General features: G+C 55.6%; 42 protein-coding genes and 1 tRNA gene. 16 read left to right on the top strand and 27 right to left on the bottom strand.

All coding sequences use genetic code 11. From position 1 onward, the window contains the following. Nucleotides 1-1,310: long-chain-acyl-CoA synthetase (locus A3714_RS12265; protein ID WP_063527186.1), on the top strand; the 1,310-nt coding region annotated here is incomplete at its 5' end. Between the two features lie 1,391 nt (nt 1,311-2,701). Here A3714_RS12265 and A3714_RS12255 read toward each other — a convergent pair. The 3 genes from A3714_RS12255 to A3714_RS12245 form a co-directional block, all read right to left on the bottom strand. Next, complete coding sequence (locus A3714_RS12255) at nt 2,702-3,163, bottom strand: phasin family protein (RefSeq protein ID WP_063510099.1); 462 nt, start codon at nt 3,161-3,163, stop codon at nt 2,702-2,704. A 169-nt stretch (nt 3,164-3,332) separates the two neighbouring features. Then, nucleotides 3,333-3,644 carry a hypothetical protein gene (locus A3714_RS12250; RefSeq protein ID WP_062816478.1) on the bottom strand — a complete coding sequence of 104 codons (312 nt, stop codon included), beginning with the start codon at nt 3,642-3,644 and terminating at the stop codon, nt 3,333-3,335. Next, nucleotides 3,644-4,864: a DUF445 domain-containing protein gene (locus tag A3714_RS12245; RefSeq protein WP_062816477.1), complete on the bottom strand. Its 1,221-nt coding sequence runs from the start codon at nt 4,862-4,864 to the stop codon at nt 3,644-3,646. Before A3714_RS12245 ends, A3714_RS12250 begins: the two co-directional genes overlap by 1 nt. Nucleotides 4,865-5,396: 532 nt before the next feature. On the opposite strand from A3714_RS12245, the gene A3714_RS12240 reads away from it, so the two are divergent. Then, a complete protein-coding gene (locus tag A3714_RS12240) occupies nt 5,397-6,152 on the top strand; it encodes a hypothetical protein (RefSeq protein WP_062816476.1) in 756 nt (251 codons plus the stop codon). A 43-nt stretch (nt 6,153-6,195) separates the two neighbouring features. On the opposite strand, the gene A3714_RS12235 is transcribed toward A3714_RS12240, so the two are convergent. Further along, nucleotides 6,196-6,519: a hypothetical protein gene (locus A3714_RS12235; protein WP_062816475.1), complete on the bottom strand. Its 324-nt coding sequence runs from the start codon at nt 6,517-6,519 to the stop codon at nt 6,196-6,198. A 217-nt stretch (nt 6,520-6,736) separates the two neighbouring features. Here A3714_RS12235 and A3714_RS12230 point away from each other — a divergent pair, with 217 nt between their 5' ends. After that, nucleotides 6,737-7,432, top strand: coding sequence for a diguanylate cyclase domain-containing protein (locus A3714_RS12230; protein WP_063510098.1), 696 nt, complete (start codon nt 6,737-6,739; stop codon nt 7,430-7,432). 71 nt (nt 7,433-7,503) lie between these two features. Here A3714_RS12230 and cmoB read toward each other — a convergent pair whose 3' ends face one another. The 3 genes from cmoB to A3714_RS12215 all read right to left on the bottom strand — a co-directional run bounded on the left by cmoB (nt 7,504) and on the right by A3714_RS12215 (nt 9,813). Then, the gene (cmoB, locus tag A3714_RS12225; protein ID WP_062816473.1) at nt 7,504-8,472 is read right to left on the bottom strand and encodes a tRNA 5-methoxyuridine(34)/uridine 5-oxyacetic acid(34) synthase CmoB; all 969 of its coding nucleotides are present in this window, start codon (nt 8,470-8,472) and stop codon (nt 7,504-7,506) included. Beyond that, nucleotides 8,472-9,203, bottom strand: coding sequence for a carboxy-S-adenosyl-L-methionine synthase CmoA (gene cmoA / locus A3714_RS12220; protein ID WP_063508715.1), 732 nt, complete (start codon nt 9,201-9,203; stop codon nt 8,472-8,474). Before cmoA ends, cmoB begins: the two co-directional genes overlap by 1 nt. Nucleotides 9,204-9,366: 163 nt before the next feature. Further along, complete coding sequence (locus A3714_RS12215) at nt 9,367-9,813, bottom strand: hypothetical protein (RefSeq protein WP_062816471.1); 447 nt, start codon at nt 9,811-9,813, stop codon at nt 9,367-9,369. Nucleotides 9,814-10,048: 235 nt separating this feature from the next. On the opposite strand from A3714_RS12215, the gene A3714_RS12210 reads away from it, so the two are divergent. Further along, nucleotides 10,049-10,342 (top strand): hypothetical protein, encoded by a 294-nt coding sequence (locus A3714_RS12210; protein WP_063508714.1) that lies wholly within the window; start codon nt 10,049-10,051, stop codon nt 10,340-10,342. Here the strand turns inward: A3714_RS12210 and A3714_RS12205 are convergent. Beyond that, complete coding sequence (locus A3714_RS12205) at nt 10,332-12,890, bottom strand: ATP-binding protein (RefSeq protein WP_063508713.1); 2,559 nt, start codon at nt 12,888-12,890, stop codon at nt 10,332-10,334. The genes A3714_RS12210 and A3714_RS12205 overlap by 11 nt on opposite strands. A gap of 95 nt (nt 12,891-12,985) precedes the next feature. On the opposite strand from A3714_RS12205, the gene A3714_RS12200 reads away from it, so the two are divergent. The 4 genes from A3714_RS12200 (at nt 12,986) to A3714_RS12185 (ending at nt 16,530) form a co-directional block, all read left to right on the top strand. Then, a complete protein-coding gene (locus tag A3714_RS12200; protein WP_062816468.1) occupies nt 12,986-13,648 on the top strand; it encodes a hypothetical protein in 663 nt (220 codons plus the stop codon). A 185-nt stretch (nt 13,649-13,833) separates the two neighbouring features. After that, entirely contained in the window at nt 13,834-15,696 is a 1,863-nt protein-coding gene (gene mnmC, locus A3714_RS12195; RefSeq protein ID WP_062816467.1) for a bifunctional tRNA (5-methylaminomethyl-2-thiouridine)(34)-methyltransferase MnmD/FAD-dependent 5-carboxymethylaminomethyl-2-thiouridine(34) oxidoreductase MnmC, read from the top strand. Beyond that, complete coding sequence (locus A3714_RS12190) at nt 15,693-16,085, top strand: MAPEG family protein (RefSeq protein ID WP_063509523.1); 393 nt, start codon at nt 15,693-15,695, stop codon at nt 16,083-16,085. The genes mnmC and A3714_RS12190 overlap by 4 nt, the downstream gene beginning before the upstream one ends. A gap of 208 nt (nt 16,086-16,293) precedes the next feature. Next, nucleotides 16,294-16,530 carry a YheU family protein gene (locus A3714_RS12185; protein ID WP_063509522.1) on the top strand — a complete coding sequence of 79 codons (237 nt, stop codon included), beginning with the start codon at nt 16,294-16,296 and terminating at the stop codon, nt 16,528-16,530. A 150-nt stretch (nt 16,531-16,680) separates the two neighbouring features. Here A3714_RS12185 and A3714_RS12180 read toward each other — a convergent pair whose 3' ends face one another. From A3714_RS12180 to smc, 5 genes are all read right to left on the bottom strand, one after another. After that, entirely contained in the window at nt 16,681-17,109 is a 429-nt protein-coding gene (locus A3714_RS12180; RefSeq protein ID WP_063509521.1) for a hypothetical protein, read from the bottom strand. Between the two features lie 203 nt (nt 17,110-17,312). Continuing rightward, nucleotides 17,313-17,894: a transglycosylase SLT domain-containing protein gene (locus A3714_RS12175; RefSeq protein ID WP_062816463.1), complete on the bottom strand. Its 582-nt coding sequence runs from the start codon at nt 17,892-17,894 to the stop codon at nt 17,313-17,315. Next, entirely contained in the window at nt 17,891-20,227 is a 2,337-nt protein-coding gene (ligA, locus tag A3714_RS12170) for an NAD-dependent DNA ligase LigA (RefSeq protein WP_063509520.1), read from the bottom strand. Before ligA ends, A3714_RS12175 begins: the two co-directional genes overlap by 4 nt. 326 nt (nt 20,228-20,553) lie before the next feature. Next, nucleotides 20,554-21,498 carry a cell division protein ZipA gene (gene zipA, locus A3714_RS12165; protein ID WP_063509519.1) on the bottom strand — a complete coding sequence of 315 codons (945 nt, stop codon included), beginning with the start codon at nt 21,496-21,498 and terminating at the stop codon, nt 20,554-20,556. A 58-nt stretch (nt 21,499-21,556) separates the two neighbouring features. Beyond that, entirely contained in the window at nt 21,557-25,054 is a 3,498-nt protein-coding gene (smc, locus tag A3714_RS12160; RefSeq protein WP_063509518.1) for a chromosome segregation protein SMC, read from the bottom strand. A gap of 485 nt (nt 25,055-25,539) precedes the next feature. Here smc and cysZ point away from each other — a divergent pair, with 485 nt between their 5' ends. Next, nucleotides 25,540-26,319, top strand: a complete 780-nt coding sequence (gene cysZ / locus A3714_RS12155; RefSeq protein WP_063509517.1) for a sulfate transporter CysZ — start codon at nt 25,540-25,542, stop codon at nt 26,317-26,319. Nucleotides 26,320-26,522: 203 nt separating this feature from the next. On the opposite strand, the gene uvrB is transcribed toward cysZ, so the two are convergent. Then, nucleotides 26,523-28,541: an excinuclease ABC subunit UvrB gene (gene uvrB / locus A3714_RS12150; RefSeq protein ID WP_063509516.1), complete on the bottom strand. Its 2,019-nt coding sequence runs from the start codon at nt 28,539-28,541 to the stop codon at nt 26,523-26,525. Between the two features lie 499 nt (nt 28,542-29,040). Here uvrB and A3714_RS12145 point away from each other — a divergent pair, with 499 nt between their 5' ends. From A3714_RS12145 to A3714_RS12115, 7 genes are all read left to right on the top strand, one after another. After that, nucleotides 29,041-30,231: a pyridoxal phosphate-dependent aminotransferase gene (locus A3714_RS12145; RefSeq protein WP_063509515.1), complete on the top strand. Its 1,191-nt coding sequence runs from the start codon at nt 29,041-29,043 to the stop codon at nt 30,229-30,231. Between the two features lie 68 nt (nt 30,232-30,299). Beyond that, a tRNA-Asn gene (locus A3714_RS12140) sits at nt 30,300-30,375 on the top strand. A gap of 488 nt (nt 30,376-30,863) precedes the next feature. After that, nucleotides 30,864-32,150, top strand: coding sequence for an exopolysaccharide biosynthesis polyprenyl glycosylphosphotransferase (locus tag A3714_RS12135; protein WP_063509514.1), 1,287 nt, complete (start codon nt 30,864-30,866; stop codon nt 32,148-32,150). Then, on the top strand, nt 32,147-33,046 hold the full coding sequence (locus tag A3714_RS12130; protein ID WP_063509513.1) for a glycosyltransferase: 900 nt from the start codon (nt 32,147-32,149) through the stop codon (nt 33,044-33,046). Before A3714_RS12135 ends, A3714_RS12130 begins: the two co-directional genes overlap by 4 nt. Continuing rightward, complete coding sequence (locus A3714_RS12125; protein WP_063509512.1) at nt 33,043-33,867, top strand: glycosyltransferase; 825 nt, start codon at nt 33,043-33,045, stop codon at nt 33,865-33,867. The genes A3714_RS12130 and A3714_RS12125 overlap by 4 nt, the downstream gene beginning before the upstream one ends. Then, complete coding sequence (locus tag A3714_RS12120) at nt 33,864-34,670, top strand: glycosyltransferase family 2 protein (RefSeq protein WP_063509511.1); 807 nt, start codon at nt 33,864-33,866, stop codon at nt 34,668-34,670. Before A3714_RS12125 ends, A3714_RS12120 begins: the two co-directional genes overlap by 4 nt. Before the next feature lie 29 nt (nt 34,671-34,699). Further along, nucleotides 34,700-35,659 (top strand): glycosyltransferase family 2 protein, encoded by a 960-nt coding sequence (locus A3714_RS12115; RefSeq protein WP_063509510.1) that lies wholly within the window; start codon nt 34,700-34,702, stop codon nt 35,657-35,659. Between the two features lie 9 nt (nt 35,660-35,668). Here the strand turns inward: A3714_RS12115 and A3714_RS12110 are convergent, their stop codons facing one another. From A3714_RS12110 to A3714_RS12050, 13 genes are all read right to left on the bottom strand, one after another. After that, the gene (locus tag A3714_RS12110; protein WP_082850723.1) at nt 35,669-36,970 is read right to left on the bottom strand and encodes an oligosaccharide flippase family protein; all 1,302 of its coding nucleotides are present in this window, start codon (nt 36,968-36,970) and stop codon (nt 35,669-35,671) included. A 70-nt stretch (nt 36,971-37,040) separates the two neighbouring features. Further along, entirely contained in the window at nt 37,041-38,054 is a 1,014-nt protein-coding gene (gene galE / locus A3714_RS12105; protein ID WP_063509084.1) for a UDP-glucose 4-epimerase GalE, read from the bottom strand. A gap of 155 nt (nt 38,055-38,209) precedes the next feature. Continuing rightward, the gene (locus tag A3714_RS12100; protein ID WP_063509085.1) at nt 38,210-39,580 is read right to left on the bottom strand and encodes a phosphomannomutase/phosphoglucomutase; all 1,371 of its coding nucleotides are present in this window, start codon (nt 39,578-39,580) and stop codon (nt 38,210-38,212) included. Between the two features lie 223 nt (nt 39,581-39,803). Then, nucleotides 39,804-40,892: a dTDP-glucose 4,6-dehydratase gene (gene rfbB / locus A3714_RS12095; protein WP_063525834.1), complete on the bottom strand. Its 1,089-nt coding sequence runs from the start codon at nt 40,890-40,892 to the stop codon at nt 39,804-39,806. 475 nt (nt 40,893-41,367) lie between these two features. Next, complete coding sequence (pgi, locus tag A3714_RS12090) at nt 41,368-43,008, bottom strand: glucose-6-phosphate isomerase (RefSeq protein WP_063509141.1); 1,641 nt, start codon at nt 43,006-43,008, stop codon at nt 41,368-41,370. A 2-nt stretch (nt 43,009-43,010) separates the two neighbouring features. Continuing rightward, nucleotides 43,011-44,291, bottom strand: a complete 1,281-nt coding sequence (locus A3714_RS12085; RefSeq protein ID WP_063509142.1) for a nucleotide sugar dehydrogenase — start codon at nt 44,289-44,291, stop codon at nt 43,011-43,013. 353 nt (nt 44,292-44,644) lie between these two features. Next, nucleotides 44,645-45,523, bottom strand: coding sequence for a UTP--glucose-1-phosphate uridylyltransferase GalU (gene galU, locus A3714_RS12080; protein ID WP_063509143.1), 879 nt, complete (start codon nt 45,521-45,523; stop codon nt 44,645-44,647). Continuing rightward, nucleotides 45,516-45,884, bottom strand: coding sequence for a VanZ family protein (locus A3714_RS12075; RefSeq protein WP_063509144.1), 369 nt, complete (start codon nt 45,882-45,884; stop codon nt 45,516-45,518). The genes galU and A3714_RS12075 overlap by 8 nt, the downstream gene beginning before the upstream one ends. Further along, a complete protein-coding gene (locus A3714_RS12070) occupies nt 45,884-47,050 on the bottom strand; it encodes a nucleotide sugar dehydrogenase (protein WP_063509145.1) in 1,167 nt (388 codons plus the stop codon). Before A3714_RS12070 ends, A3714_RS12075 begins: the two co-directional genes overlap by 1 nt. A gap of 55 nt (nt 47,051-47,105) precedes the next feature. Further along, nucleotides 47,106-48,398, bottom strand: coding sequence for an oligosaccharide flippase family protein (locus tag A3714_RS12065; protein WP_197463415.1), 1,293 nt, complete (start codon nt 48,396-48,398; stop codon nt 47,106-47,108). A 20-nt stretch (nt 48,399-48,418) separates the two neighbouring features. Then, a complete protein-coding gene (locus A3714_RS12060) occupies nt 48,419-49,711 on the bottom strand; it encodes an O-antigen ligase (RefSeq protein WP_063527044.1) in 1,293 nt (430 codons plus the stop codon). Then, nucleotides 49,704-50,411 carry a WecB/TagA/CpsF family glycosyltransferase gene (locus A3714_RS12055; RefSeq protein ID WP_063509153.1) on the bottom strand — a complete coding sequence of 236 codons (708 nt, stop codon included), beginning with the start codon at nt 50,409-50,411 and terminating at the stop codon, nt 49,704-49,706. The genes A3714_RS12060 and A3714_RS12055 overlap by 8 nt, the downstream gene beginning before the upstream one ends. Next, nucleotides 50,408-51,001, bottom strand: a 594-nt coding sequence (locus A3714_RS12050) for a sulfotransferase domain-containing protein (RefSeq protein ID WP_156493866.1), incomplete at its 5' end; no start/stop codon positions are given. The genes A3714_RS12050 and A3714_RS12055, both read right to left, overlap by 4 nt.

Here is a 51,001-nt window from a genome sequence, read left to right as displayed (position 1 = left end):
CCCTGGAAAATCCGGGTGAAGCCCCCTCGGGTTACAAGAACCTGGCCAGCGAAATCAAGGACTGCTCCAGCGAGAATCCTGCCTCCACCAAGCAGACCTTCTTGCGTGACCCGCTCTTTTATATCTATACCTCCGGGACGACCGGGCTACCCAAGGCGGTGGTGTTCAATCATGGTCGTTGGGAAAAAGCCTACGGTGGCTTTGGCTACTCTGCGGTGCGCCTGAACAAGGAAGACCGTCTCTACACCACCTTGCCCTTCTACCACGCCACCGGCATGGTCATCTGCTGGACATCGGTACTGGCACCCGCCGGCACCCTGGTACTGGCGCGCAAGTTCTCCGCCAGTGGTTTCTGGGATGACGTTCGCCGCCACGGTTGTACCGCATTCGGCTATGTGGGGGAGCTGTGTCGCTACCTGCACGAGCAGCCGGAAAAACCCAATGACCAGGACAACAAGATTCACACCATTGTTGGCAACGGCCTGCGCCCGAGCATCTGGAAGGATTTCAAGGAGCGTTTCGGCATTGAGCGTGTGGTTGAGCTGTATGCCTCCTCCGAGGGCAACGTGGCCTTCACCAATGTGTTCAACTTCGACAACACCGTGGGCTTCTCACCGGTCAGCTATGCCATCGTCAAGTACGACAAGGAAAAGGACGAACCGGTACGGGACAGCAACGGCAACATGATCAAGGTAGGCAAGGGCGAATCCGGCCTGATGCTCGGCGAGATCACTGACAAGACCCCGTTCGATGGCTACACGGACCCGGAAAAGACCGAGAAATCCATTTTCCGTAATGTCTTCAAGAAAGGCGATGCCTGGTTCAACACCGGCGACATGATGCGTGATATCGGCTTCCGTCATGCACAGTTCGTGGATCGCCTGGGTGACACCTTCCGCTGGAAAGGCGAGAACGTATCTACCACCGAGGTGGAGCAGATCCTGGACGGGTTCGATGGCATTCAGGAATCCGTGGTTTACGGGGTGGAAATTCCCAATACCAACGGCCGGGCCGGCATGGCACAGGTTCGCCTGACCAGCCACCACAGCGAATTCGACTTCCAGGGCCTGTGTGCCTACCTGAAGCGTGAGCTGCCCCCCTACGCCATTCCTGTCTTCCTGCGCATCAACGAACAGGCCATGGAAACCACGGGCACCTTCAAGCACCAGAAAAACAAGCTCAAAGAGCAGAAGTATGACCTGAGCCAGCAGGACAATGCGGTGTACGTATTGCTTCCCAAGGCCGACTGCTACCAGCAGCTGGACAAGGCAACCCAGGAAAGCATCGACAACGGCGAACACCGTTTCTGATCCTTTTCCGGTTTGTCCTGAAAAAAGGGTGCCTTCGGGCACCCTTTTTTCGTTCATCAGGGATTAGCGGAAACGAGAGCGCGGCTCGCAGCCAAGACGTCAGACGGCTGGCGCCGGGATCTCCTTCCGGATGACAGAACAACCCTGGATCAACCCCTCAATGCCACACGGATCCCGTAGAGTGCACTGAGCCTAGGGCGAACTGCACCATCAAACGCCGGGTCGGTAAAGCTCGCATCAGGCTCAGCGAACCCAGGGTGTTTGCGACCTAAACAGGTTCCCCGCAGCATTGGGCAGCCCAATCCCCTGCCAACACGTTATTCTCCTCACGCCCTCTCCCCGAGAGTGATTTTCCCCGTGCCTTCGGTAACGCAAAACCGGACATCGTGGAGCGCCGGTGCCCCTGCCATGGCAGCCGTTTGCCCCCTTGATTTCATCAATACACGATGGCTGAATTCTTCCACACCCCGGCAACTATCCCCATGCGCTGTGGACAACTCTGTGCAGGACCTCAGGAAAACACGCTGAACCCCTTTAATGGCAAGGCTTTCGGCTGTTTGCATGATTTTCCACCAGGACAGGGATTGACAGATCGGGACGGACTCCGGGCCGGTCATCGCCCTTCTTGATGTTACCCACATAATCTGTGGATAAAATTGTGGAGAAGCTGAGAAGAATCGCCGCAAGGCCACGGAAAAAGGCCATCGTCTCTGAATGCCTGATATTTACACAATCAGCAAAACTGATAATTCTCAGCAACTTAGCGCTACTCTTCGCGAAATAAAAAATGACAAAGGGGTGACAGGCCCTCCCCCTGGCCCTGTCACAAGCTTGTGTAAAAGCGCCATTAATTGCTTGAATTGAACCCGGCAGGAGGGGACGCCTGCTGATTAATACTCCCCCTGATCAGCAGGGCCCGATTCTTTTCCACAGAAGCTGTGGATAAACCTGTGCATAGCCAGTACACAACCGCCCTATCTCACCGGTTTTTCACGGCTATTGACGACATGGCTATTTTTTAACCAATAAATAAAATCATTAATATTCAATTGGTTACGCTGTTTTTTATGGCCTATTCACGGGTTTGTCATATTTTATTGTAGAAAAAGCCCATTGACAGAAACCTGTGAACAAAATTAGGGCATGAAGACGTTACCAAGGGTGACAGCGTGGCACACCCGTTCCGGACAACTGCTGGGCGATCCCCCCAGTGAATGATTCACAGATGGAACAAACCACCCGGTAAGACGGTAACGCGCACAAAGAGATTGTCGTGGTGATCCTGGGGGCGTCGTGTAAACCGGAGACAAAAAAAACGGGTACCAAGGGGGTACCCGTTAAAAGACACCACTAAGGGGTTAGCGGTGTGCGCTACAACACTGTTTGGCGCCTCAGCTCTTCTTGCGGCTGCGGCGTTTTGGAGCTGCGGGGTCAGAGGAGGCAGACACATCGTCCTCCGCCTTGTTCAGAGCGCTGGTCAGCTCCTGAACCCGTTTCTCCAGCTCTTCGACTTCCCGCTTGTTGGGCAGGCCCAGACGGGACAGCGCCTTGTTCAGGCGATCATCGAAGGCTTTCTCCATCTTTTCCATGGTTTCGCCGGTATGGTGACGAACCCGTTCCTTGATCTCTTCCACACGGGACTCGGTCTTGTCCTTGGTGTGGCGCTCCACTTCGCGGCCGGCTTCAACCAGGGCATCAAAAAAACCACTGCCCTCTTCCTCGGCCCTTGCGAAGGCACCCAGACCCGCCAGCCAAATCTGGTGGGTATACTTGCGAATATCTCTTGAGGCACCACTCAGGGCCTTCAACGGGCTAGTATTCCGCCCTTCTTTCTCATTCTCGTTATCGGACATAATCCAAACTCCCGAAGGCAATTCCACGAGCGAATGCAGCGGGAACAACACGCAACACCGTGAGCACGTGGGGTAAATTATAGGGGGGTAGTGATACAGGTTTGCACAGGGTTGTCTGACAATTATTCAATCAATAATTATGTGATCAATTTCTCATCAGCACGGGCAATTATTCACCCAGATCATCCTCATCCGGCCGCCGGTTCCCAATCAGCCCCATGCCGCGGGCAAGATCCCGGGCACTGTTGCGGATCACATCCCGGGAACGACCGGTCAACAAATCCACAAACCGTTTTCTCAGGCGCTCTTCGAGCTGGTTGGCACCGTCTTCGAGACGACGGTCCACCTTGCGCTCGATTTTCGGCCCCAGATAGAAGTGACCGATCAGCCCCAGCACCACCAGGGTCAACAGGGAAGAGGCTCCCGCCGCCGCAAACAACAACCACCCCAGGGTGGCAATGTCTATCTGCAGCGTATCCATCAAGCCGCTCCGAACATGAACAGCAGTTGCCCGACCCCGGCCATGGCGCCGAGGAAGCCACCCACCACAATCAGGATCCATTCATCTTCCTGGAAAGCCGGGCGCAACAGGTCCTGGAACTCTTCAGAGCTGAGTGCCTGCATACGCTCTGCCATGAGCTTCTCGACGATCAGGCCACGCTCCTTGTTAAAGCCCTGGTCCTCGAACGGCTCTACCGCCAGATCCACAGCCTTGTCTTCCACAGCCTTCTTGAGATCGGCATATCCTTCCGGGCCCACCGTCAACTGGGCAGCGGTTCGCACCACCCCGCCATTGAGCAGGGGCTTGAGGTGGCGCTTGATAAGGGCTTTCGTGCGATCTCCACGGGGGCCATTGACCACCTGGTACATGATATTGCGCAGGGTAATCACTTCATCGGTGGAAAGACGGGCAAAGGATTCGGCCACATCCTTCTGGCGCTTCAGGAAAAGCCCCTGTATCCGGAAAGGCCCAATCTTCACAGGGTTGAGCGGCCGGAAAATCAGGTTCAGCGCCAGCCAGTTGGTGGCGATACCGACGATAAAGCCGAAGAATGGCAGCACCCAGTTTTCCGGCACAAAGATAAACACCGGCACCTGGATCAGACCGAAGAGAAACCCGAAGTAAAACCCTGAGTTGGTGATAAAACGGAATTCCGGGTCACCCACTTCCTGGAACATCTGCACCATGAGCGCCTTGTCTTCGCTCATCTGGGTGGTGACCATGTGCTTCATGTCCACCAGGCTGTCCAGGTTGCGGCTGATGTCATCAACCACATTGTCCATGACCGCGGGAATCGCACGGCGGGCACGGGCGTAGACACGCTTGCGCACCAGCAAAGGCAGGTTTTCCCAGAGCACCGCATTGCGCTCGGTCATCACCTCATCGGTGTATTCTTCGATTCGGGACTGGATGGTGCGGGTAAGGTGGGCAGAAATCTTCTCCGGTTCCATCTCGCGAAAGAACTCGTCCAGACTGCCCAGTTTGGAAAGGGCCTTGTCGACCACTATACCTGCCATCTTTTCGACCTTGGAGGGAATGATTCCCTGCCAGCCGAAGATGGGCCGAATACCAATGAATTCCAGCGGATAGAACGTCATTTTGACGGCCATCCAGTTGGTGATCCACCCTACGGCACCGGCGATGAAAGGTATACTGACGTACTTCCAGAAATCCGGGTACGAAAGCAATGATTCCAGCATTGAAAAACAACTCCCCTCCAAGGGCTTATGCACTGTAACGCGACAGCGCCAAGACAAACATATCCCGCTTTCGCCAATCCCGGTCTAAAAAGCCAATGTCGTTTGAAGGCAGCAACCTATCATGGGAGGTGCCCTTGAGGGCACCTCCGCTAGCCGGTTGCTACCTCTGCGGCTCCTGAAGCGTGCAGCTGTTGTGCTTCGTCACGACGGACAGGGTGGTTCCCTTTCCTAGTGGCGAAGCGCAGCAGATGTGCGCTTCAGGAGCCGCCCTTCGGGGCTTCCAGGCTGGCCCGCACTCGTTGTTGCAATTTCTCGACAGGCAACCAGCATGCCTTCAAAATTGCGCCTAGATTGCGAACCAGCCTGAAAGCCAGAGGCAGTAACCGGCTAACGGAGGTGCCCTTTATTATAAAAGTCCCTAGTATAGGTAGACGGGCCGCTAAATATAAGCAAGATAACGTAATTTTTGGCAACAAATCGGGACCCCAAGCGACAACGCGGTCTCATTTCAGGACAGGATTTTCCGTCATTTATGCCTCAGACCGGTAGTTTTCCCCAGCTGATTGTGCTCGGTGGTTTGGAGAGCGCATTGAACCAGGCGCTCACAGGTAGCCAGCCCGGCCGCGACAGGTTAGCCGCACTGCACGGCACCGTCGTGCGGATCCGTGCGGAGCGTCCACTGTGGGTGCTTTACGTGCTGATCTATGAAGACGGGGTGGAACTGCTTACCGACTACGAAGGCAATGTCGATATCCGTGTACGCGGCCCCCTGGGCGCCATGGTCCACTGGCTGTTTGCCAGCGAACCCCTCACCGAACATGAATCCCTGCGGGTTACCGGCAGCGATCGACAGATCGCCCAACTCAATGAGCTGATCGAGAATTTCAGCCTGTGGCCACTGGTGCGCAACTGGCTGGACGATCATGTCCGGCTCAAGGAGCTGCTTGACCTGCTGCGTCGGGAAGATCCCGTGTGGCTGGAAAAGCTGGCCACCCTGCCCCAACAGGTGGGCGACCTGGCGGAACAGGTTGCACGTCAACAATTGATCCAGGAAGACATTCTCGAGGAACTCCGCCACCTGCGCGGCGAACTTCGCCGGGCCCGCAAGCTGGACCAGTTCTTCACCCTCACAGGCACCCTGCTGATCCTGTTGTCCCTGTTGAAGGCATCGTCTCTCTGGGAGACCACCTGGCAGGCCCTGCAGCAGGACGTATTGTCCCTGGCCATGCTGAGTCTGGGTATCGCCTTCCTGCTGGCGCGACTGCTGCCGGCCAGGGGCAGGCTATAGGCCAGGCGCCACCCCCGCTTTTCCCGTTGGAGAAAGGGTCGTGCTATCGATTCTTTTTCGGCGCGCCAAAAATCTGGCCGAGGCGCTCACCGACCATCTCAGCACTGGTCCGTGCCAGGCTACGGCTGGCTCCCTCCAACACTTCCCGGGAGGGCAGATTGCGAACGCCATCCACCAGCCCGCGACGCACGCCCTCTTCGACTCGCGCGGAAAGCACCTGGGCGGCTTTCTCCACCTGTTCATCCAGCTCTTGCTGCATGCTGTCTCGCAGACGCGGCTGGAAGTAGAACCGCCCCCACAGGGCGACCACTGCCAGCGTCATGGCGGAGCTCAGCACAGCCGTCGCAATTACCCAGATCATGGACATGTCGTCACTTCCTCATCACTTATCCGCTCTAATTGGCTGATAAAAAACCAGTTTTGGTAACAGAGCCAGACATTGTTGTTAAATAAAGTATGCGCCCGATGCCTGCCTCGTGGGAAATCATTACAGTGAATCCACGGGAAGGGATACCCACATTCAAGAGCCGATACACGCTCCCAGAGAAGGAACGTCATCTTAATGTGTGGCCCCGAGGTACCCAATGACTGCCGTGACAACCAGCAGCAGTGCGAATAGCCATAGTCAGCAGATGATTCAGCAGGCGATGTCTCTCAGCCGGCGACATAATCAGCCGCTGAGTATCCTCGCCATTCGCTTCCAGGAACTGGAATCCATCCAGGCGGATATCGGTGTCGAACGCATTGAGCGACTGCTTGCCCGGGTGCGGCATCTGTTACATGCCAGAAAACGGTGCGAAGACGGCCTGATGAGCTGGCAGTCGGGACAAGCGCTGTTCCTGGTATTGCCGGCCACCGCCGTGGATGGCGCCATGGCAATGGCAACCCGCTTGCAACAGTGGTTCACCAGCCAGGAGTTTGAACTGGATGAGTTCCGGGTTTTTCTGACCACCCGAATTGGCGTGCACTGCGCCAATCACCAGGAAAAAGAGAGCGTCATGCAGTTATTCAATCAGGCGCTCAATAGCCTGGAAGACGCCACCGACACAGATCGGATTGCATTGAGCCAACCGGCACAACAGCAGCTTGCCGCGTTGAAATCCGCCCCCGAAACCGCGGATCCACTCTCCCGGGAACTGCGCAAACTGGCCAATGACGGCAACGAGGAATCACTGCTTGAAGTGCTGTCCCCCGCACTTTGCATGCTGGATGAGCGGCTGCGATTAAAACTGGTGGATCGGCTGCTGGAAGCTTCCACACAGACAGTCGTTAATGGTTAGTGGGCTGTTGGGCCAGCGGGGTGTCACCGCGGACCAATGCCTCCTGGCCTGCAATCCGTTCCATCCCGGACTCAGGGTTTGCGGGCCATAAGCACCGCCCGGCGCGGCGCCGGATACCCCTCACGGGTCCGCGCGGGATTGCTGGCGTCGAGAAAGTCCGGTAGCGACTGGAACCGCATCCACTCGGTCGCCCGCTGTTCTTCCACGGTGGTGTCACTCTCATCGACACAGCGAATATCTACAAAACCACAGCGATGCAGCCAGCGTTCCAGCATGGCCACCGAAGGCAGAAAGAACACATTACGCATGGCCGCATAGCGGTCTTCGGGCATCAGCACGGTCTGTTCATCCCCTTCCACCACCAGGGTTTCCAGCACCAGCTCCCCGCCTTCACCCAGCACCGCTTTGAGTTCCAACAGGTGGTCCAGCGGAGAGCGCCGGTGATAGAGCACGCCCATGGAAAATACCGTATCGAAGTTCTCTGTCTGTGCCGGTAACTCTTCCATCCGCAACGGCAGAAACCAGACCGGCACCGACGGCGCAAAACGACGCACCGCCAGATACTGCACCAGAAACAAAATTGTTGGATCGATGCCCACCACTTGTTTGGCACCGGCCGCTGCCATTCGCCAGCAGTGGTAGCCACTGCCACAGCCCACATCCAGTACCCGCCGTCCGGCCAGGGGCGACAAGTGCGGCGCCACCCGCTGCCACTTCCAGTCAGAGTGCCACTCGGTATCGATATGCACACCGAAGAAATCAAACGGCCCCTTGCGCCAGGGAATCAGGCCCTGCAAAGCCGCTTTGACTTCCGCCGGGTCAACCTCTCCCGGCTGGCCGATGCGCAGGGTATCCGCCGAAAGATCACACTCCGCCGGCCCCTCGGGTAACGCATTCAGCGCCGCCAGCCAGCGGGGCAGATCGCCGTGGGGTTTGTCCAGAAGGCGCTCGCGGCACAGGGCCATCAGCACGTCTCGTTCTGGCTGGGCATAAAGCTCGCGCAGCGCCGCTTCGCACTGCTGTAGATAATCCCTCAGCATCAGCGCACCGCCAGCAGGGAGATGAAATTGAAACAGCGGAACCAGACGTGGATTTCCCGGTAACCGGCCTGGCGCAGGCGCGCCTCATGGTCGGCCAGGGTTTCCGGAATCAGAACGTTTTCCAGTGCCGTGCGCTTCTGGCTGATTTCCAGATCCGAATAACCGTTGTTGCGCTTGAAGGCATGGTGCAGTTCGGTCTGCAGGGCATTCTCCCCATCATCCGCAAACCGGATCTTCTCCGAGAGCACCAGAATACCGCCGGGTACCGTGGCGTCAGCAAGGCGCTGGATCAGCCCGTCACGCTTGTCCGGCGCGATGAACTGCAGGGTGAAATTCAGCACCGCCATAGAGCACGGTTCAAACGCCATGCTGGCCACGTCCCCTTCCCGCAGAGACACCCGCTCACTTTGTCCGGTTTCCGCTATCAGGGTGCGGGCCTGACGGATCATGGCCTCAGAATTGTCCACAGCAATCAGCCGGTTGCCCCGGTCGGCGGTAAGGGTCGCCATGGCGGTGGTTGCCGCCCCCAGGGAGCAACCAAGATCATAGAGGCAGGTATCCGGCTGGGCATATCGGGCCGCCAGCACCCCGATCATGTCGATAATGGTGGCATAACCCGGCACCGAGCGTCGGATCATGTCAGGAAAGACACGTACCACAGTGTCATCGAAGGAGAAACGGGCCACCTGCTGGTGGGCCGTGGCGTAAATGCGGTCCTGCTGATCAGACATAGGGGTTCCGATATCACAATGCGGGGCGGATTATAGCGGGTGATACCGGTGGGTAGAAATGGCCGCAGGGGCCCGTGTAGATGAGAGCCTCTTTTTCAGGGATCAGGCGCCAGGCCGTTGCTTGCGCGGGTCCGGGCGGCTTCGCCCTACCCCCACGGCTCGCTTACTTCAGGCTGACACGCAGATTGGGATTGAAGTCCTCATCGGCCAGGTCGCTCAGATAATCTTGTACAAAATCCTGAACCTGGCTGTCACCCTGCTCGCCCAGGCGCTGCAACGCCTCTTTCAGGGGCATCGTTTGCCCGCGGAGTGCCACCTGGGATGCCGTCAGGTTCAGGCCCAGGTCAATCACGGCATACTCCAGATTCTCTGCCTGCCGTGCCAGCACCATTTTTTCCAGCACGCTGCTGCCATCCTGACAGGACAACGAGAGCACCTGCTCGCCGGAGGTCAGCGCCAACTCATCGCTCTCGATCATGTCATCCACCAGGGCGCCAAACGCGCTCTCCTGGCTTGCGGCTAGGCATAACCGTTCATTCATACCGGCACTGATTTGTGCCTGGGCCGGCAGCGCAATGACAGCACACAGGACAAAAGACAAATAACGCATGGAGAAACCCTCTATCCCAAAACCCGAAAGATACAATCGTCGGTGGCGGATTATACGAATTAAACACTACATAAGTTAACCATTATCACACATAAAGATGGATAAAAAATGACAAATGGTAGTATTTCGTCGTTCATCTATCAGTCACGAATAATTCCTAGGATGCCTGAGGCGCCCTACGAAACAGGCACAACAATTGCTTGGGGACAGAGATAAAGTAACGGGGGAAACCGATATGCAGCAGTTCCGCGAACACCGCCCAACCAACGCCCTGACCCCGGGAGCCCTGCTTCTGATGTTCTTTGGCGTGGTGCTGGCCCTGCAGGATGTGCAATGGCAACTGGTCAGCATGGCCAGCTTCCATGCCGGTGTCAGTCTGACTGCGGTGGCATTGTGTATTCATCTCTGCCGGCGCCATCGGGCCTGGAGGCTGGAATTGCTGGTGCTGGTCATGCTGGGCGTACTGCTGACGCTGGCGCCCTTGCTGCCGCCGCCCTTCCAGGACTTCTTCGAATACCTTACGCCTTGATGCCCAGGTACTGATGAATGGCCTCCCGCAGGGCGCTCAGGGACAGAGGCTTGATCAGCTGCCCGTTCATCCCGGACCGCGCTACCCGGCCGCCCAGTTCGGACACCGCGTGAGCGCTTAACGCCAGAATCTGGCAAGGGGGCCAGGATTCCCGGGCTTCACAATCGCGCATTCGCCCGGCACTGGTGAACCCGTCCATCACCGGCATATCCAGGTCCATCAATACCAGGTCGTATTCACCGGCAGCGTCCCGGAACCTTTCCAGCGCCCGGGCGCCATCCTCGGCAATATCAATCCGGCTGATACCCAGTCTCTCCAGGTAGCCCTTGGTTACCATCTGGTTCACCGGGTTATCCTCCACCACCAGCACCTGGAGAGAGGCAACGGCTTCCTCCCCGTGGACCTGTGACAGCACCGGAATACTTCTCGGCATCTGCCACCCCAGCAGCTGCTTGAGTTCGTTGACTGTCAGCACCGAACGTCGCAATAGCTGAACCTGCGGGGGCAGCCAGTTCGGCGCCTCACTGCGCATCCCGGTCAGCAGCAGAATCTGAAGAGGTACCTGGCTGATGCGCACCAACTGCAGGGTTTCCTCCAGCAAATCCTGATCCGGCATGCCATTGATCAGTAACACCCTGGCACCCTCCAGCGAACCCAGCGCCGCCAGTTGAGAGTGATTACTGACCCGTCGCACTGATTTGAATCGCGGGTCTGCTTGCAACCAGTCCGCCAGGTTGCCCTGCACGTCCCATAACCAGGCAGGAGGTGCTTCCTGCTCCACCGTGGGCACATCCTCCTTGACCGCCAGCATCTGGATACTGAAGCTGAAACGGGCGCCTTTACCGGGAGCGCTTTCCACATGGATATCGCCCCCCATCAAGCCCACCAGCTCCCGGCTGATGGACAAGCCCAGCCCCGTCCCCCCGAAACGTTTGGCGGTATCCGCCGATGCCTGGGCAAAATGCTGGAACAGTCGCGCCTGCTCTTCCTGGCTCAATCCGATACCGGTATCGCTCACCGCAAAGCTGAACAGGGGCATCTCATCACTGACCTGACGATAGGCCAGTGATAGCACCACCCTGCCATTGCGGGTAAATTTAACCGCATTGCCCAACAGATTGATCAGTACCTGACGCAACCGGGTGGGATCGCCGACCACCCGTGAAGGCGTCTGACTGTCCATATCAAGGAGCACCAGCGTGCCGTTATCGCTGGCAGGCAGATTGAACATCTGGGCACATTCGGCCATCAGCAACGGCAGATCAAACTCCTCTTCCGCCAGTTGCAGTTTGCCTGCCTCAATCTTGGCGAAATCCAGCACATCATTAATCAGGGCGTTCAGGGTCCGCCCGGCGCTGTCGATCAGGCTGATATATTCCTGCTGGCGGGGTGTAGGGTCGGTCTCACGCAACAACTCTGCCAGGCCAATCACACCATTAAGGGGGGTACGGATCTCGTGACTCATGCGAGCCAGAAACTGGCCTTTCGCCTGGCTTTCCGCCCTGGCACTGATGGCACGGGAGTTGGAACGATACACCAGCATCGCCAGCCCCAATACCAGGGCGTATAGCAACAGCACCGCCAGCATCAGGAAAATGGTGTCCCTCAGTTTTTCCTGGCGCGCCTGGTCCACCAGCTTCACCGATAGTTGCACCAGACTTTCAGACAGACCTTCCAGAGATTGCATGGCATGGCGGCTGCGATCATAGGCCTGTTCCCAGCTGACCTGGACCCGGGGAGCCAGAATCAGCTCCTGCTCGGACCACAGCAGGAAGCGTTGCAGTTCATCTTTCACCAGACGCCACTGCTGCTGTAATTCAATGACCCCGGTCCGGGCGGACAGGGCCTTGATCTCGCTGTCGATGATCGACAGCTGCTGCAGCAGTCGTTGCCAGGCGTTTTCCAGACGACGGGCATCATTGTCGCCCAGATACCCCCCACGCTGGCTGACATAAAGCGCCAGGGCACGAATCAGACCGATATCGTTCTGCGCCTGGCGGAACGATCCCAGGGTCAGCGATAACACCTCATTGGGCTCCAGCCCCTCACCGACGGCCATATCCGACGCAATCAGCACCGACGCCAGGGCATTGGCCAGACGCTGAGCGATGCGATTGACGTTATCGTAGGGACCCGCCACGTCTTCCAGGGGGATGCCGGTTTTCACGGTCAGGCCGGACCAGGTTTCACTGAGCAGTCCCGCCTGATCATTGAGGCCCGGAATATCCCGTTGGCGGGCTTGCTCCAGGAAAGCCTGCAGCCGGCCATCTGCCCTCGCCTCGCTGAGTTCAAAGCGGGACACGATCTCCGGGGTCTGGGCATGAATCATCACCGGAGCCAGATCACGCATATCATCCAGGGGAGAAAAGGCCGCCAGGCCGCTTTCAAAGAGTCGGAGGTCGCCTTCAAGGGTCTTGTAACCCACCAGCAGATCCAGGCGATGCTGAACAATCAGAAAAGAGGCGATGGCAAAGGGGACGGTAATGATGGCCAGCAACAGAGCCATTGCAACGCCGGTGCGCATGCCGTTATGTGATGGTCTTTCCATCCGCCTTCCCCTATAAAGGGTATTCTCACGGGGTATCTTGTATTGTGCCACCAGAACGCCACCATCACATCATGGAACCCGGAACACCTTGCCTGATGATGCCCACATTGATTGTAAAAGTTGCCCGTTTCTTACCGCTTAGCGCGCTTTTCGCCCTAATGGCCTGCCAGACCCCACCCAGCAGCGAGCCGTCCATCGATGCCCAGAAGCTGCCCAGGCTCAGCACGGACAGCAGCCAGACCGGGAGCCTGCCGGTGGCCCCCACCACCAAGGCCGTGGATCTGTCGCATTTCCGGATACCCCAGACCCTGGCGGGCCTGAAGCTGGACGGGGAAATCAGCTCCCAACGGGGCCGCACCCTGCACTACCGCAGCGAGGATAAGAAAGAACAATTGTCTCTCACACTCAGCGGGCTGCCGGCGGGCTGGGACAGCATGCCGGCGGAACGCGCTGTCGCCAGCTATTACAGTGAAGTGCGCCAACGGCGAGTAAACCAGGCCCTGCAGGACAGCGCCAACGCGCTGACCATCGTCAGCGAGACCTTGCTGGACCTGGAGGGCCAACCCTCCGCCCAGGCACAAATGCGATGGGTGGAAAAAGGCCGCCCGATCCAGAACCAGTCACTGCTGGTCACCCTGGTCGATGGGGCCTTTATCCGCATCAACAACGCCAGCTATCAACAGAATCCCCGCTGGCTACTGCAACATGGCAAGCGGGCCCTGGCCGAGTTCAAGGCGGCACAGGATAAGAGCGAATAATCCCAGGGACGAGAAGCGAGTTACGAGTCGCGAAAGGCAACCCCTCTATGCATTTCGAAACTCGTATCTCGCAACTCGCTTCTCGCCGCACCATCGCAGGAGATGCTGCAGCCTGTTAATGGTGATTCCCGCGAGGTATCCTGCCCTACCCTCAGGTGCCAAGCGCAGATCCGCCCCAGGTCGTGATGACAAGTTCCCCCTTTTCCCCCATTCAACCGGCCAGCATTGACTGGCAGGACACCACCCCGGTAGCGGTGGACTTTGACGATCCCTATTTCTCCCGGCAGGACGGCGCGTCGGAAAGTGATTACGTCTTTTTGCAGGGCAACCGCCTGACAGAGCGCTTCCGTGAGCTGCCTGCCGCCGGCACCTTTGTGATCGGTGAAACCGGCTTCGGCACCGGTCTGAATTGCCTGCTGGCCGCCCGGCAGTTTCTGGAAAACGCCCCGCACAGCGCCCGTTTGCACCTGGTCTCCGTGGAAAAGCACCCGTTACGCAAAGCGGACCTGAGCCGGGCCCTGAGCCACTGGCCACCCCTGGACGCCCTGGCACAACGATTGCTGGCAGAGTATCCCGCGCCGACCCCGGGCTTTCACCGTGTGCAGCTGCACCCCCGTGTACAGCTGACCTTGCTTTACGGCGATGCCCTGTCTCTGTGGCCACAGTTCTCCCATCCGGTGGATGCCTGGTTTCTGGACGGCTTTGCCCCGGCCCGCAACCCGGACATGTGGCACCCGGCGCTGTTTGCCCAATTGGCCAGACTGAGCCGCCCCGGTACCACCCTGGCAACCTTTACTGCCGCCGGCTTTGTCCGCCGCGGGTTGGCGGAGGCGGGCTTTGTCATGGAAAAACGCGACGGCTTCGGCCACAAACGACATATGCTGGTTGGCCGGATTGAAGGCGACCAGGCCCGGCCAGAGAGGCCTGCCCGACAGGTTCTGGTAGTCGGTGCCGGGCTCGCTGGCGCCACCACCGCCCGGGCCCTGGCTGAGCGGGGCTGCCAGGTGACGGTCTTGGATCCGGACGGCATTGCCGGTCACGCGTCCGGCAACCTGGCCGGGGTGGTCTACAGCACGCCCAGTGCCCACCTCACCCCACAGAACCGTTTCTACCAGCAAAGCTATGGTCATGCACTGCGCTGGCTGCATCGCTCAGGGTTTCCCGGCCAGGAAGCGGACGGCAACCTGAACGGCGTGATCCAGCACTATGTGGATGCGCGTCAGCAAGACAAGCTGGAACAGGCCATGGCCACCGGTGCCTGGCCCACGGAACTGCTCCAGGCCTACGGCGACAAGGCGGTGGAACTGAAGGGGGGCGGTTACCTGCGCCCGGACCGCTGGTGCCAGCATCTGCTGAAACACCCGGACATCACCCTGTTGGCGGCCCGGGTAACGGCGCTGGAGGAAGGAGCCCCCGCCAAGGTGACGCTGAGCAACGGGGAAATCCTGAGCGCCGACGCCGTGGTCCTGTGTACCGCCGGCCAGAGCCAGTCCCTGCCCGGCCTGGGCTGGTTACCGCTCAAACACATCCGTGGCCAGGTGAGCTATTGCCGAGCCACCGACGCCTCCCGTCGCTGGCAGCAGGCCCAGTGCCATGGCGGCTACCTGACACCGGCCCTGGACGATCTGCACTGCGTCGGTGCCACTTTCAAACTCCATGAAGATCATCACCATGCCACCGACGGTGACGACCAGGACAACCTGGCCCAACTGAAGCACTACCTCCCCGGCTTCTGGCAGGAGCTGGGGGGCGACCGCATCGATATCGTCGACCGACGCGTGGCGTTCCGTTGCCAGAGCATCGACTTTCTTCCCCTCTGCGGTCCCTTGCCCGTGGCCACGGACAACCCCCATCGCCCGGCACAGGGACTTTATCTCAATGTGGCCCACGGCAGCCGCGGGATTACCGGTACCCCCTTGTGTGCAGAGCTCATCGCCGACATGATCTGTGCTCAACCGCTGCCCATGGACCAGGAAATGATTGACGCCCTGGCCCCGGCCCGGTTTATTGTCCGCAAACGCAAAAAACAACCCGAGTGGATGCCATGACCCTAGTCAGCTTGCCGATTACCGCCCTCTACGCCGCCCTGAGCGGTTTCCTGATCATCGCCCTGGCCGCCAATGTGGTTCGCCTTCGCCTGGCCAAGAAAGTCTCACTGGGTGACGGCGGCCACAAGGACGTAAGCCGGGCCATCCGTGCCCACGGCAACACCATTGAATACCTTCCACTGGCACTGATTCTCATGGCCCTGCTGGAAATCAATGGTGGCGGCAGCACCGCCCTGCATAGTTACGGCATCCTGCTGGTGGGCGGCCGGGTCGTCTACAGCTACGGCATGCTGGTCCCGCGCAGCAGTGCCAACCTGGCGCGTCAGCTGGGTGTGGTGACGTCCTGGCTGGTGATACTGGGCGCCGGCATTCAGCTGCTGGTGATTTAACCCCCCCCCCTTCAATGTAGGAGCGTCGCTGGCGGCGCGATCATAAAACGTCGAAAGAAAAGGTATTTACTACAGAGGCCACAGAGCACACAGAGGTAAAACAGTTGATCTCTGTGGCCACTGCATTGAAATGCTTTTGATCCTGGCTTGGTGATCGCGCCGCCAGCGACGCTCCTACAGATCGATCTCGTTACCACAATGGAGCCCTATGCCCATCATCGTCCCCTGGAAAGACCTGCCCCCGGACACCCTCACCAACCTGATCGAGGAATTCGTTACCCGTGACGGCACCGACTACGGTGACCAGGAGGTTGCCACTTCCACCAAGGTGGAACAGGTCCGCACTCAGCTAAAACAGCAGGAGGCCTTTATCGTATTTGATGAGGTGACGGAGAGTGTGTCGGTAATGGGCAAGGAACAGGCGGAAGAGGCAATGAATAGTTAATAATGAATAATTAACAGCTGCGCGAGCAGCGATTGCCGTAGTCATAATGCAATGAGGCCGCGTCCAAACTCTGTACGCGGCCTCTGCGTTTCAAAACCTGAAAACCCGTCTCGCGACGTTATTAATTATTCATTATCAACTATTAATTACCTACGAAATCGCCCCTTCCCGGGCCCACTCACAGCGCACTCTCAACGGCGCCTCGGAAGGCTCATGGCAGACCTCAGCGCTGTCCCAGACGAAGGTATGAAAGCCGGACAGCTCGGTTTCCAGGTGTACCACGGCATTGACCCAGTACATGTTCTTGAGCAGGGATTCGAACTTGGCGATCCAGTGTTCCCACTCATACTCCACCGCCCGGTAGGACATTCCAAAATGGATCACCTGGGTCTGGAAGGTGCCCCCCATCAAATCGTCGCCGGGTACAGAGAACATTTCCCGGCACAAGAAGGGCCATTCATCCGCCTGGGGAAGTTGCCGGACCGCCCGGCGGTTGTGAAAACAGTGCGCCTTGCGCTCCTGGATAGAGCCAAACGGCAGATGTTTGATACACCCGTAGACAATGGATTCGTTATCCAAGAAAACACCCCGAGAATCAGCTAACAGCCACAGGCGTCTAGCTTACAAGGACAAGCACCCCAAAATACAGGGACAGGCTTCCAAGTTTGCGCGGACAAATGGCCCATCACCCCCTGTCCCTTGCGCAGGAAGAGGAAGCCCCACTTGAGAAGCAAGCAACGCTTCCACAGCAAAAACGCTTGTTCCGATTTAACCGGGCGCAGTTAGCGCCCGCATCCGCGCATCTGGGCGGCGTAGCGGTTCGCCATGTCGGCGGTGCGGCGAGCGGCACCTTTCATCCATTTGTTGTTCTTCCAGGTGCCCCGGGCATAACCGCCATGGCCGGCATAATAGTTGAGGTACAGGTTATAGGTATCGTTGCGGGCAACACCGTTTTTTCGATGACTCTGGTAGTGATACCAACCCACAAAGCGCACCGCGTCCTTGAAATTATCCCGGTCCACACCATGGCGGCCGGTGGCGTCCTGGTACCATTGCCAGGTGGAATCCAGCGCCTGGGGATAGCCGTAGGCGGAGGAAGGTCGCTTCCAGGGGATAAAACCCAGCAGCTTGGTGCGGGGAGGCTTGGCCCGGGCATTAAAGCCGGACTCCTTGTAGATGGTCGCCATCAGCACCGGCACCGGTACACCGTATTCCTTTTCCGTGTTCTTGGCGTACTTGTACCAGTTGTTGAACCAGCCTCCTCGCTGATCAAACACCGCACAGACATTGTCTGTCTGGGTAGGCGTGCCTGCGCAGCCGCCCAGAAGCAGTGTCGCCAGCAGCAAGGTAAGGCCGATTTTCATAAGGCTCCCGGATCAATACCGTGTTGTTCGAATACGGACAGTAGCGCGGCCTCATCGCAGACCTCAACCCCCAGGGATTCGGCCTTGGCCAGCTTGGAACCGGCAGCAGCACCGGCAACCACCATGGACGTATTCTTCGACACCGAGCCCGCCACTTTGGCGCCCAACTGCTGCAGACCCTGTTTGGCCTGGTCGCGGGTGAATTGCTCCAGGGTGCCGGTGAGCACCCAGGTCTGCCCTTCCAGGGGACGGCTTTCCGCCTGGGCCGGAGCCCGCGCGGCCAGCTCGACCGCCATGGCTTCCGCTTCCTGCAAGCGAGCCTGCCAGCCGTTGTCCGCCAACGCCTTGCGCAATTGCGTCATCACCCCGGAACGCACGCCCTTCGGTTCTGCGCCGGCCCCTTCTGCGGCCCCGGCACTCAGCTCGGCCACGGTGCGATAGTGATTGCCCAGGGTTTCCAGGGACTTGTCACCGATACCGTCAAGATTCATGCCCAACCGCTTGGCGGATTTCAGCAGATGCGCCAGGGTCAGGCTGTGCACAAAGGCCGCAGAGGGTTCGCCACTGGACTGGGGATTCACCCCGGCAGCCAGCAAACCGTCAATCACGGCTTCATTATCTGCCTCGGCAAAGAAGGCGCTGATCGCCTTGGCCACTTCCAACCCCACATCCGGGACCGCCAGCAGCAACAGCAATGGCGCCCGACGGATACCGTCCAGATCGCCGAAACAGTCCGCCAGATTCTTGGCGGTCTCTTCACCGATCTGCAGGATCCCCAGGGCAAACAGAAAACGCCCCAGCCCCACGGTCTTGGAGTCTTCCAGCGCGGCGATCAGGTTATCCGCCGATTTCTCACCCATGCGTTCCAGGCCGGCCACCTGTTCTGCTTTGAGCCGGTACAGATCCGCCACGGTGGCAATCAGCTCCTGATCCACCAGCGCATCCACCAGCTTGTCGCCCAGGCCATCAATATCCATGGCCCGGCGTGAGGCAAAGTGCTTGATGGCCTCACGCTGCTGGGCGCCACAAATCAGCCCCCCGGTGCAGCGGGCCACCACCTGGTCATCGCCACGCAGAATCTCACTGCCGCACACCGGGCAGCTGGGAGGCAGGGTAATATCCCGGGCATCCGCCGGTCGTCGCTCCGGGATGGCCCGCACTACCTTGGGAATCACATCCCCGGCCCGGTACACCACCACGGTGTCGCCGATGCGGATATCCAGGCGCCGAATTTCATCAATATTGTGCAGGGTGGCATTGCTCACGGTAACGCCGCCCACTTGCACCGGCTCCAGCCGCGCCACGGGTGTCAGGGCTCCGGTGCGTCCCACCTGCCAGTCCACGCCGTTCAGCACGGTGAGCTCTTCCTGGGCCGGAAACTTGTGGGCAATGGCCCAGCGAGGCGCCCGGCTGACGAAGCCCAGGTCCCGCTGCCAATCAAAGCGATTGACCTTGTAGACCACCCCGTCGATGTCGTAGTCCAGCGCATCACGCTTGTCGAGAATATTCCGGTAGAAGTCCAGCAGGGCCTCGACCCCGCCGCAAACCCGCACTTCCGGATTCACTCGCAAACCCCAATCGCGCAGGGCATCAAGCATGGCGGCATGGGTTTCCGGCTCGGCAATCCCCTCCAGCTGGGCCATGGAGTAGGCGTAAAATTCCAGGGGACGTTCTGCGGTAATCCGTGAATCCAATTGGCGCAGGCTGCCGGCGGCAGCATTGCGCGGGTTGGCAAAGACTTTCTGGCCGGCGGCTTCCTGGCGAGCATTCAGCTCAGCAAAACCACCATGGGGCATCACCACTTCGCCACGCACTTCCAGCCGCGTCGGCACCTTGTCGCCGCGCAACGTCAGGGGCACCGAACGGATGGTACGGGCATTGGTGGTAATGTTCTCGCCGGTCTGACCATCGCCACGGGTGGCCGCCCGCACCAACTCCCCGTCCAGGTACAACAGGGAAATGGCCAGCCCGTCCAGCTTGGGCTCGGCCACATAGTCCACGCTACCGGACACATCCAGGCGCTCACGCACCCGCTTGTCGAAAGCACGTAATTCATCATCGTCGAAGGCATTGTCCAGGCTGAGCATGGGCACTTCATGCTGCACCTGATCAAACGCCTCCAGCGGCACATCCCCCACCCGCTGGGTGGGGGAATCCGGGGAAACCAGCGATGGATGCTCTTCTTCCAGCGCCTGCAATTCACGATAAATGCGGTCGTACTCCGCATCCGGCACCGCCGGATCATCCAGCACGTAATAGCGATAGGACCAGTCGTTGAGCTGGCCGCGCAGGGATTGGGCTTTCTGGAGGATGTCTTGGGAAGGCTGGCTCACGGGACGGAGTATTCCTGTGTCTTGTCTTTTATAGGAGGTTGCTTGAGACGAGAACCGGCGCTGTATCGGTGTTGCCGTCTTTCACCGCTTCGCACCTCATACCCGCAGGGCACAGAGAGCGGCGCTCCTACGGTGCCATATCAAACGTAGGGCGCACTGAGCCTAAGCGAACTGCACCATGCAAAGGCCGGAAAGGTGCAGTTCGCCAGGGCTCAGTGCACCCTAGGCTCCAGCCCGCAATGGGCAATGGAGTCTCGAGGTACGAGTAACAAGTCGCGAAAACCTGTTGTATTTCGCGTCTCGAAACTCGTCACTCGCTACTGTTCTTACGCGCTCGGCACCCGCTGACGGCGCTCGAATTCCTGCACCCGCTGACGCAGGTGTTCCATGGTCTGCGGCGTCAGTACGCTGTGTTGTTCGTCCTTCAGGTCGCCCTCCAACTCGCTGGCCAGGCGGCGGCAGATGGACAGCATCTTGTCCAGCGCCCCCAGGGCATCCGTCGGCCCGGGCAGTTTCAGGAAGAAGGTCACACCGGCAAAGGTCTTCTCTTCCATGGTGTCCAGGTCGAAGGTGCCCGGCTCCACCGCATTGGCCATGGAGAACTGCAACTCGTCACGGCCGTCCAGGCTCACATGGCGATGGAAGATGTTCATCTGCCCATAGCGCAAACCGGATTCCAGCAACAGTCGCAGCAGGTCGTTACCGGCAAACGGCGCACCACGCTGGGCAATCAGGTGAACCACGATTACTTCCAGCACCGGCTGGGGTTCGCGGTGACGTTCCGGTTTTCTCTCCGGCTTTCTTTCCGGTTTCTGTTCCACCACTTTCGTTTCCACCGGTCGCGACTCCACCGCCGGTTTGGCCGGTTCACGGGGAGGCTCCGGCTGTCGCTCCGGTTCGCGGTATTGCGGGGTCGGGGCCTGATCCGCCGGCGCCGGCTCAGGCTCCCGGTCGCCGTCAAACAGACTTTGCTGCTCGGCGGTGGCGGGCGGATTCACCTCTTCATCCGGCTCCATCATGGTGGGCGGTGCATCCTCCGACTGCCGGGATTCCATTTCCATGGCCCGGCGTACCACCCGGGCAGTGCCAATCAGCTCCGGGTTATAGTCGTCCTTCTCGGCGTCTTCTTCCTGGGCATCCCGATAACGTGGGTCAATACGCATACGCAATCTGCCCTGCCGTTCCCTGATCATGCGGCGAACGCCGTCGGCCAGGATCAACAGGATCAGAATAACCAGAATGCCAATCAGTGTTTCCAGATTCAGGCCCATTGCCTCATCTTCCTTGCTTGCGCTGAAGTGCCACCATTACGGACAGCACCGGATTGCCTTACATGGCCGCCATTTCGGCAGCTTCTTCCACATCGACCGACACCAGACGGGACACACCAGGCTCATGCATGGTGACCCCCATCAGGGTAGCAGCCATCTCCATCGCAATCTTGTTATGAGTAATGTAGATGAATTGTACTTTTGCGGACATTTCCGACACCAGGTTACAGAAACGCCCCACGTTCGCATCGTCCAGCGGCGCGTCCACCTCATCGAGCAGACAGAACGGCGCCGGGTTGAGCTGGAAGATACTGAATACCAGGGACAACGCAGTCAGTGCCTTCTCCCCCCCTGACAACAGGTGAATGGTGCTGTTCCGTTTGCCCGGGGGCCGCGCCATGATCGTCACACCGGTATCCAGCAGGTCGTCGCCGGTGAGCTCCAGGTAGGCGTGACCGCCACCGAACACCTTGGGGAACAGTTCCTGCAGGCCGCGGTTGATGCGGTCGAAGTATTCCTTGAAGCGCGCCCGGGTTTCCCGGTCGATCTTGCGAATGGCGTTTTCCAGAGTGTTGAGCGCGTCTTCCAGATCCCCGTTCTGGCTATCCAGGTAGTTCTTGCGCTCGGACTGCTGTTGGTATTCGTCGATGGCCGCCAGGTTGATCTGTCCCAGCCGTGAAATCCGCTGGCCGATCATGTCCATTTCCCGGGCCCATTCCTGCTCGTTGGCGTCCTCGGGCAGGTTTTCCAGCACGGTGTCCAGGTCGAAGTTGTGCTCACCCAGCTGCTCGGCCACGGTCTGCCGGCGGGTGGTCAGGTCCTGCCACTGCATCCGCTTCTGGTCCATGGTGCTGCGGATTTCCTGGGCCTGGCGCTCGAACTGGCCGCGCTGGCCTTCCAGATTGCGCATCTCGTGATCCACCGCTTCCAGTTCACGGCGGGCCTCGGTGAGCTTGTGCTCCGCTTCCAGGCGTACTTCCAGCTTTTCTTCCAGCTGCATCTGCAGCTCGGTGCCCGGCTCGTCACCCTCATTGGTCTGCTCTTCCAGCAGCGCCTTGCGTTCGGCCAGGGCCTGCACCTGGGATTCCAGACGGCTCAGATTCTGGCGCAGGGAGTCTGCCTGGGTACGGGCACCCTGCACTTCCATGGCCAGATGGTGGGACTGGTCGCGGTCATGGCGGGCCTTCTGGCGGGCCTCATCAAGACGCAGCCGCAGCTCGTCGCGGCGGGACAGCAGCGCTTCGCGCTGGCCGCTGTCGGCCTCCATGGCGTCCAGCGCTTCCGCCAGCACCGCCCGGGCCTCTTTCATCTGTTCCTGTTCCTGGGCGTGCTGCTCGTTGGTTTCTTCCAGTTCGCGGCCCAGACGCTCGCGGCGCATGGTGATCTGTTCCAGGCGCACCTGACGGGCGCTGACCTGGGCATTGATCTCGCCCAGCTCCCGGTTGATACGGCTGGCCTGACGCTGAACCTCTTCGCGCTCTTCCTCCAGCTCGCCGATCTGCTCCCGGGTGCTTTCCAGTTGTTCTTTCAGGTCGTCCACGGTGGCCTGCAGGGTCTCGATCTCACCCTCCAGTTGCTCCAGCTCCCGACGGCGCTCGAGAATGCCCGCTTCCTGATCTTCCTCTTTGGCCACTTTCAGCCAGTCCGGGCCGAGACAGATCCCGTCACGGGTGACCACGGATTCATGGGCGTCCAGCTGGCCACGCAGGGCCAGCGCCCCGTTCAGGTCATCGGCCACGTAAACGCCGGCCAGCAGGCCTTCAGGCACCTGGCCCTGGACGTGATCACGAAGCAGTTTGCCCTTGCTGCCTGTGCCTTTCACCGAGGCCGGGCTGAACAGGGCCAGGCGGCCATGGGAAAGGTCCCCCAGCCAGTCGCTGACCTGGTCGAACCCGCTGATGGCCACCGCCTGAATGCTGTCGCCCAGCACCGCTTCCAGGGCCTTTTCCCAGCCCTCATCCACCTGCACCTGGTCCGCCAGGCGCGGCTCTGCGTCCAGTTCGTGGCGGTTGAGCCAGTCGCTCACAGCGCCATCGTCGCCCATGGCGGCCTTCTGCAGGGCCTCCAGCGAGGTGCGGCGACCCTTCAGGGTCTGCAGCTTCTCGCGGGCTTCGTCCAGTTGCCGGCCCCGGTCGCCGTTTTCCCGACGCATGCGGTTGATATCTTCCTGCAGGGATTCGCTGCGCAGTTCGTTTTCTTCCGACTGGCCACGATACTGTTCCACCTGCTCTTCCAGCTGACGCATTTCCTGGGCCAGCGGGCCGGAATCCAGGGATTCCTGTTCTTTTCTGAGGCGCTCAATACGCTCTTTCAGGCGGTCCTGGGATTTCTCCAGGTGCTGAATCCGGGACTGCTCCACTTCCGCCTGACGGCGGGATTCCCCGGACTTGCCGTTGAACTCCTCCCACTCCTGCTGCCAGTTCTGCATGGCTTCTTCCGCCAGGGCCAGGGCTTCGGCGGAGGCTTCCTGCTGCTCGCTGATCAGCTCCAGCTCTGGCTCACGCTCGGCGAGGATGGCATCCAGCTCCGCCACTTTCTCGCTGTCCACGCGCAGATGCTCATCGGATTCCTGCCAGCTGGCCTTGATCTGGTCCAGCTCTTCATAGAGCTGCTGCTTGCGTTCGCGCTGGTGCTGAATGCTCTGCTCCAGACGGGCCACTTCCGCGCCCAGGGCGTAAAAGTGCTGCTGCACCTGGTTGAAATGTTCCTGCACCTCGTGGTGCTTCTCGCGCAGGCGCTCCACCTCCGCATCCACGTGACGCTGCTCGGCCACCTTGGCTTCCATGGACACATCCAGCTCGCCGATCACGAAGTCGAGCTGCTTGACCTGACTATCCAGGCCTTTCCAGCGCAGGGCCTTGAGCTGGGCACCCTTGAGGCGCTCCTCTTCCTTGTATTGCTTGTACTTTTCCGCGGCGCTGGCCTGGCGGCTGAGGCGCTCCAACTGACGCTCCAGCTCGTCACGGATATCGGTGAGACGCTCCAGGTTTTCCCGGGTGCGGCGGATGCGGTTCTCGGTCTCGCGGCGGCGGGCCTTGTACTTGGAGATACCTGCCGCTTCCTCGATGTAAACCCGCAGCTCTTCCGGCTTGGCCTCGATCAGCCGGGAAATCATGCCCTGCTCGATGATGGCGTAGCTGCGCGGGCCCAGACCGGTGCCCAGGAAGATGTCGGCAATATCCTTGCGGCGGCACTTGGTGCCATTGAGGAAATAGTTGGACTGGCCGTCCCGGGTCACCTGCCGCTTCACCGAGATTTCGTTGAACTTGCCGTATTCGCCGGTCACCGTGGCGTCGGAGTTATCGAAGATCAGCTCGATGGAAGCCTGGGCCACGGGCTTGCGGGCATTGGAGCCGTTGAAAATCACGTCGGCCATGGATTCGCCACGCAGGTGTTTGGCGGAGGATTCCCCCATCACCCAGCGAACCGCATCAATGATATTGGACTTCCCACACCCGTTGGGCCCCACCACAGCGGTGAGATTTTCCGGGAAATTGGTGGTGGTAGGGTCCACAAAGGATTTGAACCCGGCCAGTTTTATGGATTTCAGTCGCATAGTGTCTGCTTAACTCGGGCCAACAGGCCAAAAATTGGGCGAAAACAAGGTTTTCGCCGCCCCCTGAAGCGATTACGGCGCACCGTGGGCATTAAAAGGGGTAAGTCTAGCGACAACCCGGGCTGAATTCATCAGCCGCAACGCCCCGTTTACAATAAGGCCAAGAATGCCGGACCCCTGCAGGCGCCATAGTCACATGGCGATTGTGCCGTCGGCGGGCGGTTCGCCATGCAAGCATTGGCTCCTGCAAAGCCGGGGGCCAATTGAAAACAACTGAAAAAGCCTGGCCCGGTTCACACGCTCTGCCCAACCCTTCCGCCAAAGCCACCGTTGGAGCCTGGAATCGGGGCCTGCCCGGCCCTCATAGCCCTTCGCCTTGCAAGCAAGGCTCCAACGGCTTTGCGACGAGGGCTTCCCCGCAGGGCTTTCCCTTTTTGCGTTCTGCTTGTAGCTTGTAGCTGCTTTCTCACAGCCAAGGATTTGCCGTGTCTCAAGTTGCCGATGCCATCAGCTACCTCAAACGCAGTGTCACCCTGGCAAAAAGCCGGGAATTGCGTCTGTATGTGGTCATTCCCCTGATCTTCAACATCGTTGTCTTTGGTGGCCTCTACTGGGCCAGCGGCAGCTGGATCGCCGGCTGGATCGCCTCGGCCACGGCAGACTGGGCGCTGACCGGCTCGTTGAGCTTCCTCAATGAAGCCCTGCACTTTCTTATCGACGCGGCCATTATTCTGGTCTGGATCCTGCTGCTGGCCCTGTTTGCCAGTGTCTTCTCCATCGGCGTACAGCTGATAGCGGCGCCCTTCATGGGCTTCCTGGCGGAGAAAGTGGATATCCAGACCACCGGCAAGCCCATGCCCGACGAATCCATCGCCGCCATGGTCCTGCGTACCTTCAAGCGGGAACTGCGCAAAACCTGGTACTGGCTGTGGCGGGCGCTGCTGATCCTGTTTGTGGTGATGGTGGTCTACTTCATCCCGGTGGTGAACGTATTTGCCTCGGTGATCTGGTTCCTGTGGTCCGGCTGGCTACTGGCCATGCAGTACATCGACTTCGGCGCCGATAACCGCCAGGTACCCTTCGAGGTCATGCTGGAGCGCCTGAAAACCAAACGCTGGCTGGTCCTCACCTTCGGCGCCGTGGTCATGGGCCTGACCATGCTGCCGCTGGTGAACCTGTTCATCATGCCGGTGGCAGTGATTGCGGGGACGTTGATCTGGGTGGAGGAATTGGCACCGCAAACAACGGATCAAGCCCCCCTGTAGGAGCCTATGCTTGCATGGCGAACCGAGCCCCGGCGAGGAAACGGAGGTGAGGTTTGCTCACACTCTTATCAGAAAGACCTGCAGAGCGCCGATACTCCTGATCGCCCCCGGATCAAGCCCGGGGCAGGCTCTGCGGGCTATTTCCTCGCTTCGCGAGGTTCGCCATGCAAGCATAGGCTCCTACAGCGGCGTTGTAGCCGGGTCTAGCGCATGAATCCAAGCTCGCGGAGCTGGTGAATCCGGTCCCGTGTGGCCGCAGCGTCCTCGAACTCCAGGTTCTTGGCGTGCTCCATCATCTTGGTTTCCAGGGCCTTGATCTCGCGGGCCACTTCCGCCGGGGACATGGCCTCGTATTTCGAGGGTGACTCGGCCACCTTCTTGTTCTTGTCGCCCTTGTATTTGCGGTCGTAACGGCTGCCGCCGCTGTCGTCCATGATGTCGCGAACCTTCTTGTTGAGCTTCTGCGGCGTGATGCCGTGCTCCTTGTTGAAGGCCTCCTGCTTCTCGCGACGCCGGTTGGTCTCGTCGATGGCCCGCTCCATGGAACCGGTCATCTTGTCCGCATAGAGAATGGCACGGCCATCCACGTTCCGTGCCGCGCGGCCGATGGTCTGGATCAGGGAGCGGTCCGAACGCAGGAAGCCTTCCTTGTCCGCATCCAGAATGGCCACCAGGGCCACTTCCGGCATATCCAACCCCTCACGCAGCAAGTTGATGCCCACCAGCACGTCAAACTTGCCCAGCCGCAAGTCGCGGATGATCTCCACCCGCTCCACGGTGTCGATGTCCGAGTGCAGATAGCGCACCTTGATGCCGTGCTCGTTCAGGTACTCGGTCAGATCCTCGGCCATGCGCTTGGTGAGCGTGGTGACCAGCACCCGCTGCTCCTTGGCGATGGCTTCCTTGGCCTCTCCCAGCAGGTCATCCACCTGGGTAATGGCTGGACGGATTTCGATCTGCGGATCCACCAGACCGGTGGGACGCACCACCTGCTCCACCACCTGGCCGGCGTATTTTTCCTCGTAAGGGCCGGGCGTGGCGGAGACAAACACCATCTGGGGGGCCAGCCGCTCCCATTCCTCGAACTTGAGGGGCCGGTTATCCATGGCCGAGGGCAGCCGGAAGCCGAAGCTCACCAGGGTTTCCTTGCGCGAACGGTCACCCTTGTACATGGCCCCCAGCTGGGGGATGGTCACGTGGGACTCATCGGCGATAAGCAGGGCATTCTCCGGCAGGTAATCAAACAGGGTCGGCGGCGCCTCGCCGGGGGCCCGGCCGGAAAACAGCCGGGAATAGTTTTCCACCCCGTTGCAGTAGCCCAGCTCCTGCAGCATCTCGATGTCGAAACGGGTGCGCTGCTCCAGCCGCTGGGCTTCCACCAGCTTGTTCTGTTCCTTGAGCTCCGCCAGTCGTTCGGTGAGCTCCTCCTTGATCATCTCAATGGCCTTGAGGACGGTTTCCCGCGGGGTCACATAATGGCTCTTGGGGTAGACGGTAATCCGCCCTACCCGCTTGATCACCTCACCGGTGAGCGGGTCGAAAATGCTGATGGTTTCCACCTCGTCATCGAACAATTCGATGCGAACCGCTTCTTTTTCCTCTTCCGCCGGGAAAATATCGATCACATCCCCGCGCACCCGGTAAGTGGCACGGCGGAAATCCATCTCGTTGCGGGTGTACTGCAGCTCCGCCAAGCGGCGCAACAGCTCGCGCTGGTCGATGCGATCACCGCGCACCAGGTGCAGCACCATGGCGTGATAGCTGGCCGGGTCACCCAGGCCGTAGATGGCAGATACAGTGGCCACGATAATGGTGTCCGGCCGCTCCAGAATGGCCTTGGTGGCAGACAACCGCATCTGCTCGATCTGCTCGTTCACCGACGCATCCTTCTCGATAAAGGTGTCGGAGCTCGGCACATAGGCTTCCGGCTGGTAGTAGTCGTAATAGGACACGAAGTACTCCACCGCATTTTCCGGGAAGAATTCCTTGAACTCCCCGTACAGCTGGGCCGCCAGTGTCTTGTTGGGCGCCATGATGATGGTGGGCCGCCCGGTCTGCTGGATCACATTGGCCATGGTGAAGGTCTTGCCGGACCCGGTCACCCCGAGCAGGGTCTGGTGGCCCAGACCATCGTCGATCCCTTCGATCAACTGGGCGATGGCCTGGGGCTGGTCGCCGGCGGGCTGGTAATCGGAGTGGAGCTTGAAGAGGCTGTCGGACATGAAGATATCCTGGTGGCCACCCTCCTGAGCCAGGAAGGCAGCAAAATCATGGTTTCAAAATCGGGACACAGTGTAGCAGAGCCGGCGTGAATGCGCGGCGGAACAACAACACCAGAAACACCGGATTCCCCTGTAGGAACGGAGCGTAGCGGAGTAACGCACGTAGTTCTGTGCGGCCCGAAGGGTGAGCGTAGCGAATAATTCCTCTCGAGGGACGAAGCACGCGCAGCGCGAAACGCCCAAAGGGCGAAGGTTTTGGATGATGGCAGAGTGTCCGGCCGGTATTCACCTGGCCTGAAAGGCCCTGCGCAGATTCGTCCCCTGGAAGGGAACTCCTACAGCGGCTTTTTAGAGAGCTTGTCCGACTCTGTTTGAGCCCCTCCACACTCACCAGGCTCACAGGAAAAACGGGACATTTCAGCCCTGACCCGCTAAAATGCCTCCCCCTTTCTGCGCCAAAAGCGCAGCCAATACGACTCTTTAGACGAATGAGGAGTGCATGTCCGATATCAGCCTTTCCGACCGCGTACAACGCATCAAGCCGTCTCCTACCCTGGCCATTACCGCCAAAGCCGGTGAACTTCGTGCTCAGGGAAAAGACATTATTGGGCTGGGTGCCGGTGAGCCGGATTTCGATACCCCGGATCATATCAAACACGCCGCCATTGAAGCGATCAACGCCGGCAAGACCAAATATACCCCGGTAGACGGCACTCCCGGCCTGAAAAAGGCCATCATCGACAAGTTCAAGCGTGACAACAGCCTGGACTACGAGCCCAACCAGATCCTGGTCTCCAGCGGCGGCAAGCAGTCCTTCTTCAACATGGCCCTGGCCCTGCTGAACGACGGCGACGAAGCCATCATTCCTGCCCCCTACTGGGTGAGCTACCCGGATATGGTGCTTGTTGCCGGCGGTGTCCCCAAGGTCATCGAAACCGACGTAAACAGCCGTTTCAAGATCACCCCGGAACAGCTGGAAGCGGCCATCACGCCGAAAACCCGCCTGTTCGTGATCAACAGCCCGTCCAACCCTTCCGGCATGGCGTACTCAATTGAAGAGCTGGCCGCTCTGGGTGACGTGCTGAAAAAGCACCCGGACATCATCGTCGCCACCGATGACATGTACGAGCACATTCTGTGGACCGGCAAACCCTTCGTGAACATCGTCAACGCATGTCCGGAGCTGTACGACCGCACCGTGGTCATGAACGGCGTTTCCAAGGCCTATTCCATGACCGGCTGGCGGATCGGCTATGCCGGCGGTCCGCAGAAGCTGATCGCGGCCATGAAGAAGGTCCAGTCCCAGTCCACCTCCAACCCGGCCTCCATCAGCCAGGCAGCGGCAGAAGCCGCACTGGCCGGCGATCAGGGCTGTGTGGACGAGATGGTCAAAGCGTTCAAGGAACGCCACGACTACCTGACCGCAGCACTGGACGCCCTGCCCGGCGTGAAATGCGCCCAGGGTGACGGCACCTTCTATGCCTTCCCGGACTTCTCCGAAGCCATCGCTAACCTGGACGGCGTGGAATCCGACACCGATCTGGCCGCCCTGCTGCTGGAAACCGCCGAAGTGGCGCTAGTCCCCGGTTCCGCTTTCGGCGCCCCGGGCTGCATGCGCCTGTCCTTCGCCGTCGGCATGGACACCCTGAAAGAAGCCATGCGCCGCATTGAGCAAGCATTGGCTAAATAAGCAACAAACGCGCTCCCGGGGTGTTGACGACCCCGGGAGGCGTCACTAATATACGCGCCTCAAGACATTCCGCCTTAGCTCAGTTGGTAGAGCAAATGACTGTTAATCATTGGGTCGCTGGTTCGAGCCCAGCAGGCGGAGCCAAATAGAAAGGGCCTACCCATCGGGTAGGCCCTTTTTCTTTGCCCCAATGATTGGTCGCCCTGCGGTCGACAGTTAATCATTGGCAAACCCTACGGCTTTGCCTGGTTCGAGCCCAGCAGGCGGAGCCAAATTGAAAGGGTCTACCCATCGGGTAGGCCCTTTTTCTTTGCCCCAATGATCGGTCGCCCTGCGGTCGACAGTTAATCATTGGCAAACCCTACGGCTTTGCCTGGTTCGAGCTCAGCAGGGGGAGCCAAATAGAAAGGGCCTACCCATCGGGTAAGCCCTTTTTCTTTACCCATTGATTCCCTGCCCCGCCCGGAGCACCCCACCATCGAGCCACTACCCCATCTTTCCCTTCTCAGAAAACCTTGTGACCACAACGAAATTGTGGACACCACAGAGCATGATAGAATCTGTCAGCTTTACCCCGGAAAGGTCCGACATGGAGACAGGGCTTGTCATTCTCATCAAGAAAAGAACTGAACATGCAGCAGGAACACATCAACATCAGCCCGTCCCGCCACAACCGCTGGTACGAGCAAATTCTGCTCAACCCTTTGTTCGGCCATTTCTGGGCTTTAACTGCCATCATCCTCGGCGCGCAATTTATCAGCTATCAGGCGTGGCCTCAGAATGAAAACCAGAGCATAACCCTGGGGTTGTTGGGGCTGTGTTATGTGATCGCTGTATACCTCGGGAAAAATATTACCAAATTCGCAGGCGGCAAGGCCCTGACATACATCCTGGCAACCACCCTGATTTCCGTTGCCCTGGTCATTACACTCGTGCTTTTTATGCGCCTCAGTTATGCCCGCACATCATTGCTAGCCGGGGTATTGATACTGCTAGCGACGCAAACGCTGGCCTTGTTGATCAACAGACGATTCCGCAATCTAAAGCTGGCATGTATCCCGACAGAAGGCATTGAAGGAATCATGCCCTGTAGTTCCAGAAACCTGGAATGCAGAATGTTAAGCACCCCAGACCTGGGCGGAACACGCTACGACGGCATCATTGTCGATATGGACGCCAGGCTTGACGACCAATGGATCCGCTTTATCAGTCATTGCAACATTGCAGGGCTACCTGTCTTCAACGCCCGTAAGGTAACTGAGTCTATTCATGGCAAGGTCAATCTGGCCACGTTGCAAAGCACTGACCTTGCAAACCTGCAACCTCAACCGGTTTACCTGGCGACAAAGCGCGCTCTTGATATCTTGATGACACTCGCGGCAGCGCCAGTGTTGATCGTGATTTGTCTGATAGTTGCCATTTTGATCAAGCTTGATTCTCCCGGCCCGGTCATCTTTGTCCAGCACCGAATCGGCAAGGGGAACCGGGTCTTCCGTATGTACAAATTCCGCTCTATGCGGCCCCAGGTGACGGGTGACGCAACCCCGCAATTTGCGGATAAAGACGCCCATCGCATTACCCGTCTTGGCGCCTTTATACGAAAATTCAGGATTGATGAACTACCCCAGTTCTTCAACATCTTGAAAGGTGATATGAGCCTGATTGGCCCCCGCCCTGAACAACCCGAATTCGTGGATCAGTTCGAAAATCAGGTCCCCTATTACAGCTATCGTCACATTATTCGCCCCGGAATCACTGGGTGGGCACAAGTCAATCATGGCTACGCGACCAATACAGAAAGCACCAGAGAAAAAGTGGAGCATGATTTTTACTACATCAAACACATCTCACCTGCGCTGGATTTCCTGATTATCATGCGAACCCTGAAGACAATGGCGACAGGTTTTGGCGCATTATGAAAAGCGCAACCTCTTCACTTTCAAGGTCCGTCACTGTCTATATCCCCACTTACAACCGCCCCGCAATGCTCAAGCGAGCCGTATTATCCGTGCTTGCTCAAACCCATAAAAATATTGAAATCCTTGTTGTTGATGACCGATCAAGCATCGAAAACCAGGAGAAGATGGAACAGCTCGCGGAGGAACTGGGGTTTGCTGTTATCAGTAACGAAAAAAGTAAGGGGGCATGCGGAGCGAGGAACACCGCGATCAAATATGCCAAGGGTGATTATATTACCGGGCTTGACGACGACGATGAATTTCAACCGGAAAGAATTGCTGAACTTATTGAACGCTTTCAACCTGATCAATACTCATGCATTGCCACCACGTCATCGGTGATTACCCCCACTGGCAAGATCATCAGAAATGCAGACTCCGGAGAAATCAGTCTCGACGCGTTACTGCATTACAACAAGATTGGCAATCAGGTTTTTACCCTCACCGAGCGATTGCGGGGAATCAACGGGTTCGACGAATCAATGCCCGCCTTTCAGGACTATGACACCTGGGTAAGACTGGTGCATAAATATGGTCCGGCCCTGAAAATCAAATCCCCAAGCTACGTGACTCATACGGAGCACGAGCAAAGAATATCCAGCTCGAACAGCAAAAGAATTCATGCAGCAGAGCGTTTTCTTGGCAAACACAAGCACCTGATGTCCAAACAGCATCTCAAATCATTTCACCTGATAATGATGAAACTTAGTGAAAGGAAGCCTTCGGCCATCTCTCTATTAAGAGTGGTTTCTCGTCAGAACTGGAAATCTGCACTGACTTTTTATATGGACAGCTATTTCCAGAGGCCGGCGAATTTCCTGAGAGCCATCTTAAGCAGAGTGAGTGGCAAACAATGAATTCAACAATCACTCTCGCTGTTAGCACTATCGGCGACAAGGCAGAAGGCGCTATCGAGCTTCTAGAGGCATTTTCTGACGAAGAAGGCCTGGAACTTATTGTGCTTTCTCAAAAGTCACCTAACCGGCTAATCTCGCAAATAGATACTATCAAGTCGGAAAAAAACATCAGACTGATTCCTCTTGACTCCGTCGGCTTGAGCAAAAGCCGCAATGCGGCAATAAGAGCAGCAACCGGTGATTATATCTGGATTCTTGACGATGATGTTTCCATTGAAAAACATCATATTCAAGTGATCCAGAGTGCATTACGGGATAAGCCGGACCATATTCATATTGGTCAGATCGAATGTTCTGACTGTCAAGGTCTCTACAAAGACTACTCGCGGTCCCGGAAAGGCAGGCTTGGCATACTTCGAATCAGCTCAATTGAGATACTCGCCCCCACTAGGAAAATCCGCGAGTCCGAAGTGGTGTTCAATGAAAGTATTGGCTTAGGCACTGCGCTACCCTCTGGAGAAGAGAACGTATTCCTGCTGGATTGCCTTAATGCCGGAATCCCTTTCAATTTCATTGATAAACCCATTATCCGCCACCCCTGCAACATCGAAGAACGGCAACCCAAGCATGCATGGAAAAGCCCTGCTCAGCTTCAATCAAAAGGCCACATTGCAAGGTATGTAGGGGGATTCAGCGGTCTCGCCTTGCTAGCACTCTGGGGCTCGAGAGCCTTGATTTACACCAGATCAATCAAGGCCATATTCTCAATATTGAAAGGCTATTCATCATCACCCACAAGAGCGCCACAGGATTGCCCGTGAAGACTCCGCCTACCGTAAGCATCATAACCCCCTGCTTCAACGCAGAAGCGACACTGGAAAAAACAGTAGCTTCAGTTCTGGCTCAAAGCTACTCGGATTGGGAGCTCATACTCATTGACGACCATTCAACCGACGCCACCTATACGCATGTAAAGCGTTATGCCGAAAAAGATCCTCGCATCAAGGCCTTCCGCATGGAAACCAATGGTGGAGCAGCTAAAGCAAGAAACCGTGGCATCGAAATGGCTCAAGGGCGATACATCGCCTTCATAGATGCGGATGATCTATGGCACACAGATAAGTTGAAAACCCAAATTTCGTTAATGGAATCCAACAACTGGGTATTGAGTTTCACGAGTTACAAGCGAATTGATGGCGGCGGGAAATCACTAAACAATGTAGGCGTGCCCCTCAAGACAAATTATAAAAAGTTGCTAAAAACGAACTACATTGGCTGCTCAACAGCGATTTATGACAGTAAGGTAGTAGGGAAAGTGCTAATGCCTGACATCAGGAAAAGGCAAGATTTTGCACTTTGGCTAAAACTTTTAAAAAAATGCGAATTCGCTCACGGAATAAAGGAACCTCTCACCACATATCGAGTCCATAGAAGTTCGCTTTCTTCCAACAAAGCAAACAGTGCCCGCTACAACTGGCATATATACCGAAATATTGAAAAGTTAGGCCTCCTGAGAAGCATCTATTACTTTTCTCATTATGCCGCTAGAGGTTTTCTGAGAAGTAAAATGCCAAATATTGCATTGCTGCTAGGTTTTCTTCATCGAAGCTCATCTCAGGAGTAACCCCTCTCCTCTAACTGAAGTGGAGCCAAATGCAATCTAACCAGCCCACCATCTCTGTCATCGTTCCTGCGTACAACGTTGAAAACTACATAGCCGAATCTCTTGAATCTCTGGTGAACCAGACTGTTTACCCTGATGAAGTGATCATTATTGACGATGGCAGCACTGATTCAACACTAAAAATTATTGAGTCATTCGATTTTCCATTTAAATCCACAGTCATTTCCACGGACAATCGAGGCCAAGGCCGGGCGCGCAACCTTGGAATGGAAAAATCCGAATCTGACTATCTGTATTTTTTTGATTCCGATGACATCCTGGACTCAAGGTTTATTGAATTTGCCAAGGAAAAATCCTCACGCTCGCCCTCGCCGGACCTCCTTCTTTTTTCAGGAGAAGTATTTCACGACGATGAAGGTTTTACGGGAAAACGGGTTTCAAGCTATAAAAGAGGATTTTCCGGTGACCGCCTCAGTGTCAACAAGACGCTTTCGGGGTTTCTTAATGAGGGAAGATGGGATGTAGCGGCATGTTTGTATATGGTAAAGCGGGAGCTAATGACGAATAACGCCCTTTCTTTTCATTCCTGGCACCATGAAGACACCCAGATTTTCTATCAACTCCTTGCAGTAGCAAGTCGGGTCACCGTAAGCAATAAAGTATTTTTCTATCGAAGAATCAGAAGAAATTCCATCATGACGATGAGCTTTAATAAAAATCACGCAATCGGATCCAGATTGCTCATTGAATCTCTGATCGAAATCGCAAATGCACGCAGTAGCACCTACTGGAAAGAGTTCATCACACGATCCATGAAGCTTTCCATTGAGCCTTATATCAGATCTTGCCGATATTCTGGAACAAAAATTGACCTCAGCATTATTATGAAAATGCTGTCCCAAGCCAAAAGTCCTAAACTCTATATATGGGCAACTCTTATTTTGATTAACAAAGATGCCATCAACATAATCAGAAAATTAAAGGGTTAATATCCCGAATCACATTCTTCCGAAAACCCAGGATTTGACATCGAGATATTTATAAAGCAGCAGGAAGAGCAAAATATTCCAAACCAGAAGCCCCACAGAAACGCCAATTGCCGCACCAACAGAACCATAAACCGGTATCAGAGCGATGCAAAGAAGGATGTTGATCAATAAAGAGGCAGCTTGCCCGATAAGCGTTATTTTTTCGTGGCCAGTCATAGAGAGGAAAAGACCTACCTGGCCAAAGAAAACATTAAAAAGCTGACCGATTGTCAGTATCACCAGTGGCGCATAGGAAATGGCGCCATATTCCTGACCAAAAACCAGGTTGACCAGCTCTTCTCCATAGAAAATAAACACCAGCGCACAAGGAAATGACAACAGCAAAGCACCTTGTGAAGATTTTGTTGCCAACCGTTGCAACGCGGCTTTATCCGAATTACTCCAGGCCGCAACCACATAGGGCGCCATGACCAGGCCAATAAGGACCAATGGCAAATTGACCAGTTGCGCGCCTTTATCAGCCACCCTCATTGCCGCCACAGACTCGTTCTCACCCATCACACCAAGCAAGACAATACCCACATTGGCGTTAAGTACTGAAACAATGTTAATGATTGAAAATGGTAAAAGAGCTGAGAGCCACTGCTTTCTTTTGAAAAACGGTTGAGTTCTTTCAATAGACGAAGGCTGTTTCTTCTTCAGGATTACCGTTGAGAAAAGAAATAAAATAAATAGTGCGAAAGCCTGAGAAAGCAACACATTTTCTTTATCAAGCGCGCCCAAATACAGCAACACGACCACGCCTAACAATACGATCAACGGCTGCAGAATCTGACTCGGCAGGATGGCCCAGAACGGTTCCTTCAACCCTCTGAACACCCCGTCCCTCACGGCATTCAGTCCAACCAGCGGTACAAGAAGAATCACATAGGGTAGCAAACCCCATTTTTCTTCAGATGGAATCCATCCCGCCATGGCGAGACATAAGTAAACAACAACCAGTACCGTTGAAACGAGAACTACCCACTGATACGCAGATAACATGACTCCTTTGTACAACGGCCAATTTTCAACGTGCTTATTGGCTGCCACCTCGCGGGTAAGCAGCGCAGTCACCCCGCCGGAAACCGGTAAGGCCAACAGAGGCACCAAAGCCATTGCAAAGGAGTATTGCCCAAAGTCATTGGCCCCTAAAAGCCGGGCCAGAATCACGCTAATGGCAAGGGCTAGCGGAATCGAAAGCGCCTTAACAAGCCCGACCTCTAACAATTTTTTGATAAAAGGGCGTTTAAGAATTTTTTGTACGTTCAAGAGCGCCTCTTCCGGTATTCAGATGTTAGGCACAACTACGCCATCATGGCATTTGAGGAGTCCGACAGTATCAGGCATACCCATCTGGGTTCTGATGCTGCCAGCGCCAATGATCCGCACACATCGCCTCAATACCGCGCTTGGCTTTCCACCCCAACACTTTCTCGGCAAAGGCGGGATCGGCATAGCAACTCGCCACATCCCCCGGTCGACGCTCAACAATGCTATAGGCAACTTCTCGCCCGGAAGCGGCGGAAAAGGCATTTACCATCTCCAGCACGCTGTAACCGCGCCCGGTACCAAGATTGGTTGTTACCAGGCCTCCCTTTGCTTCAAGCGCCTCCATCGCAGCCAGATGCCCCTCGGCCAGGTCCATCACGTGAATATAATCCCTGACTCCGGTGCCATCCTTGGTAGGGTAGTCTCCACCAAACACATTCAGCTTTTCCCGTTTCCCTACCGCCACCTGCGCAATGAACGGCATAAGGTTATTCGGAATGCCATTGGGGTCTTCCCCGATTTCACCGCTTTCATGTGCCCCGGCAGGATTGAAATAGCGAAGCAGTGCAAGCCGCCAGGAGTCATCACTCTGATACAGATCGCGGAGCATATCTTCGATATGCAGTTTGGTCGCACCGTAGGGATTGGTGGCACTGAGAGGGAAATCTTCACGGATAGGCACACTGGACGGATCGCCGTAAACAGTCGCCGAGGAACTGAATACCAGGGTCTGCACACCTGCGTTGTCCATGGCTTCAAGTAACCGAAGGGTACCGGTGACATTGCAGTCGTAATACCGCAGTGGCTGTGCAACGGACTCCCCCACCGCCTTGAGACCCGCAAAATGAATCACTGACGCAATATCATTCTCGCTGAACAGCTGCTTCAAACAATCACTATCGCGGATGTCGCCTTCCATAAATGTCAGCGACTTGCCTGTCAGCCGCTCCACCCTGTTAAGGCTTTCCCGACTGCTGTTACTCAGATTATCGAGGACAACCACTGAATAACCGGCTTCCAGCAAAAGCAAAACCGTATGTGAACCGATATAGCCGGCACCGCCGGTGACCAATACAGATGACATAATTCCTCCTGGAAGTTATCGCCAAGCGAAAATCGCTTCCGCTTACTTGGCCTTCTTCAAAACGGCTGCCGCGCGCAACGCAACACATTCAAGGGTAACCAAACTGCAGAGAGCCCCAAATGGGGCCCTCTGCTTGAGAAAATGCATGCACATTGCTATGCAGATGCCATGGCCTCTTCCACATTCTTCTCGAACAGGCCACGAATTCGCGCCAGGGCGTCTTCATTCTCGGCCTCGTAGCGCAACACCAGCTTGGGCGACGTGTTGGACGCCCGGCACAGGCCCCAGCCATCCGCATAGTCCATACGAATGCCATCAATAACGCGGCGCTCGCCCTCGCCGAAGTCCGCATTGTTCTGCAGATATTCCACGATACGGAATTTGTTCTCGTCCGTCACATTGATATTGATTTCCGGGGTGGTGCAAAGCACCGGGTAGCGGCCGAATAGTGCCTCCGCCCCCCCATCCGTCCGGCTGATGATACCCAGAATCCTGGCAGCGGCCACCAGCGCATCATCGAAGCCGAACCAGTCTTCTCCCAGGAAAATATGACCGCTCATTTCGCCAGCCAGCAAGGCCCCGGTCTCTTTCATACGTGCCTTGATCAATGAATGACCGGTTTGCCACATCTCCGGCTCGCCACCGGCTTCACGAATCACGTCAAACAACGTCCCTGTGCACTTCACATCGAAAATCACCTTGGCACCCGGATGACGGCTCACCAAGTCTTCAGCAAGGGCCATCAACAGGATGTCCGGGTAGACCACCTCCCCGGCGGGTGTCACCACCCCTACCCTGTCACCATCACCGTCGAAAGCCAGGCCAAGATCTGCCTCCTCTTCCTTCACCTTAGAAATCAGGTCCTGAAGGTTTTTCAGGTCGCCCGGATCCGGGTGATGATTGGGGAAGGTACCATCCACCTCGGTAAACAGCGGTACTACCTGGCAACCCAGTGCAGCCAGCGCCTGCGGAGCCTGAACGCCGGCGATACCGTTTCCGCAATCCACCACGACTTTCAGCGGCCTGGCCAGTGTATGCCGGCTCAGGAAAGTTTTCTCGTACAGGGCAAGAATCTCCTGCTCCCGGTAGCCACCCTCACCCTCAGCGAAGTGTCCCGCCTCAATGCGCTCACGCAGAGCCTGAATCGCATCCCCGGACAGTGTGGTGCCATTGATCACGATCTTGAAACCGTTGTAATTGCCCGGGTTATGGCTCCCGGTCAGCATCACCCCGGAGTTCAATCCCTCGATATGATAAGTGGCGAAGTACAGCGCAGGCGTCGGCACCATCCCTACGTTCACCACATGGCACCCGGTAGAACGGATACCATCGCTCAGCGCCTGCAGCAATGCCGGTCCCGACAGGCGGCCATCCCGGGCCAGGGCAATACTGTCCTGGCCTTGAGCCAACACCTCGGAACCGATGCTGCGCCCTACCAGGTAAGCCGTATCGTCAGTGAGAGTTTCGTTATAGATACCGCGAATGTCATAGGCCCGAAAAATCGAGGCGGGTACAGAGTGACTCATATCCTTTCCATTCTTTCCGTGAGTGAATTGCACAACTTGTCTTCAGACGATTCAGATTGCTCCAGGGTCCGACTGTCCTCAGGGATAATCCGGCTCCACCAACCTGGCCTGTTACAGGCTCGCTGGCGAAGCGAATTGGCGGGCAAAAAGCGCTTCGCCTTGCAAGCAAGGCTCCAACAGCAGGTTCTGAAGCTCCAACGGTCAGCAGCAGTTTGACTCCCTATTATTCACCGGCAGATGACACACTGATCTCTCTGCGATAGCGCCAGCCACCGTTGCCATCTCTTTCCCAGCGGTCGAGATTGGCCAGGTACCAGGCCAACGTTTTCTGCAATCCCTCCTGGAAGCCCTCCACCGGCTGCCAGTCCAACGCATCCCGCGCCCGGCGGGCATCCATGGCATAGCGGAAATCATGACCGGGCCGATCCGCCACGCGCTGAATCAAGGATAAATACCCCGGCCCACCGGCCTGACGCGCGACCGCTGTTTGTGGGGCCAGCACTTCCAATTGCTCGCACACGGCCTCGACCACCTGCAGGTTACGCCGTTCGACACCACCGGCCAGATTATAACTCTGACCTGGCTCGCCCTGTTCCAGAATCCGCAAAAGTCCCTCCGCATGGTCATCCACGAAGAGCCAGTCCCGCACCTGCTGGCCATCTCCGTAAACCGGCAGTGGCAGCCCGTGCAGCGCATTCAAGGTCATTAGCGGAATCAGCTTTTCCGGGAACTGGTAAGGGCCGTAATTATTCGCGCTATGGGAAACCAGGATGGGCAGGCCATAAGTGCGATACCAGGCACGGACCAGGTGATCGGCTCCGGCCTTGGTCGCCGCGTAGGGAGAGTTCGGGCTATAGGGCGCATCCTCAACCGTGGCGGCTTGCCCTTCGGCAATCTCCCCAAAGACTTCATCGGTGGAAACCTGCAAGAACCGAAACCGGGATCGCCGGGCTGGTTCCAGGCCGGCCCAATAGGCTCGGGCAACCTCAAGGAGAGTAAAAGTCCCCACCAGATTGGTCTGTACAAACCCGGCCGGGCCTCCGATGGACCGGTCCACATGGCTCTCTGCCGCTGCATGTATCACAGCATCCGGGCGATGGGTTTCGAACACGGCTTCCAGGGCAGGTCGGTCACAGATATTCACTGGCTCGAATGCATAGCTCGCCAAATCCGACACCGAGTCCAGTGCCGACGGGCACGCCGCATAGGTCAGGGCATCCACATTGACGACCTGAAAGGTTTCAGACGCCAATAACCTGCGCACCAGGGCAGACCCGATAAATCCCGCCCCGCCCGTAACCAGTACCTTCATATCAATGTTCGCTTTCTGCCTTATTCGAGCCATGCTCGCATGGCGACGTCACTCCTACCATCGGGGCTTCGCTTTGCAAGCAAAGCACCAACGGATAATCCGGGCTGAGTTCCCCCCGTTAGCGCCTTGCTCGCATACCGGCGTCGTTTGCCTCAGTGAGAGCTAGTCCCGCCATGGAAGCCGCCAGGGCACGGTCAGCGCTGCCGGTGAAAACGCAGGGTATGGGCAGCCCCGCGTAAAACTGGCGCAGTGCAGCACATAAGGAAAAGGCCCATACGGGCCTGATAGTGGACAATCCAAGATGCCTTAGCGGTCAACTCACCACACCGATCACCGCGCCCATCCGGCCCCTCGGAGGGGAATAGCCTTTCGCTTTGCGAGCAAAGCTCCAACGGATAATCCCGGAGCTTCCGTGCCACCCCAAACCGTTGGAGCCTTGCTCGCAAGGCGAAGACCAAGAGCACTCAGCCAGCGATCAGGAATCCTTGAACGAACCGATATGCCGTGCCAAAGCCATGGATGACGCATCCAGGCCGGATGCCGCTTCCGGCTCGGCCAGAACCTCCAGCATATCCGTGGCAATCAACTTGCCCATTTCCACGCCCCACTGATCGAACGGGTTAATCCCCCAGATCACCGCCTGCACAAACACCTTGTGCTCATACATGGCCAGCAGTGCGCCAAGAGTGCGCGGCGACAACTCGTCCAGCACTAGAGTCGTGCTGGGCTGATTGCCCCGATAACGCTTGTAAGAGGGTAACGCCAATTTCGGATCCAGCGCGCGCTCACCCAGGGCAAGCAACCGCGATTGGGCCAAACAGTTGGCATTGGACAACCGGTGCTGGGCCTCAAGCTCAGCCGCAGAATCAAAATGCATGGCTTCCGTATAACGGCGTGCCGTCATCAGAAACTCACAGGCCACCGGCTTGGTGCCCTGATGCAATAGCTGGAAAAACGCATGCTGGGCATTCGGGCCCACCTCGCCCCAGATGACCGGGCAGGTATGGTAATCCAGAGGCTTGCCCGCTCGGCAGACGGATTTGCCGTTGGACTCCATTTCCAACTGCTCCAGATAGGCGGGCAGATGCTTCAGTCGACCGTCATAGGGCAACACGGCCCGGGCCGTGATATCAAGAAAGTTGATATTCCATACATCCATCAACCCCAGCATCACCGGAATATTTTCTTCCCAGGGGCGGGTCCGGAAGTGCTCATCCATGGCATGGGCGCCAGCCAGCATGTCACGAAATGCTTTCATGCCCACTGTCAGAGCAATGGGCATGCCGATGGCTGACCACAGGGAATAGCGTCCACCCACCCATTCCCAGAAAAGCAGTTGGTTCTTTTCCAGAATGCCCCAGTCCGTCATACGCTGGGCATTAGCCGAAATACCGATAAAGTGGCAGCGCATCATGGCTTCACTTTCACCACCCAAACCACGCGCCAGCCAGCAACGGGCCGTGTTGGCATTATGCAGGGTGTCCACCGTGGTAAACGACTTGGAAGAAACCAGAATCAGGGTAGTACGAGGGTTAAGGTCACGAAGAATCTGGGAAATCTGACTGCCATCCATGGACGATGCGAAATGCAGTCTTGGGCGCGCCTGACCTTCTGGCGGCAAACAGGATTCCAGAGAGAACGCCGCCATCAAAGGACCCAGCTCAGAGCCACCCACTCCCACATTCACCACATCGGTAATGGCATCGCCCATACAGCCACGCCAGTGACCGGACATGATTCGGTCTACCATTGCGCCCATGGCATCGAGCTGTTCATGGACGTCGTCCTGCCCCGGGCCCTGCGGGCTCCGCAAGCGCCAGTGCATGGCGGGACGTTTTTCGGTGCAATTCACGTCCTGACCACCGAACAGGCAATCCACCCAGTGGGCCAACTGACGCTCGTCGGCCAGTTTCAGCAACAAATCCCGGGTGCCGGCAGACACACGCTGCTTGCTGTAATCGGCCAGCAAACCACAATCCTTCAGACTGAAACGCTCGAAACGTTTTTCATCCGCCTCAAACCAGTCTGCGAGATGCCTTTGCTTTTCCTTCACGGCGCGCATGGCAAGCTGGCTCCATGCGTTACTGATGGTAAGAACGTCCTGTTCCGGCACCATGGTTATCTCCCTATACCTTCGTACACAAGCCCCTGCCCTCTGACAAAATCCGGATCATAGATATTCCGGCCATCCAGAATCAACGGCTCACGCATCGTCAATTTCAAACGCGCCCAGTCCGGGCTCCAATAACGTTTCCACTCAGTGACCAGCATCAGGGCATCGGCATTTTCCGTGGCCACGTAAGGGTCATGATTAACCTCAACCGTCCCCTTACCTTCCGCCCAGCGAGCCAACTCCGGAATCCCTTGCGGGTCATGAATAGCCACTTGCACATCTTGTGCCCAAAGCGCCTGTATCACCTTCAGAGCCGGACTATTATCTACCCGATGGGTGCCTGGTTTAAAGGAAACTCCCCAAATTGCCACCTTTTTACCGGCCACATTACCACTAAAGTACCGCCAGAACTTCCTGAATAGCACTTCCTTCTGACGCTCATTGATACGAAGCACCTGATCCAACAAGCCCGGTTCCGGGTCCTTCTCGCGTAACGCCTCTGCCAGAGTCAGCACATTGCGGCTCAATCCCGGCCCGCCAAACCCGCAACCCGGGTATAAATAGGCATCACCAATGCGCGGGTCGGCCCCCAGCGCCTGGCGGACCACATTAATATCCACACCCAATGATTCAGATAAATGGGCCATGTCATTCATATAGCTGATCCGGGTCGCCAGGATCCCGCTGATGGCCAGCTTGGCAAATTCCGCTTCGCGCAGCGTCATTACCCGAATCACATCACGGCGCCGGTTAAAGGGGCGAAACAGCTCGTGCACCAGCACCTCGGCCGCCTTGCTCTCGCAGCCAAGCAAAATATTATCCGGCCGGGTAAAGTTGTCGTAGGCGTTACCTTCCTGCAGGGTATCCGGCATGGCCACCAGCTCAGTCGGGCTACCGGCATCCTGCAGCACCTTGCGCAATGCTTCCGACACACCCACCGGCCCCATGGACTGATTCACCAGCAGTTCACAGCCCGGCTTATGCCCATGCAACGCCACAATCCGCTTGGCCTGCGCCTCATTACCCGGGTGTAGCGCCAGGAAAACCACCTGCGCATCTGCCACTTCCCCGGCATCTTCAAGCAGCCGGTATTTCAGCCGGCCGGAACGGCGCTGATCATCCAGCAGAAAGCGCAGCCCCTGCTCCTTGTATAATGCCGCCCCCTGCTCAAGCGCCGTCCAGGCACCCTGCGTCGTCACATACCAGTTCACCTGGTGCCCGGTCTGCGCCATCGCCGTCGCCGTTACCTGAGCACACAGGGTGTCTCCATACACATTCAAAAGCATCTGCAAACCTGCATTATCGTTATCAAGCCAAGGAGCCTCTTAAAAACCTTCAACACTCTGATTATCCTGTGGGAAGCGATGCTGGCATCGCGAATAACGGCGTTCCCGCCGGCACTTTCGCAATGCAATCACCGCGTCCCATAGCAGATAAGACGGTTTGGAAAGACTCCAAAGCCTGGTATTTCCCGTACACCGCGGAGCGCATTCGCCTTGCAAGCAAAGCTCCAACAACTTTACGCACTATTGAAGCGTTGCTCCCACTTTACCTGCCGTTGGAGCCTTGCTTGCAAGGCGAATACGCCTGGAAGACGAGCAAACGCCCCTTCATCCCAAGAGCAAAGCGAAATCGGATACTACCCCGCCGCCGCCTTCATCATCGCCCGAGCCGCTTCACCCAACTCCGGGTGCTTGGCCGCATAATGAAAAATGGCCTGCAAATAACCAGCCTTACTACCACAATCAAAGGTCTTGCCCTGCATGGAATAGGCTTCCACGGGCTGGCGCTCCATCAGAGTCGCAATGGCATCGGTCAACTGGATCTCATTACCGGCGCCAGGCGGCGTCTCCGCCAGAATCGCCATAATCTCGGCGGGCAAGATATACCGCCCCACCACAGACAACCGCGATGGCGCTTCATTCACCGGCGGCTTTTCTACCACACCCGTCATCGGCGCTGACTCGCCCTTTGCAGGTGCGCCACCTTCCAGGGCAACAATCCCGTACTGGTCTACCCGCTCGGCAGGCACTTCCTCTACCATGATTTGCGCAGTGCCTTTCTCATCAAAGCGGCGGACCATAGCGGCAAGATCTTCCTCGCAGTCGTCGCAATCCACCAGCACATCCGGTAACAGCACCGCAAAAGGTTCGTTACCCACAACAGGACGAGCACAAGCAACCGCATGCCCCAGGCCCAGGGCCTTGTGCTGACGCACGGCAATCACACTCACATCCGCCGGCAGAATATCGCGCACTTCCGCGAGAAGCTTGTCTTTACCCTTGGCTTCAAGCTGCTGCTCCAGCTCGTACTGGGTATCGAAATAATCCTCAATGGCACTCTTGGCCGAATGTGTCACCAGGATAATTTCCTTGATGCCCGCTCGAACTGCCTCTTTCACCACGTACTCAAGGGCAGGCCGATCCACCACCGGCAACAACTCCTTGGGGATCGCCTTCGAGGCTGGCAACATCCGTGAACCAAAACCTGCAACCGGCAAGACTGCTTTCTTAACCATAATGACCACGCTCGAAATATCGGTAAATGTACACAACACAAACACCGGTCAACACACCGGCGATATCCAGCCCCAGATCCACCCAAGTCGACGACCGCCCGGGCACCCAGAGCTGAAAAATTTCAATTAATCCCCCCAGGCCAGCAGTGACACCAGCCGCTAACCAGACTCTGCGACCAGCCAAGGCCAGAAAAAAAACGCAAGCAGCACTGAGCAAGTAATGCGCCGCAGGCTCAATATTGCCCAGTGAGAACAAGACCTTCACATCATCCCTGGCGGAGCCGGGCAAAACGCCGCCGATGCAAAAAAGGACTAAAAGTAAGGCACAAGCGAAAGCGGCCTGGCGCCGGCTAATCCACATTAATCACTGCCGAACAGATCGCGGGTGTAAACCTTTTCGGCATAAGGTTTCAACGCATCGACCATACGGTTGGAAATGATCACATCGCAAGATTGCACAAAAGTGTCAAAGTCACGTATTACCGTGGAGTTGAAGAAAGTGTCGTCCTCCAAGGCAGGCTCATACACCACCACCTCGACCCCCTTGGCCTTGATGCGCTTCATAATGCCCTGGACGGATGAAGCACGGAAATTATCCGACCCCGCCTTCATGATCAAGCGGTATACCCCCACTCTTTGCGGGTTGCGCTTAAGGATATCCTCCGCTATGAAGTCCTTGCGGGTGCGATTGGCATCCACAATGGCCTGGATCATGTTGTTGGGCACGTCTTGGTAATTGGCCAGAAGTTGCTTGGTATCCTTGGGGAGGCAATAGCCTCCGTAACCAAAGGACGGGTTGTTGTAGTGGCCGCCAATTCGCGGGTCCAGGCACACACCCTCGATAATCTGGCGGGTATCCAAACCATAATGGGCCGCATAGCTATCCAGCTCATTGAAGTAAGCCACCCGCATGGCGAGGTAAGTATTGGCGAATAATTTGATTGCCTCCGCCTCGGTAGGACTGGTAAACACTACGGGGACGTCTTCCCTGATCGCCCCTTCTTTTAGAAGCTCTGCAAAGGTACGAGCCTCCTCACTGTGATCACCAACAATGATCCGCGAGGGATAAAGGTTATCGTATAAAGCCTTGCCTTCACGCAGAAACTCTGGGGAAAACACAATTCGGTCGGTATTAAAGCGTTCACGTAATGACTGGGTAAACCCCACAGGTACCGTAGACTTGATAACGATGGTAGCCTCAGGGTTGATTGCCAGCACGTCCGTAACGACCGCCTCCACCGAGCGGGTATTGAAGTAATTGGTCTCCGGATCGTAATCCGTGGGGGTCGCCACGACGACAAAATCCGCACCGGCAAAGGCAGCCTTCTTGTCTGTGGTCGCAGTGAGATCAAGGTCACGGCAATCCAGATACTCCTGGATCACTGAATCCTCAATTGGAGACTGCCACTGGCTCAACTGGGCCACCTTCTCCTCATCAATATCCAACGCCACAACAGAATGATGTTGGGCCAATAAAATCGCATTGGAAAGTCCAACATAGCCCGTTCCTGCAATAGCAATTTTCATTGAAAACCTCTCAACTCAATTGCTCCCCCGGATCTCAAAAAAATAAAGCTCATATCTATTTCCATATTAGCAATGTATTAAAACCAAGCCTCTTCTTAACAAAATAAACCGCAAAAAGATTTTGCCCAGCGACACAAATCGCAGTAGCCACCGCGCTCCCAGTTCCGCCATAAAATACTGTAAGAAGAACACCAAGAAAAACACAGAAGGGAGCACTTAAGAGAAGTATATTACGAACATCCCTCTCATACCCCGACATCATAAGCAAATACGTCACGGAACCAGTAATCACATTAACAAATTGCCCAAGAACAAGGATTCGTAGGTAAATGCTTCCAGAAGAAAACTCTTCACCGAAGAAACCCATAATAAATTCTGGAAAAACCAGCATAATTGCTACTATTGGCATTGCAGCAACTATCGTCAATTTAACTGACAAAACAGCCACTCTACGCAGACCCGCTATATCATTCATGCTGTATAGCAAAGCAAATTTAGGCGCCACCACCAGATTAATTGCCACCAAAACGAAACTTGTAAGCATGGCGGTTCTCTGGGCAACCGCCAATTGTGCCACCTGATCAGGCTCTATATAAACACCCGCAATAAATTGCCCCGACCATTGAATAACCTGATTCATTATTATTACAACCCAAAGAGGCTTCGCAGTCTTCCAAATATCACTGAACGGCAAAGAATTAACTGTAGAGAATTTACTGCAACCACTAGCCAGCAATATAGAGAACCCCAGCAGCATCGTAATAAAAGTCGACAATGAATAGAAATACGCAGCGTCAGCCGCACTTTCGACTGAAAAACCAATACAAAAAACCGCCAAAATAAAACTCGAGGATATATTTAAAACAAACACCGACCCCACGATTTTTCTTTGGCCCTGGAGGCTCATGGAAATCAAGCTATAAATAGAAAAAAATAAAATACTTGGAGCAATATTTATCAAGACAGACTGAATATCAGGCTTAGAGAAAAAATCCACTGATAAAATTCGAGAAAATAGCAGTACACACAGAAAAACAAACACGGAAAAGCATCCAGAAAAAAATATGCTTTTCCAGAACACAGAGCTCACAACTCCCCATTGCTGAACCGGAGCAGCAGAAGATGTGATCTTGAGTATTACATTACTAAACCCGCAACGAGAAATAGTGCCAAGGAAAACGGCTATAGCAAACGCGAGAAAGAAGTAACCAGACTCCTCTACCCCAAGCATTCGGCCAACCACCAAATTCATAAAGAAAACCGAAAGCGCCCCAACCAAACGTACCGACAAAGCAAGCAGAGCCCCTAAAGTCAATACTTTTGCTTCACCTCTATTTTCAGAAGCCACTAGCATAATCCATATTCAAATCACACTCTCCCCCGGTGTTCATTGATGGAGGAGTCTCTTTGGAACCGATTTGTACTTGGAGCATAAACCACTAAAAATATATAATTAACAACAAGAACAGTTAACAAATGATCCCACCACCAAACATCAAAGGCTTCTCTTATCAAAAAAGCAAACAAGAATATGCTAAAAGATGTGTAGTGCTTACTGATTACAGCACCTCCTGTCTTTATTGCCATTGAAAGATTATTAATTCCCGCCTTCACAAGATAGAGAATGAATGCAACATATATAAGCAAACCTATAACCCCATGTTGGTACAACATAGCGATGTAAGAACTATGTGTTCCAGCAGAGAATCGTTGAGAGCTCCCCTCTAGCGGAGTGGAATTCCCCCAACCAACCCAAAAATGTTTTGAAAAATTCTCAATAGAATAAGCATATATCTTAAAGCGTGTACCTGAAGACTCAGAACGGGACTCAACAAATAAATTTTCAAAATAATCAACCAGATAATCCGAAAAGAAAATCATAAGCGCAATAAAAACAAAAAATGAAAACGAAAGGATCAAGAAAATATTTTTTGCCTTCCCCCGCATAAAAACCGGATTCAAAATCAAAGCATACACAAGCATGGAAAGGACAAAAGCAAGAAGACCAAGCCTAGAACCTGTGGCAAGAATCATTAAAAAAATAAGAATTAAAGAAAAGAATCGAAATGAAGATTTTCTTATCGATACCACAAATGGTGACAATAAAATCAAAGCCATGCACGAACTACTAAAAGAAACCATCGGCCCAGAAAACCTATTCGCAGCATCCTCGTAATCATTAAAAAGGGCCCCAAATGATTGGCTCGACAAACTTTGCAAAAAATACGAATCGCCACTATTTGGGATTATAAAGGAGGCTAGCGTCCGCATCTGAAAAGTAGGAAAAGCCATGTAAACAAAAAAAGAAAACAAAAAGAACAAGAATAAAAATAAAGAATAACCTCGCATTACTTCATAAATATAAAAGTAGCCTTTCTCTTTGTATACCAAGTACACAAAATTATAATACATTCCAGCCATTAAAAAAGTGGACATGAATTTTAGCCAAAGGCCAAAATTGGTATATGTAATAATTGAGGTAAGACACCAAGCAGCTATAGCAAAAAACCATAGAGAGGATCGCGATAATGTAAGGCTTTTATTTTTCAATGAAGCAAAAAGATAAAGTCCTGCAAGAAAGGGTAAAAGCAAAACCTGTTCAAGCCCGGCAACCCAAAGCACCAAAACCAAAACTACAGGGATAAAGTTCGTCTTACGCATCCTTTCCCCATAACTTCTTTAGCAACAAGATTAAATAATGCTGATAATCAATAAAATATCGCCGAAAAAGCCTTCTCGGCTCTTTGTATATTCTGTAAACAAACCGAATATTAAACTTATCAATCCAAACTGGGTAATAATTATCTGAAGCAACTTTTTGATCAAGAAACCCACCGCAAGTAAAAATTACGGAGCGACAGCCTGCCTCTCGAATCTTCACACCAAGAATCTCTTGTCTAGGAGCCCCCATACCAAGAATGACAACATCAGGCTGGGCATTTTTTATTGCCGAAACTATGCAATAATCCTCACTATAGCCGTGCATCAAAGCAAAAATATTTAGGCCCGGAAAATCATTTTTAATTTTTTCCTCAAACCTTTCAACAACACCGGGGTATCCACCAACTACAGCCACCTGATACCCTCTTTTTTCAGCCAAAGAAAACACCTTTGGCGCAAGAGAAGTATCATCGAAGCTATATCTTGTTATTTTATCTCCAAGCATCTTCGCACCAAGAACAACGCCAATTCCATCAGCCAATATATAATCATGTTTTTCAAGGGCTCTTGCATACGAATAATCATTCAAAAGTTTAAAACAACCGGGATTAACAAATGTAACAACTTTTGGGCCACCTCTAAAAAAATCATCCGCCTGGATGTTCGCGCAAATTTTTACCCCTAAATGATCAATTATCATAAATTAATGCCTATCCTAGAAAGGAATGCATATTCTTCCTGATAATATTTTTTCACTTTATCGATAGTGCTGTCAGACAAAAACTTCTCGCTCTTTTCGAAATTGATAAACTTATATATTTTGATGAAATAATTTCTCCAAGAACCTTTTGGAAGAACCGAAGAAATCCACCTAACCATCTTGTGTACTTTTTTATTTTTAACTTCCACAGTTTTATTTTTAACCGCAAAAGAAAATGTGCTATAAAAACTTGGATCAATCGACAACCAGCCGGATATATCTTTCATCAGAGATGCTGGGTTGTCATTAATTTCCGAGAAAGATAGCACTTTTATTTTTTCGCCAAGGGCCAACCAAGCAGGAAGATACTCACTATACTTGGAATGTTTAACCCCATAATCAAATAATTCATGCCCTGTAGAAAGCCCATTATCCTTTGAGAGCTCAAAGTATTCCAAGAATGAAATAGAGCTACCTTCTATATAATTATTATTTGAAAAGTATTTATAGGTAGAATAAAGCCTATCGACAGGATCTCTAACAACCACTAAAATCTTTGCGTCTGGGATCAAAGAAATCACATCTAAAAC

Source organism: Alcanivorax sp. HI0007, from assembly GCF_001635525.1.
In the GTDB taxonomy this organism is placed as follows: Bacteria; Pseudomonadota; Gammaproteobacteria; order Pseudomonadales; family Alcanivoracaceae; genus Alcanivorax.
This window is presented reverse-complemented; position numbering and strand designations above follow the sequence as displayed.

What these genes read in the sequence shown, in the direction of transcription:
- A3714_RS12215 (WP_062816471.1), bottom strand. Translation starts at nt 9,813, where the DNA reads ATGCGTTATTTGTCTTTTGTCCTGTGTGCTGTCATTGCGCTGCCGGCC.
- A3714_RS12175 (WP_062816463.1), bottom strand. Translation starts at nt 17,894, where the DNA reads ATGAAAATCGGCCTTACCTTGCTGCTGGCGACACTGCTTCTGGGCGGC.
- cmoA (WP_063508715.1), bottom strand. Translation starts at nt 9,203, where the DNA reads ATGTCTGATCAGCAGGACCGCATTTACGCCACGGCCCACCAGCAGGTG.
- A3714_RS12250 (WP_062816478.1), bottom strand. Translation starts at nt 3,644, where the DNA reads ATGGATACGCTGCAGATAGACATTGCCACCCTGGGGTGGTTGTTGTTT.
- A3714_RS12230 (WP_063510098.1), top strand. Translation starts at nt 6,737, where the DNA reads ATGACTGCCGTGACAACCAGCAGCAGTGCGAATAGCCATAGTCAGCAG.
- A3714_RS12070 (WP_063509145.1), bottom strand. Translation starts at nt 47,050, where the DNA reads ATGAAAATTGCTATTGCAGGAACGGGCTATGTTGGACTTTCCAATGCG.
- galE (WP_063509084.1), bottom strand. Translation starts at nt 38,054, where the DNA reads ATGTCATCTGTATTGGTCACCGGCGGTGCCGGCTATATCGGTTCACAT.
- A3714_RS12235 (WP_062816475.1), bottom strand. Translation starts at nt 6,519, where the DNA reads ATGTCCATGATCTGGGTAATTGCGACGGCTGTGCTGAGCTCCGCCATG.
- A3714_RS12185 (WP_063509522.1), top strand. Translation starts at nt 16,294, where the DNA reads ATGCCCATCATCGTCCCCTGGAAAGACCTGCCCCCGGACACCCTCACC.
- A3714_RS12060 (WP_063527044.1), bottom strand. Translation starts at nt 49,711, where the DNA reads ATGCGTAAGACGAACTTTATCCCTGTAGTTTTGGTTTTGGTGCTTTGG.
- pgi (WP_063509141.1), bottom strand. Translation starts at nt 43,008, where the DNA reads ATGGTGCCGGAACAGGACGTTCTTACCATCAGTAACGCATGGAGCCAG.
- galU (WP_063509143.1), bottom strand. Translation starts at nt 45,523, where the DNA reads ATGGTTAAGAAAGCAGTCTTGCCGGTTGCAGGTTTTGGTTCACGGATG.
- A3714_RS12200 (WP_062816468.1), top strand. Translation starts at nt 12,986, where the DNA reads ATGATGCCCACATTGATTGTAAAAGTTGCCCGTTTCTTACCGCTTAGC.
- A3714_RS12100 (WP_063509085.1), bottom strand. Translation starts at nt 39,580, where the DNA reads ATGAGTCACTCTGTACCCGCCTCGATTTTTCGGGCCTATGACATTCGC.
- A3714_RS12255 (WP_063510099.1), bottom strand. Translation starts at nt 3,163, where the DNA reads ATGTCCGATAACGAGAATGAGAAAGAAGGGCGGAATACTAGCCCGTTG.
- mnmC (WP_062816467.1), top strand. Translation starts at nt 13,834, where the DNA reads ATGACAAGTTCCCCCTTTTCCCCCATTCAACCGGCCAGCATTGACTGG.
- A3714_RS12115 (WP_063509510.1), top strand. Translation starts at nt 34,700, where the DNA reads ATGCAATCTAACCAGCCCACCATCTCTGTCATCGTTCCTGCGTACAAC.
- cmoB (WP_062816473.1), bottom strand. Translation starts at nt 8,472, where the DNA reads ATGCTGAGGGATTATCTACAGCAGTGCGAAGCGGCGCTGCGCGAGCTT.
- A3714_RS12210 (WP_063508714.1), top strand. Translation starts at nt 10,049, where the DNA reads ATGCAGCAGTTCCGCGAACACCGCCCAACCAACGCCCTGACCCCGGGA.
- zipA (WP_063509519.1), bottom strand. Translation starts at nt 21,498, where the DNA reads ATGGGCCTGAATCTGGAAACACTGATTGGCATTCTGGTTATTCTGATC.
- A3714_RS12190 (WP_063509523.1), top strand. Translation starts at nt 15,693, where the DNA reads ATGACCCTAGTCAGCTTGCCGATTACCGCCCTCTACGCCGCCCTGAGC.
- A3714_RS12055 (WP_063509153.1), bottom strand. Translation starts at nt 50,411, where the DNA reads ATGATAATTGATCATTTAGGGGTAAAAATTTGCGCGAACATCCAGGCG.
- A3714_RS12075 (WP_063509144.1), bottom strand. Translation starts at nt 45,884, where the DNA reads ATGTGGATTAGCCGGCGCCAGGCCGCTTTCGCTTGTGCCTTACTTTTA.
- rfbB (WP_063525834.1), bottom strand. Translation starts at nt 40,892, where the DNA reads ATGAAGGTACTGGTTACGGGCGGGGCGGGATTTATCGGGTCTGCCCTG.
- A3714_RS12245 (WP_062816477.1), bottom strand. Translation starts at nt 4,864, where the DNA reads ATGCTGGAATCATTGCTTTCGTACCCGGATTTCTGGAAGTACGTCAGT.
- A3714_RS12125 (WP_063509512.1), top strand. Translation starts at nt 33,043, where the DNA reads ATGAATTCAACAATCACTCTCGCTGTTAGCACTATCGGCGACAAGGCA.
- A3714_RS12130 (WP_063509513.1), top strand. Translation starts at nt 32,147, where the DNA reads ATGAAAAGCGCAACCTCTTCACTTTCAAGGTCCGTCACTGTCTATATC.
- A3714_RS12135 (WP_063509514.1), top strand. Translation starts at nt 30,864, where the DNA reads ATGCAGCAGGAACACATCAACATCAGCCCGTCCCGCCACAACCGCTGG.
- A3714_RS12240 (WP_062816476.1), top strand. Translation starts at nt 5,397, where the DNA reads ATGCCTCAGACCGGTAGTTTTCCCCAGCTGATTGTGCTCGGTGGTTTG.
- smc (WP_063509518.1), bottom strand. Translation starts at nt 25,054, where the DNA reads ATGCGACTGAAATCCATAAAACTGGCCGGGTTCAAATCCTTTGTGGAC.
- A3714_RS12205 (WP_063508713.1), bottom strand. Translation starts at nt 12,890, where the DNA reads ATGGAAAGACCATCACATAACGGCATGCGCACCGGCGTTGCAATGGCT.
- A3714_RS12085 (WP_063509142.1), bottom strand. Translation starts at nt 44,291, where the DNA reads ATGCTTTTGAATGTGTATGGAGACACCCTGTGTGCTCAGGTAACGGCG.
- A3714_RS12145 (WP_063509515.1), top strand. Translation starts at nt 29,041, where the DNA reads ATGTCCGATATCAGCCTTTCCGACCGCGTACAACGCATCAAGCCGTCT.
- uvrB (WP_063509516.1), bottom strand. Translation starts at nt 28,541, where the DNA reads ATGTCCGACAGCCTCTTCAAGCTCCACTCCGATTACCAGCCCGCCGGC.